This is a genomic window from Paraburkholderia ferrariae NBRC 106233 (assembly GCF_000685035.1).
Lineage (GTDB): Bacteria > Pseudomonadota > Gammaproteobacteria > Burkholderiales > Burkholderiaceae > Paraburkholderia > Paraburkholderia ferrariae.
This window is the reverse complement of sequence record NZ_BAYB01000043.1, coordinates 1-55,027: the sequence shown is the minus strand read 5'-3', so window position 1 is coordinate 55,027 and position 55,027 is coordinate 1. Positions and strand designations below refer to the sequence as shown.

The following is a 55,027-nucleotide window of genomic DNA, read 5'->3' as shown; positions in this document are numbered from 1 at the left end:
GCAGATAAAGCGGCTGCAGGATGGTGGCGATCAGGTTGCCGTAGATCTCCTGATGCAGCCAGCCCGAAGCGAGTTTTTCGACGACGACCGCGTACATGCTGTTCAACGCGGTAAGCGTGAGAAGCCGCTGCGTGACCTGGCCTTCGGCGCGCAGTTCGGTCTTGAGCTGGATCACCATGGCGGGCGACGTGGCCATGGCAATCGATGCCACGACGAGCGCCACCATCACCGGCACATTGAGGAACAGCAGCACGGCCAGCACCAGCACGAACGTAAGCGTGGCTTCCGCGAGGCTCGAAAGAATGAGCCACGGATTACGGCGGATCCAGCGCAGATCGAGCCGGCTGCCGAGTTCGAACAGCAGCAGGCCGAGCGCCACGTCGAGGAGCGGCCGCGCATCCTGGGCGACTTCGGTATCGATGACGCCAAAACCCGCCGAACCGGCAATCAGGCCGATCACGGCATAGCCCGAAATGCGCGGCAGCCGCCACGCCCGGTAGCAGAGCTCGCCGCACAGCCCGGCGGCGAGCAGCGCGAAGCCTGCCCAGAAGATGCCGTCGAGCTGCAGCGGCCACGCGGGAAAGAACGAAAACGCCGACTTCATCTTGTTGGCTTCTCCTTGAGGTCCGGCTGTCTGGCGGCAATCGATCACGACGGGGACGCAGCGAGGCACAGGCAAGCGGCGTGCCGCACGGGTTTCTGTCACCCGGCGCGCGGCCCTTTGGCCAGACGATTCGATGCCGGTGCGCGCTTCGCCGGCGTAGCGTTCGACCCTGCGGCTGCATGACTTGCGCAACGGCGGGAAAACACGGCGCCGGCGTGCCGGAAACGGCAGACAACCGGTGCGGGCGCGTACATGCGATGGCTGCGCCCGCGATGGATGAACGAACGCTGCCGTCTCTCCTGTGCGCTCAGAGTCAGGACAGGTGGCATCCGTTCCTTGGACGCGTCGGCCGTCGGTTGCGGCACGCGACGCGGGAAGAACGGCGATTGTGCCATAGCTTTTTTGCAATTGGCCTGGCACTCCCGCAAGCCCATACCGAAGCGGTAATTGCGCCCGTTTTCTGACGGATACGGAAAAAGTGACCGTACTCCATCGATCGCGTGGCGAACCGTAACAGCAAGGAACATGGCGCGACGCCGGTGGTTTCAGCTTGGGTTTACGGTTTACCGTATGTATACGTAGTAGAAGTTAACAAGGGGACGGCATTCCTGTGGACAACCCTGAATAACTTCGGCGGATCAGAGACTTGGCGTACGCACAACCGGTTGCAAAGGATGTGCGGCGCAGCCTGCGTTCCCGGGGTAACTTTTTGGTCATTCCGGGTGCCTTGCAAGTTACCCCGTTTACGTCCACATCGATTCCACACGCGTTGCACCTGCAATCTGCGCAGTTATCCACAGACCGGGGTGGATAACCCCGGTGCCGCGGACGCGCGTGCCTGTTTCAAAGACTGCGCTGGCGCAAGGCGCGCTGCAGAAAGCGTGCGGGATCGAGTTGATCGGCGAGTTCGCGTTCGAGCGGCCACGGCTCGCCTTCCAGTTGCGAGGCGATGAGTTCGGCGCCGAGCGCCGACCAGACGAGCCCGCGCGAGCCATAGGCGTAGGCGCCGTAAAGACCCGCCATGCGCGGCAGGTCGAGCGGCCATGCGCCGGCGAGACGTTGCGCGTTTTCTCGCGCCGCGGCTTCGTCGCCGAGCTGGCCGATCATTGGCAGGCGGTCGCTCGTTACGCAGCGAAACGCGACGCGGCCGCTGCATTCGTCTGCATGGCCAGCGTCGCGGAGCGCTGCGAGTTCCGGCAGCATGTCTGCGACGCGCTCCAGGTTTTCGAGGTGCCCGGCGGGACGCAGGGCGAGGTCGTCGTCGTCGACTTCGTAGGTGGCGCCGGCGAGTGTCACGCCGTTGGCGAGCGGCACGGCATAGCCGTCGCCGATCACGGGGACGCGCAGGCCCGCGAGCGGGCTATGCGGGACGAGCGTGAGCTGCCCGCGCACGATGCGCGTGGGGGCATGGTCCAGCGATGCGGCGCGCGAGGCGTCATGCGCATTCGCGAAGATCACGATGCTGGCTTGGGCCACGAGCGCGCCATGCTCGTCGAACACGCACCAGTCTTCTCCCGAGCGTTCGATGCGCGCCGCCTTCACACCGAAGCGGGCATCGAGCAGCGGCCCGGCGGCCGCGCATTGTGCGCGGCACAACGATGCCGGATCGATTGCGCCGCCGAGCGGATAGAACCAGCCGCCCTGCGCGAGCGCAACCCCCGCGATATGCTGGGCCGCTTCGCGCGAAACCGCGTGGACGAACTCGTTGGGATAACCGAATGAATCGAGTGCGGCGGCGACGGCGCGCGATTCGTCGTCGGTCGCGAGGTGCAGGAGGCCCGAGTGCGAGCGTGTGAGCGCCATGCCTGCCGCGTCGAGTGCGGCCCAGCGCTGCAACGCATAAAGAAAGCCCGCGCGCGTGATGCGCGAGGCGCTGCTGTCGTCGCGCGAGATCAATGGATGAAAGACGCCTGCCGGATTGCCCGAGGCTTCCTGCGCCGGGGCGGCGTTGCGCTCGAGGAGCGTCACGCGCCAGCCGCGCGCGGCGAGCCGCTCGACGAGCGCGCAGCCCGCGAGCCCCGCGCCGATCACGATGGCATGACGCTCGCGCACGGCTGCCGGTAGCGGCGGTTCGTAGCGGCGCACGCGCCAGCGCGGCGCGAAACGGCCGACGAGCATCGCGCGCTTCGAGCCGAAGCCTTCCACCTTGCGGTATTCGAAGCCGTTGGCGAGGAGCGCGCGCTTGACGTCGCCCGAACTGCTCCATGTCGCGAAGGTCGCGTTTTCGCCGGCGACCCGGGCGAGTGCCTTGAAGATGACCGGCGACCAGATATCGGGATTCTTCGCCGGCGCGAAGCCATCGAGATAGAAAGCGTCCGCGCGTACCCACATTTTGGGAAGCGCTTCGGACGCGTCGCCGAAAACGAGCGTCAGCGTGACGCGCCCGCCTTCGAATTCGAGCCGATGCATGCCCGGCACGAGCATCGGCCAGGCGGCGGCGAGTTCGGCCGCGAGCGTGGCCAGCGTGTCATGAGGTGCGTGCGCAACGATTGCATCGAGCGCCGTGCGCAGATCGTGCCGCGCAAAAGGATACTTTTCGACCGAAACGAAATGCAGCCGCTCGCAACACTTCGGATCGTTTCGCCATGCCAACCAGGTGGCGAGGAAATTCACGCCCATGCCGAAACCCGTCTCGAGCACCGTGAAAACCCTGCGACCGTGCCAGCGTTCGGGCAACCCGTTGCCGTGCAGAAAGACGGCTTCGGACTGGGCGAACGCGCCGGACGCGCTGTGGTAGATGTCGCCGTAAGCCGGCGAAAACGGCGTACCGTCTTCGCGGCAGGCGAGCGTGGCGGGAGTCAGGATGGCGGTCATAAGGATCGCGAACGGGCAGGACGGTGCAGTAAAACGCGGTGAGAACGGTGATCGCGCAGCGATCTAGCCACAGGCAAGTCGCAAGCGAGCACCCATGCATCCGCTCAAAACCCCCGTCCAGCCGGGCTTTCCGCGGGTGCGGGCGTTGGCTGGACGCAACGCATGACCGTTGGAAATGGTCAGCGCGGCGGTCTTTTCGAGGGCTGCGGCGAAAAAAAGCGGCTACCGGATCAAAATCAGGCCGAATTCGGGCGAATACCGGTTCAAATCTTCGAAACCCTTGTCGTTATTGGGTTTGCGCTGCGCTATCATAGCAAGCGCCGCCCAGGGAAGCGGCAGCACGGCCGTCGCAGCGAGGAGCAGGCATCCGCGCCACGACGCGAACAAGCCGGGGTGCTCCGGAACCGTCGCTGCTCGACGGCGCGGCACGCGTCCGTATAATCGGCGCGTTCGCGCTGTTCGTGTCAACCTAAACTGATAAGGAACTTCTCAATGAATAAACAGGAACTGATCGACGCCGTCGCAGGGCAGACGGGCGCCAGCAAGGCGCAAACCGGCGAGACGCTGGACACGCTCCTCGAAGTGGTCAAGAAGGCTGTGGCAAAGGGTGACGCCGTGCAGCTGATCGGCTTCGGCAGCTTTGGTTCGGGCAAGCGCGCGGCACGTACGGGCCGTAACCCGAAGACGGGCGAAACCATCAAGATTCCGGCTGCCAAGACGGTGAAGTTCACCGCTGGCAAGGCGTTCAAGGACGCCGTCAACAAGCGCTAACGGATTGCCGCTTTAAGTTGACACCCGCCCCTGGCGGGTTTTTTTTCGCCTGCGCTGCTGCGCGAAAGAGGCCGGAAAAAGCCAGGCGAAAAAGCAACGGCGCCGCGTCGATATCGCTTCGACGCGGCGCCGTTTTTTTCCTGTTTGCGCCGGTGCGCCAGTTGCGGACCCGGGAACTCAGTGCCGATGCACGATTTCGCCTTCACCGTCGTGATCGTGATCGTGTTCGTCGTCGTCGAAATCCCAGTCGGGAAACGGGTCGTCGTAATGCTGCCAGGCGTCGGGGCCGGCGGCGAATTCGGCTTCGGTCAGGAGGCACGCGTCGAACTTTGCCTGCCACGCGTCGCGATCCAGATCCACGCCGATCAGCACCAGTTCCTGGCGGCGGTCGCCGATGCGGGTGTCGTTCAGGTCGCCGAACCAGTCGGCGGCGATCTCGCGTTCCAGCCCGGCGTCCTGCGGCCATTCTTCGCGGGCAAGCGCGGCCCACCACGTGCCGGCCGGCCCGTGACGGCACACGCCGCCGGCCTGCGAGAGCGAACCGGTCACGTCGTTACGCGAAGCGAGCCAGAAGAAGCCTTTCGAGCGCAGCACGCCCGGCCACTCCTGATTCAGCAGCGCCCACAGGCGCGCGGGGTGAAACGGCCGGCGCGCGCGATACACGAAGCTGCCGATGCCGTAGGCGTTCGCATCGTGGCGCTGCGCGTGGTTGCAGTCGGGGTCGTCGCAACCGTCGTGGTCGTCGTGATCGTGGTCATGCTCGTGCTTCGCCTCGCGCAGCGAAGCCTGCCAGCCCGGTGCGCTTGCCGCCGCGTCGAAGTCGAAGCGCCCGGTGTCGAGCACCTGATCGAGCGGCACGTCTCCAAAGCGGCTCACCACCTGCACCGCGCGCGGATTGATCTGCTTGAGGATGTGCTGCAGGCGCGCGAGTTCGTCGGCGCTGACGAGATCGGCCTTGTTCAGGACCAGCACGTCGCAGAACTCCACCTGCTCGATCAGCAGTTCGACGATCGTGCGGTCGTCGCCTTCCTCAACCGTCACGCCACGTTCGGCAAGTGGATCGGCGCTCGCATAGTCGCGCAGGAAGTTGAACGCATCGACAACCGTGACCATGGTGTCGAGCCGCGCAAAACCGGCCAGTGCATGGCCTTCTTCGCCGGCGAAGGCGAAGCTCTCCGCGACCGGCATGGGTTCGGCTACGCCGGTGGATTCGATCAGGATGGCGTCGAAATGCTGGCCGGACTGCGCCGGGTCGGCAAGACGCCCGATCTCGGTGAGCAGATCCTCGCGCAGCGTGCAGCAGATGCAGCCGTTCGACAGTTCGACGAGCCCCGGCGCCTGCTGCGCAGGCGAGGCGGCGTCGCGCACCAGCGCCGCATCGATATTGACGGCGGCCAGATCGTTGACGATCACGGCCACGCGCAGGCCGGCGCGATTGGCGAGGACGTGGTTGAGCAGCGTGGTTTTGCCCGCGCCCAGGAACCCGGAGAGCACGGTGACGGGCAGTGGCGGCTGGTTCATTGCAGTGTGGGAGTCAGAAAGACGGGGACGGGCCGCGCGTACGCGGCGCTAGAACGCATTGTGCATCATGCAGGCGCGCGCCGCTAAGAGGCCGCGAGGCGCCGGGCGGCTTACTTGAGGAAATTCCACTGCCGAAGGATATCGGCGATCTGCTGCGCGTAGCGGTCGCGCAGCGCAGGGGTGGCGGAATGGTAGGCGCCCACCGCGGCCCAGGTGTTGCCGTACTTGTTCATCTGCTGGCGCAGATGCCATGCGGCAATATAAACGTTCTTGCACGGCTCCATCAGCGTGTTCTGCGAGATGCCGTACTGCGCGAGCGTGGCGAGGTGCACGGAATTGATCTGCATGACGCCGTAATCGGTCGAACCGTTAGCATTCCTGTGCACTGCGTCCGGGTGGTTGTGCGATTCCTGCCAGGCGATCGCGCGCAGGATCAGCGGATTGACCTGCTGATAGCGGGCGGCTTCGTCGAAGCAGTCGGCGCGCGCGAGCGTGCTGACGCTGGCCAGCGCGAGCGTGGCGGCAGCGGCAAGCAAACGGGACCAGACCTTCTTCATAGGCAACGGGCAAAAACGTACGGAAGCATAGCGGGCAAGAACGCCACAGAGCCAGGGAAACTCCTGATACGGCATGACTCGCGAGACGTCACCCATGGGGTATGACCCAGGGTGTGTGACCCACAGGCGCGGCCGGCCTGCACCGGTTTCGCGTACCCGAGGATCGCCCGTATCATACCGGCCGCTTATGACGCGTCAAGCCGTGATGCCCATCCGGACGAGGCTTGCCGGGTCTGCGGGAACGCCAGGGCGCGCGGGACCGTGTCGAACCCGTCCAGGCGCACCTTACAAACGGCTTTGGATTATGCAAGAGCTCTAGAAGAAAACCACAGACGTTCTTTTCTTGTGACATTTTCGACACGAAAAGCTGCTACTGTTGCGTTTTTTTGCAGATCATCGGGATGCCGAGGGGACAAAAGAGGCGGCAGCCAGCGGCAACCGGAGCGGCCGGCAGCGCCAGCCGTTCGTTCATCACGCACGAATACGCACAAACACGCACGAATGGCCGGGGGTGTCCGCCGCCGGCTTCGATATGACATCCATGAGAAGAAATCGTATGGCTTTGCGTCGCGTCGCCACGGCGCTGCTCGTGAGCGGACTCATCTCGGCGCAGCTCGCGCACGCCCAGGTGACGCTCAATTTCGTCAATGCCGACATCGACCAGGTGGCGCGGGCGATTGGCGCCGCGACCGGCAAAACCATCATCGTCGACCCGCGCGTGAAGGGGCAGCTCAACCTCGTTTCGGAGAACCCCGTTCCCGAGGACCAGGCGCTCAAGACGTTGCAATCGGCGCTGCGCATGCAGGGCTTTGCGCTCGTGCAGGATCACGGCGTGCTGAAGGTCGTGCCCGAGGCCGACGCCAAGCTCCAGGGCGTGCCCACTTATGTCGGCAATGCGCCCACCGCGCGCGGCGACCAGGTGGTCACGCAGGTGTTCGTGCTGAAGAACGAGTCGGCCAATAACCTGCTGCCCGTGCTGCGTCCGCTCATCTCGCCGAACAATACGATTGCGGCCTACCCGGCGAACAACACGCTCGTCGTGACCGACTACGCCGACAACGTGCGCCGGCTCGCCGCGATCATCGCGGGCGTGGACACGGCCGCGGGCCAGCAGGTGCAGGTCGTGCCGCTGCATAACGCCAATGCGCTCGACATCGCACCGCAGATCTCGAAGATGCTCGATCCGGGCGCAATCGGCGCCTCGGACCCCTCGCTGAAGGTTTCGGTGGTGGCCGACCCGCGCACCAACTCGCTGATGCTGCGCGCCTCGAACGCCCAGCGTCTCGCGGCCGCGGCCCAGCTGGCGAAGCAGCTCGACGCGCCCACCAGCATGCCGGGCAATATCCACGTCGTGCGGCTGCGCAACGCCGACGCCACGGAGCTCGCCAAGACGCTGCGCGGCATGATGGGCAAAGGCGGCAACGATTCGTCGTCGTCCGGCAGCAACGCGAATTCGTTCAACCAGAACGGCAGCGGCGGCGGCAGCAGCACCTCCACCGGCATGTCCGGCACGCCGCCCCTGCCCAACTCGCTCGGCAGCAATTCGTCTTCGTCGAGCAATCCGCTTTCGGGCGGCGGCACGTCCTCGGGCAGCAACGACGGCGATTTCAGCAGCGACAAGAACAAGAGCGACGACAATTCGGGCGGCGGCATGATCCAGGCCGACGCGCCCACCAATTCGCTCATCATCACGGCGCCGGACCCGGTGTACCGCAATCTGCGCGCCGTGATCGACCAGCTCGACGTGCGGCGCGCGCAGGTCTATATCGAAGCGCTGATCGTCGAACTGAATTCGAATACGAGCGCCAATCTGGGTATCCAGTGGCAGATCGGAACGGGCTCGGTGCTTGCCGGGACCAACCTCGCCACCGGCACCGGGAACAACATCGTCAACCTGACCGCGGCGGCGGCGACCGGCGGCCTCGCGGGCGCGCTCGCCACCGCGAACCCGAGCTTGCAGCAGGGCCTGAACGTCGGCTGGGTGCACAACATTTTCGGCGTGCAGGGACTCGGCGCCCTGTTGCAGGCGTTTGCCGGCTCGGCCGACGCCAACGTGCTCTCCACGCCTAACCTCATCACGCTCGACAACCAGGATGCGAAGATCGTCGTCGGCACCAACGTGCCGATCCAGACCGGCTCCTACTCGAATCTCACGAGCGGCACGACGGGCACGGCGTTCAACACGTACGACCGCGTCGACGTTGGCCTCACGCTGCACATCAAGCCGCAGATCACCGACGGCGGCATCCTGAAGCTTCAGCTCTACACGGAAGATTCGGCGATCGTGAACGGCACGACCAACGTCTCGACCAATCCGGCCGGCCCGGACTTCACGAAGCGTTCGATCCAGTCCACCGTGCTGGCCGACAACGGCGAAATCATCGTGCTCGGCGGGCTGATGCAGGACAACTACCAGGTCAGCAACAGCAAGGTGCCGCTGCTCGGCGACATTCCCTGGATCGGCCAGCTGTTCCGCTCCGAAAACAAGACGCGCTCGAAGACCAACCTGATGGTGTTCCTGCGTCCGGTGATCATCAGCGACCGCAACACGGCGCAGGCCGTGACGTCGAACCGCTACGACTACATCCAGGGCGTGACGGGGGCTTACCAGTCGGATAACAACCTGATCAGGGACAAGGACGATCCGGTGGTGCCGCCGATGCCGGTGGGCCCGGCCGAAGGCGGTTCCGCGCTGAACCTCTTCGATCTCGACAAGATGCGGCGCGAACAGGCGGTGCGCTCGCTCGCGCCCGCCGCGCCCAGCAGCACGGGCGCCGGTAGTGCGGGACCAGCAGGAACGGCGCCCGGCGTGAACACCTATGCCGTGCCGAACACACCCGCAGGCGCCGTGCAGACGCAGCCCGCGCAGCCGGCCGTGCCGGTGCAGACGTTGCCCGCGCAACCTTTGCTGACTTCGCCGGGAGCGCAACAGTGAATACGCCGCAAACGCCTGGCAGCGCGTTGCCGGCGACGGCGGGGGCGCCGCACGCCGTGCGCGAGGCGCCCTCGCCGCTCGCGGCGCGTCTCGTGCCCTATGGCTTTGCGAAGAGCGGGCAGATCCTCGTGGCGCACCAGCAGGCGGACGGGCTCGAAGTGTGGATCAGCGAGCGCACGAGCAGTGCGGCCATCGCCGAAGTCGCGCGCAATTTCGGCGCCGTGCGTTTCGTGCGCATTGCCGCCGACGAGCTCGCGCTCGCGATCAACCAGGCCTACGCGCGCCACGACGGCAGCGCGGCCCAGGTGGTGGGCGAAGTGGAAGGCGAAGTGGATCTGTCGCGGCTCATGCAGGACATTCCCGAAGTGGAAGACCTGCTGGAATCCGAAGACGACGCGCCGATCATCCGCATGATCAACGCGCTCCTCACGCAGGCCGCGCGCGAGCAGGCCTCCGATATCCACATCGAGCCGTTCGAGAACGCTTCGGTCGTGCGCTTTCGCGTGGACGGCACGCTGCGCGACGTGGTGCGCCCGAAAAAGGCGCTGCACGGCGCGCTGATCTCGCGGATCAAGATCATGGCGCAGCTCGACATCGCCGAAAAACGGCTGCCGCAGGATGGCCGCATCACGCTGCGCGTGGGCGGGCGGCCCGTGGACGTGCGCGTTTCGACGCTGCCTACGGGCCACGGCGAACGCGCCGTGCTGCGTCTGCTGGAAAAGGACGCGCAGCGCCTGAATCTGGAAGCGCTCGGCATGGCCGCCGACACGCTCGCCAGGTTCGACCAGTTGATCGCGAAGCCTCACGGCATCGTGCTCGTCACGGGGCCCACGGGCTCGGGCAAGACGACCACGCTCTATGCGTCGATGTCGCGGCTGGAAACGGCCACGACCAACATCATGACGGTCGAAGACCCGATCGAGTACGACCTCTCGGGCATCGGCCAGACCCAGGTGAACGAGCGCATCGGCATGACGTTCGCGCGCGCGCTGCGCTCGATCCTGCGTCAGGATCCGGACATCATCATGATCGGCGAAATCCGCGACCTCGAAACCGCGCAGATCGCCGTGCAGGCCTCGCTCACGGGCCACCTCGTGCTCGCCACGCTGCACACCAACGACGCGGCCTCGGCCGTGACGCGTCTCACCGACATGGGCGTCGAGCCGTACCTGCTCGCTTCGTCGCTGCTCGGCGTGCTCGCGCAGCGGCTCGTGCGGCAGCTCTGCCCCGTCTGCAAGGAAGCGCGCGCCGAGGACGACGGCCGCATGCGCTGGCATCCGGTGGGGTGCGAGCGTTGCGGCCATTCGGGCTACTCGGGGCGGCGCGGCGTGTACGAACTGCTGCTGATCGACGAACCGATTCGCGCGCTCATCCACCGCAATGCAGCCGATGCGGAGATCTTCGCGGCCGGCCGCGCGCAGGGCATGCGCACGCTGCGCGAGGACGGCGAACGCTGGCTCGACGCGGGCACGACGTCGCTCGAAGAAGTGCTGCGCGTGACCGGCGGCGCATAAGGCATCGAAGAGAGAGGCTCAAGCAAGATGCCGGCATTCCGTTTCGAAGCGATCGACGCCGCGGGCAAGGCCCAGAAAGGCGTTCTCGAAGCCGACAGCGCGCGCAGCGCCCGCACGCAGCTGCGCGGCCAGGGGCTCACGCCGCTCGTGGTCGAGCCGGCGGCGAGCCGCACGCGCGGCGCGCGCCAGCAGCGCCTCGCGCTCGGCCGGCGCCTGTCGCAACGCGAGCAGGCCATCCTCACGCGCCAGCTCGCAAGCCTGCTGGTGGCGGGGCTGCCGCTTGGCGAAGCGCTCGCGGTGCTCACCGAGCAGGCCGAGCGCGACTACATCCGCGAACTGATGGCGGCGATCCGCGCCGAGGTGCTGGGCGGCCACTCGCTTGCCAATGCGCTCGAACAGCACCCGCGCGACTTCCCCGACATCTACCGCGCGCTCGTGGCGGCGGGCGAACACACGGGCAAGCTCGGCATCGTGCTCTCGCGCCTCGCCGACTACATCGAACAGCGCAACGCGCTCAAGCAGAAGATCGTACTCGCGTTCACCTACCCGACCGTCGTCACGATCATCGCGTTCGGCATCGTCACGTTCCTGCTGAGCTACGTGGTGCCGCAGGTGGTCAACGTGTTCGCGAGCACGAAGCAGGAGCTGCCGTTTCTCACCATCATGATGATGGCGCTCTCCGGCTTCGTGCGGCATTGGTGGTGGGCCGTGCTGATCGCCGTGGCGATCGTGGCGTGGATCGTGCGCGCGATCCTGCGCCAGCCCGGGCCGCGGCTTTCGTTCGATCGCTGGATGCTCACGGCGCCGCTCGCGGGCAAGCTCGTGCGCGGCTACAACACGGTGCGCTTTGCGAGCACGCTCGGCATTCTTTCCGCGGCCGGCGTGCCGATCCTGCGCGCCTTGCAGGCCGCGGGCGAAACGCTCTCGAACCGTGCGATGCGCACGAACGTGGATGAGGCGATCGTGCGCGTGCGCGAAGGCACGTCGCTGTCCCGGGCGCTCGGCAATACGAAGACGTTTCCGCCGGTGCTCGTGCACCTGATCCGCTCGGGCGAGGCGACCGGCGACGTGACGACCATGCTCGACCGCGCCGCCGAAGGCGAGTCGCGCGAGCTGGAGCGCCGCACGATGTTCCTCACGAGCCTGCTGGAGCCGCTCCTGATTCTCGCGATGGGCGGCGTGGTGCTCGTGATCGTGCTGGCGGTGATGCTGCCGATCATCGAGTTGAACAACCTCGTCCAGTAGCGTCGCCGGCGGACGAGGCGCGGGCGGCCAGGTTAGCGCACGTAGATGGTGGGCCCGGGCGCGTTGGCGGGCAGGAAGATTTCGGAGTGCACGCCGTGGCGGTCGATGACGATCGAGCGGGGGCGCACTTCGGCGAGCCGGGCGTCCTGGCCGATGGGGCCGCCGAGCGAAATGGCTCTCGCCGGATCGCCGCCGACGCTCACGATGGCCGCCGCGCCTTGCTGGAGCGCGAGGATGCCGGAGAGGTGGATGTCCTGCACCGGGTTGCGATCGAGCCGGCCGCCGAAGAGCGCGGCGGCCTGGTCGAGCGAGACCGGCGCATGCGCCGCGGCGGCTTCGGTGGGCGTGGCGCGGCTGGTGGCGAGCGTGAGCCCCCACCCGGTTGCCGTGGCGCAGAACACCGCGAATGCGGCGAGGGAGAGGAGTCGGATTTGCAGGGCGTTCATGTGCTCCATTGTACGGAGTATTGTGAATTTTTCGACGGCGTGCGGGTATGCCCGAAAGCCGTCACCGCGTGACATTACAATGACCCGCCACGTGACTGACTGCACGTAGGGTGGAATGCGGCGCCGGGATGGGCGCCGCGACGTTCAATTGCCAGGAGGGAAGCAAGCCATGTCCATGTGGGCCAAACGTCGTGCTGAAATCGAGGGGCTGCGCGCCCGCCGCCGCGGCGGCTTTACCCTCATCGAAATCATGGTCGTGATCGCGATTCTCGGCATTCTCGCCGCGCTGATCGTGCCGAAGATCATGAGCCGTCCCGACGAGGCGCGGCGTGTCGCCGCGCGCCAGGACATCGGCACGATGATGCAGGCGCTCAAGCTCTACCGGCTCGACAACGGCCGCTATCCGACCCAGGACCAGGGTCTGCAGGCGCTTGTCCAGAAGCCGACCACCGACCCGGTGCCGAACAACTGGAAGGACGGCGGCTATCTCGAACGCCTGCCGAACGATCCCTGGGGCAATCCGTACCAGTACCTGAATCCGGGCGTGCACGGCGAGATCGACGTGTTCAGCTACGGTGCCGATGGCAAACCCGGAGGCGAAGGCAACGACGCCGATATCGGGTCCTGGCAGTAGCGCGGCCTGGCATGGCGGGCACGCCGGGGAACCCTGCGAGGTTCCGCTTGCCCGCCCTGCTTTCCAGGATCGCCGCCGCCCCGGTTGCCGCAAGCCACGCATCATGCGCCAGACTCTCCCGCAACGTTTCCCGCCCCGCGCGACGCCCACCGGCGCCGTGCGCGCGCGTGCGCGCGGCTTCACGCTGCTCGAAATGCTGGTGGTGCTGCTGATCGCAGGACTCCTGATTTCGCTGGCGTCGCTTTCGCTCTCGCGCAATCCGCGCACCGATCTCAACGAAGAGGCCCAGCGTCTCGCGCTGCTGTTCGAAACCGCGGACGACGAGGCGCAGGTGCGCGCCCGGCCCATTGCGTGGCAGCCTGTGTCGGGCGGCTTTCGCTTCGATGTGCGAACCGGGGACGGCTGGCGCCCGCTGCGCGACGACCTGCTCGGCCCGCGCGGCTGGGAAGGCGGCGTGACCGGCGTCTCGATCGACTACCCGGGCGGCGACGACGACACGCATGCCAATCGCCTCGTCTTCGGTACCGAGGCCGTGGACGTGCCGGTCCAGGTGACGCTGTATTCCGCAGTCGGGCGCGCGACGATCGTCGGCACCGGCAGCGGCCGCTTCGAGGTGCGCTGAGATGCGCGCCTTCCGACGCTCGCACGGTGCGGTCCGAATGGTGCACGCGGCCCGCCCGGTCCGTCCGGCCGCAGCGCGCGGCTTCACGATGATCGAAGTGCTGGTGGCGCTCGCGATCGTCGCCATTGCGCTTGCGGCGTCGCTGCGCGCCGTGGGCAGCCTCGCCGCGAGCGAGGCCGATCTGCATGACCGGCTGCTGGCGGGCTGGAGCGCCGACAACGCGCTCGCGCAACTGCATCTCGCGCACCGTTGGCCCGACCTCGGCGAGCAGCAGTTCGACTGCTCGCAGGCCAATCTGCGGCTCACCTGCCTCGAGACCGTGAGCGCCACGCCCAATCCTGTGTTTCGCCGCGTGGAGGTGTCGGTGACGACACCCGGCCGCGCCGGCAATCTCGCGCAACTCGTCACGGTGCTCGCCAATGAGACGAACCGCTCGCTGTGACCGTGCGCGCGGCGTGCGCGGCTTCACGCTGATCGAACTGCTCGTGGCCATCGCGATCCTGGCCGTGGTGGCGATCCTGTCGTGGCGCGGGCTCGACCAGATCATGCGCGGCCGCGACACGATCACGCGTTCGATGGCCGACGAGCGCGTGTTCGCGCAGATGTTCGACCAGATGCGCATCGACTGCCGCCAGGCCGCCTCCGACGACGAAGCGGGCGCCTCCGCGATTTCCCTCGAAGGCGGCGTGCTGCAGATCGTGCGGGCCTTCGCGGTGCCGCCGGGCGCGGCGCCGCGCCTCCAGGTGGTGCGCTACCGTGTGACCGAAGGGCGCGTGGTGCGCTATGCCTCGCCGCCCATCGCCAATCTGGGCGAGCTGCGGCGCGCGCTGCGCGGCGGCGAGAGCGGCAACTGGAACGCGCTGCCGATGATGGGCGGCGTGGGCTCGATCAGCGCGCGGCTCTACGTGCCGAAGGTCGGCTGGACCTCCAGCATGCAGGACGTGCGTGCGCAGCTCACGGCCAACGTGAATAATCTCAAGGTGCCGCAGCTCGGCAATGCACCGCTGCCGCGCTCGGTGACGGGGCTCGAAGTGCGCGTGGGCGCCACTTCGTTGCAGTGGCCCGTCACGCGCGTCTTCCTGGTGGGGGAGTGAACGTGCCGACTTCACGCATGGCGCCCCCTGCCCCTCGCCCGTCGCGACCGCGACTCCCGTTGCGACCGCGCCCCCGGCCGCGCGCGGGGCGGCGCGGCGCGGCCATCATCACGGCCCTGCTCGTGGTGGCGCTTTCCGCGATCCTCGTTTCGGGCATCCTGTGGCGCCAGCAGGTGCAGTTGCGCCGCATCGAAAACCAGCGGCTCATCGCGCAGGCGCAGTGGATCGCGCGCGGCACGCTCGACTGGACCCGCCTCGTGCTGCGCTCGCAAGCCGATACGTCGCCCACCGTCACCTATCTCGGCGGCGCCTGGGGCGTGCCGGTCGCGCGCACGCGCCTGTCCGACTTTCTCGGCCAGATCGGCGACGTGCGCGCCGAACAGGGCGCGGCCACCTACCTTTCGGGCTCCATCGAAGACGCCGAGGCGCGCTTCAATCTGCGCAATCTGGTGTCGAGCCCGGCGCCGGGTGCGCTCCAGCTGAACGTCACGCAAGTCGCGGCCTTTGCGCGCCTGCTGCAACTGCTCGGGCTCGACACCTCGCTCGCGAAGAACACGGCGGTTTATCTGCGTGCGGGCCTTTCGTATTCGGCCACGCGCTTCCGGACGGGGACTGCGCCCGGCACCGCCGCGACCGCGCAGCCGCCCGAGGGCGGTGCGGCGGGCGGCTCGACCTTCACGAACAATCCGGGCCTCGACGACGCCGACAACAACAGCGGCGTCGCCCCGCTCGTGATGACGAACGTCGATGCGCTGCTCGACGTGCCGGGCTTCACGCCCGAGGCGCTCGCGCGGCTGCGGCCCTTCGTGACGATCCTGCCCACCACCACGCCCGTGAACATGAACACGGCGAGCGCGGAGGTGGTCGCGGCGATCGTGCCGGGGATGAGCCTCTCGAGCGCGCAGACCTTCGTGGCGCGGCGCCAGAGCGTGTTCTTCCGCAACCTGGGCGACGTGCAGCTCGCCTTGCAGGGCTCGGGCGTGCCGCAGGCCGCCATCGACACGACGCTGTGCGACGTCAACACGAGTTATTTTCTGGTCCACGGGCGTGTCCAGCACGAGCGCGCCGAGGTGGACCGCACGACGCTCGTCTGGCGCGACACGCTCACCCATACGACGCGTGTGGTGCGCGTAAGCGACGACCCATGAAACCGATTCAGTCCAACATCGAAACGAGGTGCCTTTGAGCACGCTGATCGTCCTGATGCCGCCGCGAGATCCGGCGGTCCACTCGCAGGAATGGCAGTTGCCGGAACTGCCGTTCCTGCTGCTCGACAAGGCGGGCCACACGCAGCGCGCGGGCCGCGCGGCGCTGGGCCTCTTGCCGCGCGCGTCCGCCACGGTCCTGCTCGTCGCCGCGCGCGACCTGCTGAGCGTGCAGGCGAGCGTGCCGCCGCTCAAGGGGCCGCGGCTGCGCCAGGCCCTGCCGAACGTGGTCGAGGATCAACTGATCCAGGACCCGCAGACCTGCCACCTCGCGCTCGACCCGCAGACGCTCGCCGACGGCCGGCATGTCGTGGCGGCGATCGATCGCGGCTGGTTCCGCTTTCTGGTCGAAGGCTTTGCGGCCGCGGGGCATCGCAACCTGCGTGCGGTGCCGGTTGCGCGCTGTCTGCCGCAGCCGGAGGCGGCTGCGCCGGCTCAGGAGAAGGCGGAGCCGTCCGCTGCGTCGCCCGAATCCGCCGGGTCCGCGCCTGGCGTGGCCGCCGAACCCGTGATTGCCTGCGTGTTCGGCCCGGTCATCTCGACCGCGCCCACGCTGCTCGCGGGCGGCGCGCCCGACCTGGCGCTTTCGGCGCCGGGCGCGGCGCTCGAACTCGTCATCGTGCGCGGCGCGGCGGCGCAAGGTTTTGCGGTGCCTGCCGCAAGCGCGGCTGCCACCATCGCGGCGCTCGCCGGCGACGCGCCGGTGACGCTCTACGCGCTCACCGCCTTACCGGGCGAACCGGCCGGCGCGGCGCGGACACAGAACGCGTGGATGGCGCAACTGCCGGGCGCGCAACCGCTCACGTTCGAAACGCTCGCGCGGCGTGCGCTCGCCTGCCGCTTCGATCTCTGCCAGTTCGAGTTCGCCGCGCAGCCGTGGCGGCTCGACCGCGCCACGCTGCGCCGCCTGCGCCCGGCGATCGTGCTCGTCGCGGCGTCGATCGTGGTGGCGATCGTCGGCGCGAATCTGCAGTGGCTCATGCTTGCGCGTCAGCGCGATGCGATGGAAGCGCAGATGACCGAACTGCTGCTCAATGCGTTTCCGAAAACGACGGTGGTGCTCGATCCCGCGGGGCAGATGACGCGCCAGTTGCAGCAACTGCGCCTCGCGGCCGGCGAGCCTTCGCCCGGCGACTTCCTCGCGCTCGCGGACGGCCTCGCGCGCTCGCTCGGCCCCGTGCCGCCGAACGCCATCGCCGCCCTCCACTATCACGACCGGCGGCTCGACGTGACCTTCAAGCCGGGCGTCAACGTCGATGCGGGCCTCGCGGAGCGGCTTGCGCGTAACGGCCTCGCGGGCGCCGTGGACAACAGCAGCGGCAATGGCGGGAACTGGATCATCAGGAGCGCATCGTGAATACAACGGCTTTGAGCGGCGCCTGGGCCGAATTCTGGGACGCGCGTTCGGTGCGCGAGAAGACGCTGCTGACCTGGGGCGGCGCGCTGCTGGTGGTGGCGATCGGCTGGTCGGTGCTGTGGGCGCCGGCAGCGGACGGCCGCGCCCAGTTGCGCGAGCGCCTGCCGGGCCTCAGGCGCGAACTCGCGCAGATGACGGCGCAAGCCGACGAAGCGCGCGCGCTCGCGGGCGCGGCGGCGAGCGTCGCGCCGGAAGGCCAGGCATTGAAGGACGCCTTGACCTCCTCGCTTGCCGATCACGGCATGCAGGGCGCGCAGGTGCAACTGATCGGCACGACCGTGCAGGTGCAGATGAAGAATGCGTCGTTCCCGGCCTTCACGGGCTGGCTCGACGACGTGCGCAAGCAGTTCAAGGTGCAGGTGGTCGAAGCGCAGATGACGGCGCTCAAGACCGATGGCCAGGTCGATCTGACCGCCTCGCTGCAACCGGCGAACGCACGTTAGCAGCAGTTAGCGGCGGATAACAACGCGCCGGCGAAGCTGCACTGCGCGCGAGACAGCGCTGCACGGGATCGCAGCAAGCGCTAACGCTTTCACTCCGGTCGACAGGAGACCTTTGCATGACGTACTGGATGCGGCGCGCGCGCGCCGTGTTGCCGTGGCTTCTGGTGGGCGCGATATCGAGCGGCACGGTGCTGCTCACCCGCCTGCCCGCCGCGTGGATCGCACCGCAGTTCGCGCGCGCGACCCAGGGGCACGTGAATCTCGTCGATCCCGCCGGCTCGCTCTGGCACGGCTCCGCCACGCTGATGCTCGCTGCCGGCCAGGACGCCACCGGTGCGACCCTGCTGCCGGGGCGCATCGAATGGCAGACGGCGTTCTGGCCACTCTTTCTCGGCCGCGTCAGCATGCAGATGCGCCAGACCGAGGCGATGCCCGACCCGGTTCAGGTCGAAGCGACGCTCAAAAGCGCGACCGTGACGGCCGGCGCGATTGCGGTGCCGGCCTCGCTGCTGGCGGGGCTCGGCGCGCCGTTCAACACGCTCGACTTCGACGGCAACGTGCGGCTCGCGTGGAGCCCGTGGCGCACGTTCGGCACGGACGCGTTCGGCCGCCTCACCGTCTCGCTGACCGACATGAGCTCGCGCGTCTCGCTCGTGAAGCCGCTCGGATCGTATGAAGTGGTGGTGCAGGCGCAAGGCGCCTCGTCGACGCTCGATCTCACCACGCAGAAAGGACCGCTGCTCCTGAACGGACATGGCACGTTCTCGCGCGCCTCGATGTCGTTCGAAGGCACCGCGAGCGCCACGCCCGAGCAGAGCGACAACCTCGCGGGTCTCCTGAACCTGCTGGGCCGGCCCACCGGCCCGGGCACGGTTGCGCTGACGTTCGTTCACTAGTTCGTCCACTAGCGCTTTTACCAGGCGCCGCGCGGTCCTCCCGCTGCGGCCGAACCCGGCGCCCTAAGCCGGGGCGCCGCTGCGCGCCCCGCTCTGCCCTTGCGCGCCGGAGGCCGGAACCGGTGCGGGCGCGTTCACGTCGCCGGTTTCGCGGTCCATCTGCGCGACGCTCCATCCGCCGCCCAGCGCCTTCACGAGCCCCACTGACGACACCATGCGCTCGCCCGCCAGGTTCGCGAGCTTCTGCTGCGCCTGGAACGCCGTGGTCTGGGCGGAGAGCACGTTCTGGTAATCGGTCGTGCCGACCTTGTACTCGTTGACGACGATGTCGAGCGCGTGCTGCGCCGACTCCACCGCCTGCTGCTGCACGCCCACTTCCTCGGCGAGGATGCGCTGCGACGCGAGGTTGTCCTCCACGTCCTGGAACGCGGCCAGCACGGTGCCGCGGTAGGTGGCGACCTGCTGGTCGTAGGCGGCGCGGGCCGCTTCCGTCTGGGCGCTGCGCAGGCCGCCGTCGAAGAGCGTGCCCGCGAGCGACGGCCCGAGCGTCCAGAAGCGCGAGGGCATCTGCAGGAGCTGCGAGAGCACCGAGCTCTCGAAGCCGCCCGTGGCCGAAATGGTGAGCGACGGGAAGTACGCCGAAATCGCCACGCCGATCTGCTCGTTCGCGGCCGCGGCCTTGCGCTCCGCCGAGGCGATGTCGGGACGCCGCTCGAGCAGCGCCGAGGGCATCGAGAGCGGCACCGTGGGCGGCGTGGCGTCGAGCGGCGAAGGCGGGATCGAGAACGTGGAGGCCGGCTGCCCGACCAGCACGGCGATCGCATGCTCGTTCTGGGCGCGCGCTACCCCGTTGTCGATGGCCGAAGCTTGCGCCGACTGAAGCTGGACCTGCGCCTGAACCACATCGGCGCGGCCCGCCACGCCCTGCGCGTACTGGTTCTGCGTGAGCTCCAGGGTCTTCCGGTAGGCGCGCACGGTGTCGTCGAGCAGCTTTTGCTGGGCGTCGAGCGAGCGCAGCGTGAAGTACGTCTGCGCGAGCGTGGCCTGGGCCGAGAGACGCGCATTGGCGAGATCGGCGGCGGCGCCCTGCTGGCTCGCCTCCTGCGCGCCCACGGTGCGGCTCACCTTGCCCCACAGGTCGGGTTCCCAGGTCGCGTCGAGGCCGAGGTTGAAGTTGTTGTTGATCGTGCCGCTCGGGAAGCTGCCGCTCGCGTTGCTCACGCGCGTGGGCGTGCGCGAGCGCGTGGCGCCTGCCGACGCGCTGACGACCGGGAAATATGCCGCCCGCGCCTCGCCCACCAGGGCGCGCGCCTGACGGTACGCGGCGGCGTATTGGGCGATGGTCTGGTTCTGCGTGTCGAGCTGCTCTTCGAGCGCGTTGAGCTGCGTGTCGTGGTAGATCGTCCACCAGTCGCCGCGATCGGCTTCGTCGGACGGCTGCGCGACCTTCCAGCCTTCGGGCGCCTCCTTGAACGAAGCGGGCATCGCAGCCGTTGCGGGCCGCTGGTAATTCGGGCCGACGGCACAGCCGCCGAGGCCAGGCGCCAGCGCGGCCGCCGCGCAGGCGAGCGCCGTCACGCGAAGGGAATAGACCGGACGAAACGAACGGACGATGAAGCGAGGCATGCAAGCAATCCTGTCGATGCAGCCGTCACGAAGCGAGGCCGACTGCGATGGGCTTCGGAACCGGCTGCGCGGCGTGGCGCGCGGGAGCGCAAGGCGGGTTGCGTGTCGCGGCAATGGTAGCGCACGCGCCGCGCGCTGCGCGGGACGTGCAAGGGTAATGCAAGGATGGGTTGCGGTGTGTTACGTCAGGCGACGCGCAGGTTACGCATCGTTACGGCGCCAGCGGCGCAGTGCGTCCAGCGCGTAGGCGCCGGCGCGCGTGCGCGGCGTGTAGCCCGCGCAGGCCGCGTAAGCCGCACGGCAGGCGGCCCGGCGTCCGGAGCACACCGCGGCGGTAGGGATGGCAGAGGTGCCGCGAGTGCCCTTCGCCCGCCTCGCCCGCAGGCGCTGCACGCCCATGACCAGCAAAACGGCCAGGGAGCCGCCAGGCAGCACGAACATCGCCGCATAGACTGCGAGCTTGCGCCAGCCCGCCGCGCCGGCTTGCGCGAGGGCGAGCCGGGCCGTGTCGGTCATGGAGCGGCCAAGGCCGCCGAGGGCGTTTTTCAGGTACAGCATAGCGCGGTCGAAAGCGGGATCGGGGCTTGCAGGAAATAAACTGGTTGACTGACATAATATTGACTAAGCAACCAACTGACAAACTGATTTGCAACGCAGCAATCTTGCTGTTGTTTTTTGTCCAGGCGATGACGCCTATGCTCGCCATTGACTTGTCTGCTTAGGCAGCTAAAATTCAGCGAATCCGGTTTTCCGGTGCTTCAAGCCGGCCAGCCGCCCTGTTTTCCCCAACCTGTCTCGCGCCATGAGTGAAGCCTCCTTCGTTCCCGTCCGGATCGGTGTCGAGTCGAGCCTCGGCTACTTCCTTTCGACGGCCCGCAACGTGCTGACCACGCGGATGGACCGGGCCGTGGCGCCGCTCGGGCTTACGTCTTCGCAGATCGGCGTGATCCTGCTGCTGTGGTTCGAGCGGGCGCGCACGCCCAACGAAATGTCGCGGGTGCTCTCCTATGACACCGGCTCGATGACGCGCATGCTCGACCGGCTGGAGAAAAAGGGTTTTCTCGAACGCCAGCGCAGCCTCGCGGACCGGCGCGTCGTGGAACTGGCCCTGACGCCGCTGGGCCGCGACGCGGCGCAGCAACTGCCCGAACTGATCTCGCAGGTCCTGAGCGACCAGTTGCGCGGATTTTCCGCCGACGAAGTCGTCACGCTCGTCTCGCTGCTGCAGCGTTTCATTGCCAACGACCCGGACACGGACGCCCTGTGCCCCGGCGAAAGCGGCTGCGCGGCACAGCCACTGGTTGTTCAAGAGGAACACAAAGCGTAGCGGGAGGCGGGCACAACGCGCGCCCTTCTTGCATCGTAATAACTGTCTGGGCAGAAAATGCCGGGGCATTGATCGAAGAACAAGGATTGACGACCGATGAACGCCTCCACCACGGCGCCTCCCGGCGCCGCCGAGCCCCTGCCGCTCTCCGGCGGCACGCTCGCGCTACTCACCGTTGGCCTCGCGCTCGGCACGTTCATGGAGGTGCTCGACACCTCGATCGCGAACGTTGCTGTGCCAACCATCTCCGGCAACCTGGGCGTGGCCAACAGCGAAGGCACCTGGGTGATCTCGTCGTACTCGGTGGCTTCCGCGATCGCGGTGCCGCTCACCGGCTGGCTTGCACGGCGCGTGGGCGAAGTGCGGCTCTTCACGCTTTCGGTGGTGCTGTTCACGATCGCCTCGGCGGCGTGCGGCTTCGCGGCGAACTTCGAAACGCTGATCGCGTGCCGCCTTTTGCAGGGCCTCGTGTCCGGGCCGATGGTGCCGCTCTCGCAAACCATCCTGATTCGCTCGTATCCGCTGGAAAAGCGCGGGCTCGCGCTCGGCCTTTGGGCGATGACGGTGATCGTCGCGCCGATTTTCGGCCCCGTGATGGGCGGCTGGATCACCGACAACTACACCTGGCCGTGGATCTTCTATATCAACGTGCCGATTGGCCTCTTCTCCGGCGCCTGTGCGTTCGTGCTGCTGCGCGGCCGCGAAACGAAGATCACGAAGCAGCGCATCGACGCGGTGGGTCTCGCGCTGCTGGTGATCGGCGTATCGTGCCTGCAGATGATGCTCGACCTGGGCAAGGATCGCGATTGGTTCAATTCGAAGTTCATCGTCACGCTCGCGATCGTCGCGGCGGTGTCGATTGCGTTCATGCTCGTGTGGGAGGCGACGGAAAAAGAACCGGTCGTCGATCTCTCGCTGTTCCGCGACCGCAACTTCGCACTGGGCGCGCTGATCATCTCGTTCGGCTTCATGGCGTTCTTCGGCTCGGTGGTGATCTTTCCGCTGTGGCTGCAAACGGTGATGGGCTACACGGCCGGCATTGCGGGCCTTGCGACGGCGCCGGTGGGACTGCTCGCGCTCGTACTTTCGCCGCTGATCGGACGCAACATGCACCGGCTCGATCTGCGCATGGTCGCAAGTTTCGCATTCCTTATTTTTGCGTTCGTCTCGATCTGGAATTCGACCTTCACGCTCGACGTGCCCTTCAATCAAGTGATCCTGCCGCGTCTCGTGCAGGGCATCGGCGTTGCGTGCTTCTTCGTGCCGATGACGACCATCACGCTTTCGAGCGTCTCAGACGAACGGCTCGCCAGCGCCTCGGGGCTCTCGAATTTTCTGCGCACGCTTTCGGGCGCCATCGGGACGGCGGTGAGCACGACGTTCTGGGAGGACGATGCGATCTACCACCACGCGGTGCTTTCGGAGTCGGTGAGCCAGTATTCGCAGAACACCAATGCGTATAGCGACACGCTGTCGAGCATCGGTTTGGCCGGCCAGGCCGTGACTGCGCAACTGAACGAGGTCGTCACGCAGCAGGGCTACATGATGGCGACCAACGACTTTTTCCGCCTCTCGTGCGTGGTGTTTCTCGTGCTTTCGGTGCTCGTGTGGGTGACGAAACCCAGCAAGGTCGCGGGGCCGTCAATGGGGCATTGACGGGCCCGCGGGTGCTGCCTCAGGGCGAAGTGGCCGGCTGCGCACCGCTGGCGGCGGGCGCCGCCGCTTCGTCGGCAGCGGCGCCGGACAGCGGCGTATCGACACCGGTGCGCACGTATTGCTTGAAGGCCGCGCCGGCCTCCCACGGGTTCGGCTTGCAGCCGAGCGAACTGTCGCAGTGCGCCGCGAAACCGATCGTGGCCGTGCCGTCGCTGTTGGCGGTTTTGGTGATCTCGTAGGCCAGCAGCCGCTTGCCGCCGCCCGGGCCCGAGGTCTGGATCAGCGTATCGGTGGCCGTCTGCACTTCGTACTTCGAATGGCTGCGCACCCAGTCCTGCGAGCGCTGCCACCACACGTCGCACTGCGCCTTGTTCGAGCACGTGAGCGGCGCCGTGGCGATCTGCATGACGTCCGGATTCACCTGGCCGCGCGTGGAGCAGGCCGCTGCCGTCGCGCAAAGCAGGATCAGCAGGGTTCGTTTCATTATGGGTAGTCCTCCCTGTGGGCGCCGCGCACCGGACGCACCCAGCGCATTCCATGCGCCGGCGCGCAGCGATCATTGTCGATAAGTATTGGAGTATTGGACCGCGCGGGCGGGCTTTTCGTTTCGCGCAATTCCGGTGCCCGGCTGCGCTGGGTCAAACGCTGAAGCGGTTGAGCGTGTACGCGCGATAGGCGGCGACGAAGGCGTCGAACGAACCGACTTCCTGGTGTTCGAGCCGCGCCTGTTCGTCGAGCGATTCGCGCGCCAGCGTGTCGAAATGCGCGGTCAATTCCGCATCCAGCGGGCGCGAGAGGAAGTGCGCGGCATGACGCTCGCTCTGCGCGAGCGCGAATTGCAGGAAGGTCTGCTGGTCGTCGCGCAGGGTTTGCAGCACGCGCGCCGACGGCGTGAGCGACGCATCGGCGAGCTTCGCGCGCTGCGCCGCCACGGCGCGACGATGCTCGTCGCCGCCGTGCACCGCGTCGAGTGCGGCAGCGGTGTGGTCGATCTTCGCGAGGAGATCGGCGGCCCAGTCCTGCATCGGCACGTCCTTGCCGTCGCGCTTGAGCGTGAGCCCCGGGCGGCGGCCTTCCTTCGTGACGAGAGCGAAGTTGGCGTTGGCTTCGGCGCCGGCGGCCACCGGCAGAAGCGGGCTGTCTTCGAGCGCGCACGCCAGCAGATAGGCGTCGAGAAAACGCGCGGTCGGCAGCGCGATGCCGGTGGGCTCGAACGGATCGATGTCCATGCAGCGCACTTCGACGTACTGCACGCCGCGCGCGGCGAGCGCGGAAAGCGGACGCTCGCCTGGATACGTGACGCGCTTGGGGCGGATCGTCGAGTAGAACTCGTTCTCGATCTGCAGCACGTTCGTGTTGATCTGCACCCACTCGCCGTTGCGGTGCGTGCCGATCGCCTCGTATGGCGGATACGGCTCGCTCACCGCTTCGGTGAGCGCCGCGAGATAGCCGGAGAGGGTGTTGTAGTCGGCGTGCAGCGCGGACTGGCCCGTGGTGTTCGAGTAGCCGAGGTCGCTCATGCGCAGGCTCGTTGCGTAAGGCAAGTAGAGCGTTTCGCTGTCGAAGGTTTCGAGCGTGTGCGGGCGGCCGCGCAGAAAGCGCGCGTCGAGCGCGGGCGAGGCGCCGAACAGGTACATCAGCAGCCAGCTCGTGCGGCGGAAATTGCGGATCAGCGCGAGATAGCGCTCCGACTGATAGTCCACCGACGTGGCCGGCGATCGCTCGTGCGCGTGCAGGACCTGCCACACGGTTTCGTCGAGCGAATAGTTGTAGTGGATGCCGGCGATGCACTGCATCGTGCGCCCGTAGCGCAGCGCGAGGCCGAGACGGTAGACGTATTTGAGGCGCCCGATGTTCGAGGTGCCGTATTCGGCAATGGGAATGCCTTCGTCGGCGGCGGGCAGCAGGCCCGGCATCGACTCGTTCCAGAGGATTTCGCCGTCGCGCGCGAGCACCGCATAGACGTAGCGATGCAGTTCGTCGAGCCGCTCGAGCGTGATGGACGGATCGCGCTCGGCCGGCGTGATGATCTCGATCAACGCTTCCGAGTAGTCGGTCGTCAGCGACGGGTGCGTGAGCGCCGAGCCCAATGCGGCCGGATGCGGCGTCATCGCGAGCTGCCCGTCGCGCGTGACCCGCAGGCTTTCCTTTTCGATGCCGCGCAGACCGTGTGCGAGCGCGTCGCGGTACGGCCCGGCGCTCAGCACGGCAAGGCGTTGCGCGAGGACGTCGTTCGTGCGGATAGAGGTCGTGTCTGGCATTGAGGCTGGTCGGGCGGAGGAGGCCGGCGGCGCCATGTTTGCGTGCGCGCGCCAGGGTGAATATTTTCGTTAGCGGGCACTTTAACATCTCGCCGGAAGACCTGCTTGCGACCGATTTGGCCGTCTTCGGGCCGTCATCGGCGCGTTTCAGGACGGCTTTTCGCACGGACTGACAAGGCTTGCGCGGGGGGGCCTGCCGCCGGTTTCGTCAGACTGCGGTTCGACTAACCGCCGCGCGCGGCGCCCGCGCGATCCGCGATCTCGTTCCACAAATGCATGGCCGCATAGGCACGCCACGGCTGCCAGGCGTCGCTGCGCGCGCGTTGCTGGGTGGCGCGCGCGAGGGCGGGGTCGCGCTGCGCGATGGCCTGCATGAGCACGAGGTCGGTGGCGGGCCACGCGTTCGCGTCGCGCCATGCGCGCATGGCGACGTATTCGACGGTCCAGGGGCCGATGCCGGGCAGCGCGAGGAGGGCGGCGCGCATCTCGTCCAGAGCGGGACCGGCGTGCGTTGGCGAGCCGGTTGCCTCGTCGCGATGCCGCTCGATGGCGACCGCGCCGCTCGCCACGGCTTCGGCGAAACCTTGCAGCGCCGCGACGCGCTTGCCCGGCATGCCGATGCCGGCGAGATCGGCGCGGGCGAGGGCGGCGGGCGTGGGGAAGCGCCAGGCCGTGCTCGCGTGCGGGTGTCCGTCGATCGGTTCGCCGACGCGTTGCACGAGGCGCCCCACGATCGTCGTGGCGGCCTTCACGCTGACCTGCTGCCCGACGATCGCGCGCACCACGAGCTCGAAACCCGACCACGCGCCCGGCACGCGCAGGCCGGGTACGGCGGCAAGGAGCGGCGCGAGCCACGGATCGGCAGCGAAGTGCTCGCCGATGGCGGCAGGGTTGGCCGCCACGTCGAACATACGGGCGAGCGGAGCGGCCAGCGCGGCGGCATGCGTGCTCACCGGGCCTTCCACCTGCACGACGAGGCAGCGCCGCCGCGGGTGGCGCCGCACGGCGAGCGTGCCGACCTCGCCCCGGTATTCGATGGCGCGGCGCCAGGTCCCGTCCTCGACGGCCTCGACGCCCGGGGTCGCGCGGCCCGCGAAGAAGCGCAGCATGCGTGGCCAGTCGTAGGGCGCGCGGAACGGGAGTTCGATCGTGGCGCTGTGAGGCGAGGTTTCGGGCGCAGGCAGCGCTTTCGTTTGTACGCGCATCGGCGGGTTGGGCTGTGAATGATCTGGTTGCCGGCTGCGCTCAGGCCGCGGTTTCCGGGGTGTCGGCGTGCGTATCGCGCCGGTCGTGCCGGTCGCGGTGTGGCGCAGGCGTTGCGGGCGCCGTGGCCGACGTGCCGCCCTGTGCGGCATGCGCCTTCGATTCGGCGTCGAGCAGCGCGGCCTTGCGTTCGAGGCCCCAGCGGTAGCCGGCGAGGGAGCCTCCCTTCTGGATCACGCGATGGCAGGGAATCGCGAGCGCCACCGGGTTGGACGCACACGCGCTCGCCACCGCCCGCACCGCACGCGGCGCGCCGAGCGTTTCGGCGATCTGCGTGTAGCTGCGCGTCTCGCCATAGGGGATCCGCTGGAGGGCTTCCCAGACACGCTGCTGGAAGGCGGTGGGCGCGATGTCGAGCGGCAGGTCGAAGCGTTCGCGGCGGCCGTGCAGATAGGCGTCGATCTGCGCGATGAACGGGGCGAGCGCTTGCGTATCTTCGACGCGTTCCGCGTTCGCGAAGTCGTCGTGCAGGGCCGCCGCGAGCGTGGCCGCGTCGTCGCCGAAGGCGATCCGGCAGATGCCCCGGGCCGTGGCCGCGACGAGCACAAAGCCAAGCGGCGTCGGCGCGCTGGCATAGCGGATCGTGAGGCCCGCGCCCTTGCGGCGATACGCCGACGGCGCCATGCCCAGTTCGCCGGGCACGCTTTCGTAGAGCCGCGAGGACGAGCCGAAGCCCGCATCGGCGCTTGCGCGCGTGACGCCTGCGCCTTGCGTCAGCGCATCGCGCAGGGCCGCGCCACGGCGGGCCGCCTGATACTGGCGCGGCGAAACGCCAAGCACGCGCTTGAAGAGGCGCTGCAGATGGAATGGGCTCAGGTGCACCGCGTCGCTCAGTTCGGCGAGCGTGAGGCGCGCCTGCGGGTCGGCGTCGAGCGCCGCGCAGGCGCGCCGCACGATCTCCAGCTCGCGCGGCAGGCCGCCGGGGCGGCAGCGCTTGCATTCGCGAAAACCGGCGGCGCGGGCGGCGTCGGCATTGTCGAAGAACGCGACGTTCTCGCGGCGCGGCAAACGCGACGCGCAGGACGGCCGGCAGAACACGCCGGTCGTGCGCACGCCGTAGAAGAAAGCGCCGTCGGCGCCGGCATTGCGCGTGGCGATGGCGTCCCAGCGTTCGGCTTCGCTGGCGAAGGCGGTCGTGGAAGAGGGCGTGGCGGCGAGTGCGGACGCGGCGGCGGTCATGGCGTGGCTCCCGGAAGGAACGGTTTCGATGGTTCCCACTGTAGCCACGCGGCCGCGCTGCCGCGCGCCGGATCTTGCGCTGTCATTGCGCCGACCGCGTCCACTATTCATTGCGTACCTTTCGTCGTGATCCGGCCCCGATGCCCATCGCGGGTGCATGCCAACCCGGGTGCGACAAAATCGCACCATTGCGGGTTTTCCCTTAAAAAGTTGTTGCGTCGCGTCAGGCGGCTGTGTATAGTGATTCCTGTCTCCTCCATGTCTCCTCCTGATATGGATTAAGCCCGCTCACAGTAGCGGGCTTTTTTTCGTCCAGCGATTTTGCGTCGCTCGCCGCCGCCTCGCATGCCTCGCGCGGCGCTTATTGTCCCCCGAAATTCTCGTCGCGCTTGTGCGCCCGCTTCTCCGCCCAATTGTCCGCTTCTTTTCCCGCCCGTGCGGGTCGCGGCGCGGCAGGCGGCAGCTTGTGTACGATGGCATCGAGGCCGTGTTTTACCGCCATATGCACGTTATCGCAGCGAGAAAGGAGGGGGCGTCATGCAGTTCCGGATTCGCGAAATCGATCATGTCGTCATTCGCGCCGCCGACACCGCGGCGCTCACGCGCTTCTACTGCGACGCGCTGGGCTGCACGGTCGAGCGCGAGCAGCGCGAACTGGGGCTCGTGCAGCTGCGGGCAGGGCGTTCGCTGATCGATCTGGTGGCGATAGGCGGCCCGCTCGACCGCGAGTCGGGATCGAAAACGGGATCGGGCAAGGGCGAGCCGGCCGGCCGCAACATGGATCACCTATGTCTGCGCGTGGAACCGTTCGATGGTGCCGCGCTCAAGGCGCATCTGGCGCCGTTCGGCGCCCGGCCCGGCGAGGTGGTGGAGCGCTACGGTGCGCAAGGGTACGGGCCTTCGCTGTATCTGTTCGACCCGGAAGGGAACATGGTGGAACTGAAGGGGCCGCCGGTTTCGCGCTGAAGTCTCGTTTTTCGCCCGGCGGCGCGGCGCACCCGGACCCGCTCAGACTTTTTCAGGCGCCTTGAGAACGGTCCATTCGATGGCCACGGGCTCGTCGGCGCCGTTGCCGATCCACGCCGCGCCGTCCTGCACCGTGCACTGCAGGCGCATGGTGCGCTCGGTGAGCTTGCCGAGCGCTTCGGCCACGCCCTCCGCGAGCGACCACACGGTCACGTTGCGCAGCCGTTCGACCTTGCCGCGCACGCCTTGCCACCAGATGTCCGAGGTGCGGCCCGCATAGGCAATCACGATCACCTCTTCGGCCCGTCCGCTCGCCTTGGCGATGCGCCGCTCGTCGGGCTGGCCGACTTCGATCCACGTTTCGATCGCGCCCGTGTAGTCCTTGCGCCAGAGATCCGGTTCGTCGGCGTCGGACAGGCCCTTGCAGAACTCGAGCCGCTCATGGGCGAATAGTGCGAACGCCGCGAGGCGAACCATCATCCGCTCGTCGGTCTCGGACGGATGGCAGGCGACAGTCAGCGCATGGTCGGCGTAGTAGTGCCGGTCCATGTCCGCGATCTGCAGTTCCGCTTTGTAGATGGTCGATTTGAGTGCCATGCCAATTCCCGGGCTGCGCAAAAGCCGCACATGATAGCGAAGATTGGGCGAGCAAGTGACGTGCCGACACGGCGCGAGCCAGGCCGCGCCTTGGCAATAGTGGGTCGGGAACGTGACGGCGGTTTGACAGCCGCGTGGGCGTAGTTCGTTGGCAGCCCTGAAAAAACACTGGCCCGGCAGTGTTTGCGGCGGTGACGGCGGCTTTACTGCCTGATGAACCGGTCGCTGGTCCAGAGGCCCTGGTCGTCGGCATTCGCGGCATTCACGAATTCAACATCGTGACCGATCACGCGTATCACGCGGAACGACTGATCGTCCGGTGTCGAGAGGCACTGGAAGCCGGAGAAATACTCCTGCATTTGCTGATGCTCCCCGGCCTGTTCGTGCTGGGAAACGGCATCGAGATTGTCTTTCGACAGGCAGCCGTACGAGCCCGGCTTGAAGTGCACCGTTTGCTGGGGTTTGACGGCGACGTCCTGCGCGAGGGCGGATGCGGCGCAAATCAGGCCGGCGGCGGCGACAGCCATTGTGGATAGCATTTTCATGTTCTGCCTCCTGCGGGTCGTGTCTCAGGTTAGCTATGTATTTAACTCTCACGCAGAACCCGCAATTTTCACTGTAGAAGACCGGTAAAGGACTTCAAGAACATCTCGTGTGCGGGCGCAACAGCGGGCGATTGCCGCAGTGTTCGGCTGGCGCGCGCAGAGGAGAAAAGTGCTTGAAAAACAAGATGTTTTCACGCCGATGTCGAGCAATCCGAAGCGTTTTCCGCACTCTCGAGCCCCATCGCACAAGGCGCAGTCAAAACATGCCGGATTAAAGCCGGGAAAATGCACGACGATTTAAACGTTTTAATACAATCTGCCATTGAAAATGGCGCGGCGCACATAAACTCGTAATCGTGCGGATAGAAAACGACCGATTAATCCTGCGGCTGCTGAATAAAAACGATGCCAGCCCTTCGGCGCTCAGGAAGCCCCGTCCCGCCAATGGCTATCGCGGGGTCCTTGCGCGCCGCAAAACTTCGTGGATAAATCGGGCTTCCCTTCCGGAGACTCCCATGACTTTTGCCCACTGGCTGCCGTTTGCGATCGCTTCGGCCATCCTCGTCGCCATTCCCGGTCCCACCGTCCTGCTGGTCGTTTCGTACGCGCTCGGCCACGGCCGCCGCTATGCGCTCGCAACCACGGCGGGCGTCGCGCTGGGCGACTTCACGGCCATGACCGCCTCCATGCTCGGTCTCGGCGTGATCCTCGCGGCCTCCGCGACGCTCTTTTCGATGCTCAAATGGGTCGGCGCGGCCTACCTGATCTATCTCGGCATCAAGCTCTGGCGCGCGCCCGTGATGGATGCCGACGCCGCCGATACGTCCGAGACGCGCCCCGGCCGCATTGTTGCGCACGCCTACGCAGTCACGGCGCTGAACCCCAAGAGCATCATCTTTTTCGTGGCGTTCGTGCCGCAGTTCATCGACGCGCATGCCGCCACGCTGCCGCAGATCGTCATCTTCGAAGCGACCTTCCTCGTGCTGGCGTCGCTCAACGCCTGCGGCTACGCGCTGCTCGCCGCCGCTGCCCGCAAGGCGGTGCGCAACCCGCGCGTGCAGCGCACCGTCAACCGCACGGGCGGGTCGCTCCTGATCGGCGCGGGGCTGTTTGCGGCGGCCTGGAAGAAAGCCGCCGCCTGAGTGCGGCTTTGCGCGCCCGTGCCGGCCGCAGGTGGGCAGGTATCGGGCACGTATCCTGCTGATGCCATGGCGAGCGCAGGCCATCCGTTCGCGCGATGAGTAAGTATTCGCCCACAGTGCAAACTGTCGCGTGGCGACTACAATAGAAGCGCAACCGCTTGACATCCAGGAGGTAATCGTGATCGAACACGTAATACTGGGCGCGTTTCTGGTGATTCCCCTCGTCATAGTCGTTTTTCTGTTTTCCGACGAAATCCTCGAGGAGCACAGGCAGCGCGTGGAAGCGGGAGCTCCCCATATCGACTGGCGTCATCCGCTGCGCAGCATCCTGCACCACTGAGGCGGTGCCGCCCCGGCACGAGGCGCCCGGGGACGCGATGACGAAAGGAGGCACTCGTGGAAACCGGGTTCCCCTGGATGACGTATTGCATCGCGCTCTTCCTGCTGGTCGTGCTGTCTCTCGGCCTGAGCCTGCTTTCCCCGCATAGCGACGGGGGCAAGCCGATCGGGCCGCGCCAGTTCGGATTACCCCCGGATGGGCCGTCGCATCAGGGCATGCCCGCCGGCCGTGCCGACCCGCATCCCGATGGCGAACGCGCGCACTGAGCGCGTGCGTTTTCCGCTTCTTTCCGTTGCTTTCCGCGTTATCCCCGTAACTCCGTGTTACCCGATGTAGCACCTGTATCGGCGCGTCGCATCCACAATCGCCGGCATGTTCTCAAACGTGCTCGAGGAGAGCGACATGCGAAAGATGGCGGCCGTGGTGGTGTTGGCGGGTTCGCTCGCCGTGGCGGGCCCGGCAAGCGCGCACGACCACAGCGGCGACGTGGTGGGTGCGCTGATCGGCGGAGCGTTGATCGGGGCCGTGGTGGGCGCGGCGGTCAACAGCGCGCAGGCGCCGGTTTATCAGGCAGCCCCGGTTTATGCCCCTGAGGCGCCAGCGCCGGCCGCTTATGTGCAGGCCCCTGCGCCCGCCTATGCCGTTGCTCCGGAGGTAGCCCCCGCGCCTGCCTATGCCGCGGCGCCGGCCGGCGGCTATTGCTATGACCGTTACTCCGGCGGTTATGTGGAGTGCGCGGCCGCCGAACCGGCGCCCCCACCCCCGCCGCCCTACGACGGCTATTCGCAGCCCGCGGGCTGGTGATCGCCTTGCTTCGGTCTACGAAGCAAACGAGCAGGTCCGCGACACGCATGCGTGCCGCGGACCTGCTGTCACCGAACAACGCGCAGTGCCGGTAGCCACTTTTGCCTATACGCGCGCGGCCGTTACCCCGTCTGCTCGACGGGCCTGACGCGCAGGGTGAGCTTCTGCGTCAGCCGGATCACGTCGATCTCGACTTCCCGGTCGATGCGCGAAGCGTCGAGCAACCGCTGCAATGCGTCGATGCCGTCCACCGGCACACCGTCGATCGCGACGACCGTGTCGTCCACACGCAGGCCGCCCACCGCGGCGGGACTGCCCTTGACGATCTCCATCACCCGCACCCCGCTCGCCGAGGCGAGATCGAAGTAGCGCTGCACCTTGCGCGCGAGCGGCACGCTGGTGCCCGCGATGCCGACGTGCGCACGCCGCACGCGGCCATGCGCGAAGAGTTGCGTGATGACCCATTTGGCCGAGTCGATCGCCGTGGCGAAGCAGATGGCCTGCGCGCCCGGAATGATCGCCGTGTTCACGCCGATCACCTGACCCGCCGAATTGACGAGCGGGCCGCCCGAGTTGCCCGGATTGAGCGCGGCGTCGGTCTGGATCACGTCGTAGATCATGCGGCCCGAGGTCGAGCGCAGCGAACGCCCCAGCGCCGATACCACACCCGTCGTCACCGTTTGCGCGAGGCCAAGCGGACTGCCCACCGCAATCGCGATCTGGCCCACCCGCAAGCGCGCCGATTCACCGAGGTCGGCATGCGGCAGGGCTTCGGCAGCGCCGATGCGCAGTACGGCGAGATCCGTGCTCGGGTCGTCGCCGACGAGGTCGGCCGAGTAGGTCACACCGTCGGCGAGTGTCACGCGCAGGCTGCTTGCGCCATGAACGACGTGGCTATTGGTCAGCAGATAGCCGTCCGGCGTGAAGAGAAAACCCGAACCACTGCCGCTGCGCGCGCCCGCGTTGCCGCCTGCGCGGCGTTCGGCGGCGATGAAGGCGACGGCAGGCTGCACACGCTCGAGTGCGCCGATCACGGTGCGCGAATAGGCGTCGAGCAAGGCTTCGTCGCCGGTGTCTGCGCGCGGACTGGCGCCGTCGGCAGCGGCGCGAGCCAGATCGTCGATAAAGGAAGGACGGCTGCCCACGATCAGAATGCTCCGATGGAAACTGGGCCGTAGATGCAGGGAGCCGACGGCGTTTTCAAGAGGGCCGAGGATGGCGCCGTTGACGAGGCTGTCAACAGACCATTGACTCCTGTTTGCGCTGAGGAAAGCGCCGTTTTCGGGTGCTCTTGCCGTTTCGGCAGCTCAATGGACAAAGAGCCGCCGCCGCAAAGGTTAAGGATTGTCAAAAACAGGCGTGGCGCATTGAAGGCAGTCACTCGAACATCGAGAATGAAACTGCGGCGACGTCCCCTCGCGCCGCGTAGTAGTGGCAAGCTCTTTCGCCGCGGCATAGCCGCGGTTTTTTTTGCCCCTGCGATTTTTGCCCCTGCGATCCGCGCGCCGCCCGCCTGGGCGTCACTGGGCCGTGCCGACGAGCAGGAACGCGTCGGAGCGGTCCGCGAGCGTGCCGGTGGCGATCAGCTTGCCGTTGTTGACGAGCAGCACGCCTGTCACCGACTGTCCTGCATCGACGCAGGGCGTGCCGCCGAACGTGACGGTGAGGTCGTAAACGTTGCCGTTCGCATGGGGCTTTGCCGTGCCGCTGAAGCGGCAGCCGCTCGAACCGCTGCCCACCAGCGCGCCGCTTGCGCTCAGCGTGACGCTCGCCGAAGCATCGACCGCATTCAGCGAGCCCGCCGCGCCCTGATAGGTGCCCGCGATGTTGGCCAGATTCGGCGTCTGCTCGTAGACGGTGCTATAGGTGCCGGAGAAGCTGGTGTAGCCGACGGTGCCCGAAGCCGGCGTGATGGTGCCGGCGAGATTGCTCTTCGCGGTATAGACGGCCGAGATGGTGCTGTTGACCACGGTGCTCGTGCCGAGAAGGTAGTTCTTCGCGTTCGTCGAGTTGAACTGGCCGCCGGCGGCCGTTGCCGTGCCTTGCACGACGCCGAAGCTGCCCGTGATGCTGTTCGCCCAGATGAAGTAATACGTGCCCGAATCGAGGACGACGCTGGTCACGCTGTCGTTGCCGCTGTCCATGCCCGAATAGAAGCCCTGGGCATCCGTTACAGGCGTCGGTGCCGGCGCCGGAGGCGGCGGTACGTTCTGATTGCCCCAGCCGCCGTCGCCGCATGCGCCCAGCCATGCCGCTGAAATAACCCCGAGTCCAATCGCTACGGCTTTTTTCATTGTGTTTCTCAGTCCGCTGCCAGCTTTTATCCGGCGTGGGCTTTGCCGTCTCAGGCCAGGCGCGGTGGAGTGCGGTGCTTTGCCGCTCGCTGGGGTGCGCTTCGATACAAAACCAAGGATTTCGACCACTCTTGTTGCTGGTCATCGGATTTCGAGTGATCGAGAAATTTTGTGTACCAATGTGTGTACCAAAAACCGAGGGCTTGATTCTCGGTGTTTGCGGACGCCGCTATCTCAGCAGGAGGATGCGCCCGGCTCCTAGGCGCTCTCGGCCTTCCGGACGATTTTATACTCCGGCATAGTGCCCCAATGTGCCGATTTTCGTGCGCCTGACCAAAGTTATTTGGCCGTTGAAGGTGTGATTTGGCCCTGATAAAATGACGATTAGGGCCGAAAAACTGCTCAAATACCGGTTTTCGGCTCGCTCTCGCGCCGCAGCGCACGTCTGAGCGGATCCGCAGGATAGTTGCCGGATTTCGCCTCGAACTTTCCCTCTGAATCACCCGAAATCTCCGATGCCCTGTTGCCGTCATCAGGCAAGGCGTTGCTGCGCGCTCATTTTTTTGCATCTTTGGAGCGTATATGTCAGGCATTCCCACCACCGTGACCAGCACCCCTGAGAATTTCACACCAGCCTTCAAGCGGATCCAGCAGGAGGGGGAAGCGGACTGCCCCTTTGCCTGCATCGCCATGATTGCGGGCAAGACGCTCGACGAGGTGAGAGCGGTTGCCGTCGAGAGGTTCAAGTTCCCGGCACACCCGCCGCGTTGGATCACAGAGGATCTGATCTGTAGCTTGGCGGCAAACTACCAACTCGTCGCCACAGTCTATAAAGAATTTCGCTCTTTCAGCGAGTTGCCGCCGCTGGCAATCCTTCTTGTTGAATACATAGAAGAACTCGAGATGGGCCGTCACGTGCTCTACCACCGTGGTCGCGCGTCTCACGACCCGAAGGTGAACGTGCAGTACGTGATGGACCCGGCGTACTGGATCAAGCCACAGGACCACGTTCGGACCGCCCTACCGCCAACAGCTTACTTTATCGGCATCCACGCGATGCAGCAGAAAGCGGGAGCCGGCAAGTAGCCGCGCATGGGCGGCAAGCCAGCGAGCTAGAACGGCGGCGGGTTACCACCCCTTCGATGGGTCGGGGCCACCGATTGCCGGCCGCGGCTCGCTGAAGTCGAGCAGCGCGGAGGGGGCCACGCCAAGCGTATGCGCCAGCACGCAGATGTTGATGAGCGCGATATTGCGTTTGCCCCGCTCGACCTCGCCTAAATACGAGCGGGCCAGGCCGCTCTCAAGGGCGAGACGCTCCTGCGACCAGCCGCGCACCTTGCGTAGCTCGATCAGGCGCTTTCCGAACTGCGCAAGGGGATCGTAATCCATCGGGGTTTCAGGTTGAAAGAACCCAAAGCGTATGGATTTGACCGGTTTCGGGACACGCCCTACGATTACCCGCGCTATGAGTGACAATTCCGGGGACTCAGGCCAAGTGCGCTAGGCAACCCGCGAGAAGCCGGACTTACCAGGACAGAATCGAACTATGAAGCTAGTGATCCTCTTGCCGCTCGCCGCGCTACTGCTTCCGATGCTGGCGCAGGCAACGCCGCCATTCAGCGAGCGGACGGTCATGGTGGACGAGTCATCGGGGTTTTTCGGCACGAAGATCGAAACGCAGATCTATGCACCGCAAGCGGAGGGCAAGTTCCCAATGGTTGTGATTAACCACGGGCACTTTCCGCTGCCTCATGCCAGAGACTTGCGGGAAGTATTCCGGGGGCAGGCACTTGAGTTTGTCAGGCGCGGATATGTCGTTGTAGTGCCGTATCGCGCGGGTTACTCTAACTCCAGCGGCGACTCGACCATAAACGATACTTGCTCGACCGCGGGAGATGGCCGGCATTGGGCCAGCGAAGTGGCCGCTGTGATCGACTATGCCCGCACGTTGCCGAACGTGGACGACAGCAAGATCGTGGTCCTTGGTCAGTCACAGGGAGGCTTCACGACTGTCGCCCTGGGTTCAATGAACGTGCCGGGCGTTCTTGGCATCGTCGACCTGGTCGGTGCAGCAAAGCAGCCACACTGCAAGGACGGATATGGCACCGCCACTTCCGCCTTTGCCGACTACGGCAAGACTACTACGATCCCGGCGCTGTTCATGTACGGCGACAACGACGATTACGGCTCCGCAGCACCAGACAACTCGGTGCCGCACGGTTATCTTAAGGCGTACAACGATGCCGGTGGACACGCGACACTCTACGACTATGGCGAGTACGGTAAGGACTCGCACATGATGTTCCACCACAAGGACGGCGTGCCGATCTGGACACCACCAGTCGGCAGGTTCTTTGAGTCACTTGGCCTGAATTGGGACGTGAAGTATCCGATGCGCGTACCTCATGCATGGAGCCAGAAGAAATCGGAAGCCATCGCCGCTGGCGGAAATAACTTCGATAACGACAGCGACGACGAACAGTAACTACCGTAGCCTGCTTTCCTCGCAGTAATCCGGGCGTACCGAGCGCCTGTTTCTTCCCGCTGCTGCATCCTCCGTACCGAAGCCAGGGCATTGCGCCCTGGCTTTTTGCGTTTACGGAGCCGGTGTGGCGGTGAGTGTTTCCTTATCCATGGAGGATTTCATGCCCCGCAACTGCACCACATCACATTGCCCGGATCGACTGGCTGGCCTGTCTTCACGCCAGCATGTGCGGCCGCTGTTCCGACTTGGGAGGATTGTCGCGACGCGCGGCGTGCTGACCCACCTTGAACATCATGGTATAGCCGCCGACCATTATCTCAAGCGCCACGTGTGTGGCGACTGGGGCATGGTGCCGCCCGAGGACGCGCGGGCGAACTGCCGCGCGGTCCAGCACGGCGCGCGCATCCTGTCGAGCTACGATATCGCGGGGAAGCGCGTATGGACCATCACGGAGGCGGATCGCAGTGTGACAACGCTTCTATTTCCAGAGGAATACTGATGGAAACCTTTCCTGTCTCGCCCGCCGCGGCCTCCCTGAGCCTGATTCGTCGGCCACTGCGCGACCTGCTGCGGCAGTTGCCGTCCTTGCCTGTTACGGCGTCCGGTGAGCCCAACTACGCGGAGGCCGATCCCAATCTTCTGGTGAACCTCGCTGAGTCCGCCGAGCTGGTATCGCAGATCGTGCATGGCGGATTTTCGGCAATCGGTGTGCTTCAGGCCAGCACGGCGCAGCAGATCGAAGGCGGCGAGGTCAGCGCTACGCACGCGGCGGCGCTAGGCCGGCTGCTTGTCGAACTCGGCGAAATGCTGCTGCACGTCCACGGCCTGTCGATCGAATGCCGACGCTACACGGCGGATTATGTGCCCGACTGTTTGGGCCACACCGATCAACCACTACCAGGAGTACGCGCTATATGAGGCCCATAACGCATTCCCGGACAGTTCGGGTTCTTGACCGGTTGATGGCGCGTCGATACCGGGCAAAGCGAGTCAGCCATACGAAGTCATCGGCACGCAGCCTGCGCAAGCACGCCAAACGTACCCGCTTCGATGGCAACGCTTCCGAAGCACGTCGCGAGCAGGTGACGTTTGTTCAGTGCCGCCGCGCTTTCCTTGCGTGGGCGAACACGCGCGCTGGAATGCTCGGCGCGATCACGATAGTACGTAGCACCCGGGCCAGCATGGAAGCGCGTTTCGGTAACCTCAACCCGGTGCTGTCGTTCTCCGTTTCCGGCACGAGCATCGGTGTTTCTGTCTTGGTCGGCCAGTATCAGGACTGGCTCGTCGAATTCGACTCGGCACCACGCCGGCGATCGGGCGGCTACGTGTGCGATCTGGTTATGCCGGAGTACGCCGTCGTCTATCCCAACCGGCTCGCGCTATGGCGAACAGAGGTCTTCGAATGCTTCCAGCGATGGTTTGCAGGGGCTCTCTTGGCGGCGGCCGCGCTTATCGCCAATCAAAACGAACGTACCGGATTCATGGCGACCGCACTATATCCCGGAAGACATGCCCTGAGCCGGGAAGGGTATATCCGTTTCCCGCTTTTTGTGAACACTTCGGAAACTATCTCGCGGGGAGAGGGCGTATGAACGTCATTGCCTATTTGAGAGTGTCTACGGCCGCGCAGACGGTTGAAAATCAGCGGCAGGCCATTGCCGCCGCTGGCTACATGATTGAAAAGGAGTTTGCGGACGAGGCGACGAGCGGTACGACTACTGCCGATAGCCGTAGCGGCTGGGCAGCATGTGCGCAATATCTGCGGGACGGCGATACCCTCGTGGTCTACGCGCTCGACCGGCTCGGCCGCAGCACCGTTGACGTGCTTTCGACAATTAATGCGCTGCACGAGCGTGGCGTGCGGCTTGCGATCCTTCAGCAGCAGTTTGATACTGGCACGCCAGCGGGCAAGCTGGCGCTGACCATGTTCGCTGCGTTTGCCGAGTTCGAATACGGCATCCGCAAATCTCGTCAGCAGGAAGGGATCGCCCGCGCGCGCATGGAGGGCGGAAAGTATCAGGGACGTAAGCCCAAACTCACCGCAGAAGAACGAGCCGCCCTAAAGCTCCGTTTTGATGCTGGCGAAAACCGTAGCCAGTTAGCACGCGATTTCGGTATTAACCGGGTGACAGTTCACCGTTATTGCTCGGTCACAGGAAGATAACGACCCATTGCGGCCGGTCGTGCCGTCGCGGTTACTACGACAGGTAGCAGAGCGGAACGGACATAGTGCGTCTCTCTACGGACTGATCTTGGCCATTGCCGACATTGGACCAGCACAAGGACGACGGCCACTACTTGCGGCACCAGCGCAACAATGCACGTTCGGATTCATGTTGGTAGCGTAGTTCCCTGAACTCAAGCAACCCAACAACAGTACGATAATCCGAACGCGACCTAACTACTCCGCCGTGGGCATCGGCGTGTTCTTCATCTCGTTGATCGCCTTCATGAGCTTGATGGTTGTCCCGCCATCGAGCGCATCGCCTTGGTAGCGCACTTCATAAAGGCCCTGAAGGTTGCTTGGCAGTTTGACTCCGTCCTTTACCAGCAAGATGAAGCGACGACCATACAGCGCCATGGCAGCGCCGATCTCGATCAGCACATTTGAGTTGACCGTCGTGACTTCGCCACCGGCTGGGTCCATAAGCTTCTGTTCACCGTCTACATGAATGATTGCAGCAGCACAGCCGCGCATGTCGTTCATTACCTTGTCTGGAACGGGTTGAGCAACGGACTGCTTCTCGACAGACACAACAGGGATCAGTTCACCAAACGCCAGAAGCTCTTTGATCGGGTCAATGAAGGTGGTGTTCTTACCGTGCGTGATGAACACCTTACGCATCCGACCGTCCGTTGCGGCCGAAGATGCCTGCGGGCCGGGAACAGCGATGGCGGTTTCGCCAGAAATTGGTTCTGGGATAGTCGCAGCGCGAGCGGCGGGGGTGGTAGCAGGAGTTTCTTCATCTGCTGCTGGTGCTTCGTCTAAGCCAGGGGGACGAATGCCCACCAGGTCCGCGTACTTCCTGTCCTTAATCGTGCGAATGAAACCCACACTGTCAGCGGTCGCCATGATCATGTCGAGGACTTGCTTGGTGCGGTCTTCAGGCACTTTCATTTGTTCAAGGACATGCTCGGCGATCTTGTCGCGCGGCAACTGTGAGCCGGAATACTTCGACAGGAACTCGCGAATAATTCGTGGCTTCAAAACAGCTTCGCGCTTGGCGACCAGGTCATCGCCCTCTTCCGTGGGTTTGCAGATGCGGCGTGCCAGGTCTGTGACGGACACGGAGGCGGCGTTGTAGCCGCCTGTTGTTAGGCCATACGCAATTGAGGCACCGCAAAGCATGCGGAACTTGGTGTTCGTGGTCTGCATTTCGAGACCAGCAGCAACGTCAAGGGGAGTGGAGGGGCCACCGCCGTATTCGGCGAAGATGACCTCGGCAACGACAAGCGCCTCATCGATGCTGAACGCCGGAATGTCTTCCTGCGACATGTATGAACGCGTTTTTTCAGAAGCCTTTGCGGCTCCAGGGACCGATTTCTTTGCCGCCGACTTCTTTGCAGTCACTTTCTTGATCGCTGTTGGCACGATCTCCCTCCTCGTTTTATGGTGGACTAATATTAACAAGAGTTCTCTGAGAAGCCGGCAATAAGTAGGTAAACGATGAAGCTTTGGAATTATGGCGAATTCAGTGAGATCGCCGTGGTTTTGTTGGAGCGATCTCAGCGGGAAGCCGGATGCGAACACGCGACACGACGTGGGTGGATTGAACGGCCGTCTGCGCGGTGGAACACCGGTTCGAGTGATCGAGCAACGCATCGGCCGGAGGTTCGTTGCTGGCCGGCTAGCGACCGACGACCGAGCGCAACGATCGTCTCGGGTAAGTGTGCGATGCAAATGGCATAACACGACCCTGAAGGGACCTTCGATCTTGCCGAAAACGGCCGTTCAAGGTGGTCAGTGACAAATAACCGAGGGTGGCCGCGCCGCGTCTGAGCGAGTCTTGCGCGGCGAGTGGTAGTAGACTGGGGGATCAGGAAATCTTGATCACAGCAATTCTGCCCGATCATCGTTTGATGGCAGGCCGGCGTTGCGCGGCGCTAATCATTTTGGCCGCCGGCCAAGCTCCTTGACGCTATATACGGCGTCGAAATCCGTTGAAGCCTCACCACTTATCGCGGGAAAGCAGCGATTCGCTAGACTGTTAGCCTTGCACACACCGATTCCGGCCCCCGATATGCTCGAGTTTCAAGTTCGAATCGAAGAAATGCCCAGGATCTTCCGAGGGTTTTCGGACGCCGTGGGGGAGGCCAGTTGGAACAAGGTCGTCCGCAATAAAAAGCAACACTCGCAGGCTAATCCATTTCTTCGCGAGTATTACGAGGGCGAGTATAGGGTCGCCTTTCAACTCGCCAAGTGCAGTGAGCTTTTGACTAGGTACGGCAAGTTGCCCGCAGCCGAACTTGCGCGGCTTCATCACGCATGTGGTTTCGCCGGTCAAACGCTGTCCATCTTAGAAAGCTTGCCTGCAAAATACCGTACCGCGTTCGCTGGAAGAATTCGAGGTGCGCTTAAAAATCCCGACGACATGCGGGGTTTGCTCCTCGAAATTGCCACGGCAACACATTTCGTCCGCCGCGGAAATCACGTCTTGTGGCCCGAGTTCCAAGCGGCCGACTCTCCAATTGCGGGGTCAACCTACGACCTGTTCATCGAGGACCTTGGTCCGAATGGGCTCGAAGTCGAATGCAAATCGGTCTCTGATGATAAAGGCCGCAAATTTCATCAGGAGGAACTGTTGGCTTTGCAGCAGTTGGTCAAGCGCAGGCTTGAACCTCTCATCAAGAGCATTAAAGCTGGTGTTGCCGTAATTCTCACGGTACCTGATCGTCTGCCAAAATCGCATCAAGAACTGGAGCTGCTGGCTAACCGCGTGCGAGACCACGCGCTGTCGAACGAAAGCAAAGTGTTCGACGATGGTTCGAGCGTGCGCGTATCCGATTTCGACATCGCCTTGTTGAAAGACATGCCGATGATTTCAAACTCCCCTGAGGTAAGGGCGGTGATAGAGAAGGTGACGGGTACACGAAACCGAAACGCTATGATTATTGGCCGACCGAACGTCGGTGCAATTGCATTCGTACCCCAGAGCGCTCAAGACGACAGCGTACTCGGAGCGGCGTTCGAGACGGCTGCCGATGCCGCGAAGCGGCAATTGACCAAAACACGCCCCGGCCTTCTTATTCTTGGCTTTGATGGGATGGAGGCAGATCGGCTGCGGGGTGTAGCTGAGGATGATTTTAACAATCCACAGAAGCCGACAGCGTTGCGTATTGGTGTCAGTCAGTTTCTTTCTGGAGAATCACGTGATCACGTGGTGGGCATAGGGTTTGTCAGTCGGAGCACGCTCACACCGCAAAGCGACGGTGCACTTGAGACTGGGGGCTCGATCTATAGCTTTCGTAAAGAGGAAAGCTCTCTGTGGCATAACGACTTCATCGATATTTTTGGTCAGGGACACGAATCCTCAGCCCAGCTCTAACCACGACTTCTACAGGTGCAAGCAGTATTTTGCTGTTGACGTGGTCGAAACTAAACTGGAATGTCCACGAACTCGAAAGCGCGCCGTGAGATTTCCGACACAGCACTCCTTGCGCCTGCTTCGTGATTTTCCCTCGCGACAAAGACCGGCACATACGACCCAACTATCCAAGCGCCTTATCACGTTCAGACAACAGCACAATCGCAGCTCCAGTCATGTGCAGCATGTAGGCGACCAAATCAGTCGGAACTTCAGTGGGTTCCGCACCCTGGCCGTGTCCAGCCAATTTGTTTCGCGCAGTCGGCACGCCGGATTCCAGCGTCGCGCGCAATGACGTGAAATGGCTTTGCCAAAAGTCTGGTACTAGCTCGTTGCCAAAGATCGCGTTGATTAAATCACCCGCAGTACCACGCCCGCCAACGCTCCAGCCCCGCTTACCGCAGATTACCTTCATCATGCTTTCAAATGCCTTGAGGCAATCGATCAACGCCTCCTTTGATCGCCCATGTCGGAAATGCTCGTGCGCAGCAAGATATTCTTCCTGTACTCCGTCATAACCCGGTGCGTTCAACAACTGGATCACGGGCTTGACTACCTCGGCATGAAGAAATTGCGAGTCGACTCGTATGATCTCGTCGTTCTCTAAGGCGTAGCCAACGCCGCACTCCCGAAATCGCAGATTGACTTCCTCAAGCGCCTCGTCAGCCAGTTGATCGTAGTTGTGTTCGCCACGATATCCGGACTTGCGTGTGAGCCTATCAATCGCCCGGCACGATACTTCCACAGCATCCAATAGCTGATCGATGTTCTGATGTCGGAGCAAAAACGCCCTAAGTTGCGAATAGTGCGCTTCTGACTCACGAGTAGTGCCCGGTAGGGAAAACCATCCATGTTCTCGGCAAAGTATATCGACGATCAGCTTATAAGTACCTTGTACATTTTTATAGCTATCGTAATATTCCTCAAGGCTCCCAAGGGCACCATCAAAAATATGAACTAGCTGTACCCGCAGCGCGTCGGGCAAGTCGTCGTACTGGTAGACGTCTACCACCTCCCTTTGCGCTCGCTTTTTCCGTTTCGAGTAAAGATCATATACGGGCATGTTCATTTTCCTGATGTGGGAACCGTGACGCTCGAGGCAGGACCTCAGGCTTGCGAGTGTTTGATTGTCATCGATATGGGAGGATCGGTCCAACGTCCGTAGCTGGCCGGCTGCCGCCGGACATGTATGGCTCGCGGTAGCCGTTGCATTTGACTAAACTCGTAAGCCACGCAGAAGGTAGTAGGAAAATCAGTGACATTTACTGTTGCAAAGCGCCAAAAGCGGCGCCGCAATGATGCGAAAAACGAGCGATAGCCAAATGCAACAGCGGTGACAGCGAGGAACGAATTAGCCCGTATGCGCTGCAATGTTTTAATTTGGGCAATGTGATTTGATGCCTTGCTCGTCCGGCTCAACATCTCCGAAGTCGACGACGAGCTTCTCCTTATTCAGCAAGACCTCCACGGATACTGTGTCGCCTTCGGCGGTAATCAGCGCGATCGCGTCGACACGCTTGCCGAACCCGTATACGCCTTCGCCCAAGGAGCGGGACATATCGGAATTATAGAAACGGAAATCTGCCCAAAACGTGCAGTGTGCGTCCATGTCGACCATTACAACGAAACCTGCGTCGTCGTCGCGAATTCGACCAGCGTTCGCAAACGAGATCTCGCCGATCTCGACGCGTACGATATCGGCCTGACAGGTCAACGGTGAGGTTCCTAGCGCTTGTGCTTGTTCCAATAATAGACGCTGCAACTGATGTTCCGCTTCAATATGTAATTGCCCGTCATGTAGCTTGGTCAGGAGGCGCTCCTGTCGCTCCCGCACTCGAGCCTCGCGGTCGGCGGCCATTGCATTCACAATCTGCAACGCCGTTGCGAGGCTATCGATCACGAACAGGCGGCCGTCGCCGGCTTCCTCGCAGAAGCGCTTCCAATCCCCGTCATTCGAAACGACAATGATGCCGCTTTTGGCAGCATCGCACCACGCCTTAATCCCCAACAGCGCGATAGCGTCGGGAAATTCATAGCGCTTATCCGCAGCGCCAAAAGGTGCCTTACCCTCGAAGTAGAGATCAAGGATGGAACCTATCTCAGCGTGGTCCGCAGTGACCACGCTGGCGCCTGTCTCCAGCAAAAATCGTTCAACCTGAAGTTCCGCGATCTCGGTTAGAGACACATCGCTTAACGCATCATCTAATGCCGTGGCCTCGTCCGCCGCGCCGGGTAAGCTCCGGAGTCGGCGAGCGATCTTTGGCCATGCGACCAGATCCGCTTCTATGGACTGCGCGATTTGCTGGCGAACTTCTCGAATGACAATCTCGGACAGGATCAACGTAAATCGCGAGTTCTTAAACTGGGCCAACTGGCCCAGTAATCCGTGATCTAACGCTAGGCGATGTTGACGAATGATGCTCGTATCAATGGTCATCATCCGAACTTGACCTTCCCGGACAAGCTCTTCCAGTTTTTTGAGGTCTACGATCGCCATAGGTCGGAGAGCTGTGTCAGAGATAAATGACATGTTACTTACTTGGCCGGATGCTGCAATATCCGCCGTGCGTTGACCGGTCACGCTCCTTGTGGAACGAGAGCCTGAATGCCGAACTGCTGATCCCATAGTCGCTCGCTTTGCACGAACTTACTCCAGCGGGCGAGCCACGCATCCCGAGTCGGCGCATCGGAGATGTCGGGCACCACGCCCTCCCATACATATTCGAGTCCCTGCTTCAGATCCTCGATAATTGCTGGCGCGGTGACGTCACACAGCACGAGATCCCGAAACTCGCTTGGTACCCGCCAGCGCTTGTCGTATGAAAGCTGCCGCCCCACAGATTTCAGCTTGTCACCAAGGCCCGCGGCGCGAGGGTCAATATCTGGGCCACCGGCAGCAAGAATTTCTTGGCGGTGCCGCGTGAACGTCACGGCAGAAAGCGACTGCTCTACAGCTTCCCCAGCCTCGTAACGTGTCAACGTCTGCCTCGCGGCATCTCCGATTGCAGCGGGATCAAATGAACCCTCGACGTTGAGTCCCACCGTACACCAGAACCAGTCAATAGCACCGCGCAACGATTCCGGGGTCCACGTGGCCGGATGAGATAAGCCGAGTTTTGCCAGCGTATCGGCGCCGAGAATGATTTCATTACGGTCGTGAGTGTCAATTGCATCGAGAAGCTCTTTCGCACGCGGCCGGATCGACGGCGCAACCGCATACTTGCTCTTCCCCTTGTTCATTTTCGCCACGACCTGATCGTACTTCTGATACTGACGGAACTCATCACCGGTCTTCAACGTAACGAGCAGGCCGCACGCATTGTTTTTTTCGCGAAAATCCACGTCGCGCACGAAGGCGTCGTGACGGCTGCTAAGCGCGCGCAGACTGTCGAATGCCTCGCGGGTGCGCTTCATCAGGTTCCGCTGAGCGTTGCGGCTCTTCGTCTCCGTGTGCCACGTCAACTCGAGTAGGTCGGTACTCGTGTGTTTGATGAAGTTGTCGATCTCGTCCTGAGAAAAGCCACATGCGGTCAGGGCAATCTTTGCCAACTGACCTGCGCACCGCTTTTCAAGCTCGATGTCGGCGGGACCCGCATGCGCATAGTTCTGCCCGATGGTCGCCGATGCCAGCGGAATCCTCACCGACGCCGTCGCGATCCATAATCCACCGGCCTGCTCAACCCAGTACCGTACCTCCATTTGCGCACCGGTGAGAGGGCTATTGACGTAGGTAACGGTCGGCTTACTTTTTTCACTGGAAAAGCGGCCGAGTGACATTTGTGCCAGACGCTTCCCGTGGTGGGTTTGATGCGGTCCAAGCGGTCCTTTGACGAGGAGAGTGTCGATCATGGCTGCAAAAAACTAATGTATTTGGTGGCTTCAACGCTTGCTGTCGCGCTGATAACGATAGACGTTGACGCGCGGAGCGCAGCTGCGCTGCCATCTATCAATCCGCGTCAGGGCAGGCGAGTCGACGGAATGGCGCCGGATCGCAATCGAAGCGTCCGCAGCGGCAACGCTCCGCAGCGAGCCAGTCTAGATGGATGTCGGCCCATCGATCCGGAAGCGGGAAGCAAAACCGCAGCTTGCCCCCATGATTTTCGACACCGACGAAATGCGGCTGATCGCCAGCCCAGATGCAGACAACACATTCAGTACCGTCTTTGAGGGAAAGCCGGATCTCTTCCCCCGGTGCTCTCAGCAGTGGAAGCCACGAGTCTCGTTCATGCTGAAGCTGGACCATTACCTTCATGGCCAGCGTCATGGCACCTAGTGGAACCTGAGGGACCGGTTTGAGTCGATACTCGGTTCCGCATACGTTGAACATCGCGGCGTGCGTCCAGACAGGTTTCGCATCTTCATAAACGGAAAAAGGCATACGCTCATCGCTAGAGAAAAGGCATAGCTGCCCTCCTGCCTGCGGACGGGCAGGTAGTTTCGGGCTTGAAGCCGATTTCGGAAGCGGTTCGCTCTTCGAGATAGACATGGTCGCGTCTAGTAGAAAAAGTAAGAAGCTTTCCGGGACCGTTGAGACTCCCGGATCGTCGAACAGGTCAAGCTGGGACGGCGCACCCAAGACGCACTCGCCCTCCTGCTACGTGCTTGCGCGAAGCGAATTGCTTACTGAGCCTCACTCTCCGTCAGCCTGCCGATTCCTTTCGTCAGAAATATCTCGCTTGGCGATCTGCTCGGCGATAAATTTTTCGACGGCCTCGCGCTCCCAATAGGAACTGCGGCCGATCTTGATTGGCTTACTCATCAGTCCGCGCTTGATCTGGAGGTAAAAGAACGATTTCTTCATGGACATAGCCCCCAGGATCTCGGGGAGGCGAAGCAGTTTCTTTTGCATAACAGTCATTTAGTAATCCTATTGATAAATAAACAGAAAGCTAAATTTCAACGTTTGTGGGAGCGATAGAGCGTCTGCCCCTCTCCAAGCCTCATTCAAGGCAATGGAAACCGCTTAAGAAATGTGAACTGAGCGGTTCAGGCGTGTGCAACGGAGGCTACTTTAGGGCGGGGGAGATCGGCGCGTTTAGGGCCGGTGCTGGAGTCGCAGCTAACCCAATGATTTAATTATTATTTTTCTTTTTTCGAGACAGGAGGCTCGATTTTGCGTGGAGCGTTTAAGCTATTGATTTTTAGAGAATTATTGCGCTCCGGCGAAAGTATCTCCATGTTGCGCTTGACGTTAGTGGGCGATCTGCGAGGCTACGTTCGCAATCTGCCCATCAACAAAATCGGCCCACACCTGCAAAATCCGTCGACGTTCATCAGCGTATTGCGCCCGGTTGTAAACACCTTTGATACCCTTGATTTCGTGCGCCAGGGCTTTTTCGATCGCGTCCGACGACAGCCCCATTTCGTGCAGATGCGTCGATGCCGTCCGCCGGAAGTCATGAAGGACGAAGTGCTGCACATCGAGACTGAGCGCACGCACAGCCTGATTCAGGGTGCTCTTGGCGATCGGCTTGTCGCCGCGCCCATATGAGGAAGGGAAAACGTATCTCTCACTTGCTGCTAGGCTCTGAAGTTCGCGCAGCATCGAGACTGCTTGCGTCGGCAGATAGACCCAATGCTCCCTCGACTTCTTCATCCTGGCCGCCGGGATTCTCCACACGGCCTCATCGAGAAAGAACTCGCTCCATTCAGCCTCCGTCAGTTCGGACTTGCGCGTCATCGTCAGAACCAACAGATGCAGCGCGAGCTTGTGCGTGCGCCGAATGTCGGAAGTGTGTATCGACCGTAGGACCGTCCCGATTTCCTCCGGAGACAAAACGCGGGTTCGGCTGCTCTGGGTGGCCACGAATCGTGCAACAACGGCCTGAGCCGGATTGATTGTTGCCAACTGACGGGCAACGGCGTATTCGAACAACCGCTTGATGACATTTCGAGTCGTCAGCGCCATCTTGGGCGCACCGCGTTTCTTGATTTCGTCGCAAATCGCCAGCACGTCGCCGGGCGTCACGTCTTCGAGCGGCTTGTTCCCGATCGCCGGATACACGTCCTTCTCGAGTACGCGTCTGACGGTGCGTTGATACTCCGGCGATTTGGTTGCCAGCTCGATCAAGTACCACTCTTCCGCGAACATCTTGACCGTATCGAGCCGCTTCAATGCGCCACGGTCTTTCTTGGCATCAGCGACCGGCGAAACTCCTTTGGCGACGATTTCGGCGTACTTGCGCGTTCTCTCCCGTGCGTCTTGAAGCGAGACGGCTGAATAGTCGCCTATGGTCAGAAGAGGCTGCCGACGGCCATGCAGGGAATGCCGGAATCGCCAGATTTTTGACCCTGACGTCATGACTTCCAACACGAGGCCATTGCCGTCCGCAACGAAGTAGCGCGCCTCTTTCGGCTTGAGCGATTTGATTCGGATATCGGTGAGCGGAACAACGATTTTGGGCATAGTTATGGTACACATTCCATAATGTTCGATCGAATGTGTACCATAATGTGAACCAATAAGTGCTGGATGTCAACGGATGACCAAGATCGAATGCGGACAATAAATTCATTAAATTCAACGAATTATCGCTCGTGTATGTCCCCTCGTGGACTCGCTTACACCAGTGAATCCGCCGCATCACTTGCCGATACAAAACCGGCTAAAAATCACCCCCAGCAAATCATCCGAAGTGAACTCGCCGGTAATCGAATTGAGCGATTCCTGCGCAAGCCGCAGTTCCTCGGCAAAGAGATCGAGCGATTGCGCATTCTGCTCCGCATGCGCCGCGGCCTGCGCGAGATGCTCGCGCGCGGCCCGCAGTGCGATCAGGTGACGCTCGCGCGCAAGGTACACGCTCTGGGCGTCGGCCTGCCAGCCCGCAATGCGCAGCAGTTCCGCGCGCAGCAGCGCAATGCCGTCGCCCTGTTTCGCCGAAAGCCGCACCTCGCGCAAGCCGTCGCCCTCTACGGGCGCGAGCGCGGATACAGCCGGCGCAACACCCGTCAGGTCGGTCTTGTTGAGCACGCGCACCACCGGCACCCCAGCCGGAAAGCGCGCTGCAATGGTCTCGTCGTCCGCGGTCATGCCCGTGCGTGCGTCGAGCAGATGCAGCACCACGTCGGCGCGCCCGATCTCGCTCCACGTCCGTTCGATGCCGATTTTCTCGACTTCGTCTTCGGTGTCGCGCAGGCCGGCCGTATCGATCACGTGCAGCGGAATGCCTTCGATCTGGATGGTCTGCGAAATCTTGTCGCGCGTGGTGCCGGCCACCGGCGTGACGATGGCGAGCTCCGCGCCGGCCAGCGCATTGAGCAGCGACGACTTGCCGACGTTCGGCTGCCCCGCGAGCACGACCGATAGTCCTTCGCGCAGCAGCGCGCCCTGCCGCGCCTCGGCGAGCACGTGATCGAGCTGCGCACGGATATGCGCGAGCTTGCCGCGCGCGTCTGCGGCTTCGAGAAAATCGATCTCTTCCTCGGGGAAGTCGAGCGTGGCTTCCACGAGCATGCGCAGCGTCACCACGTCGTCCACGAGCGCGTGGATGTCGCGCGAGAACGCGCCTTCGAGCGAGCGGCCCGCGGAGCGCACGGCCGCTTCGGTGCTGGCTTCGATCAGGTCGGCGACGGCTTCCGCCTGCGCGAGGTCGAGTTTGTCGTTGAGGAACGCGCGCCGCGTGAATTCGCCGGGTTCGGCAAGGCGCAGGCCGAAGGCGTGTCCCGCCTCGATGCAGCGCTGCAGGACGAGTTGCAGCACGATCGGGCCGCCGTGGCCCTGCAGTTCGACCACGTGCTCGCCCGTGTAGGAGTGCGGCGCCGGGAAGTAGAGCGCGATGCCGCGGTCGAGCGCCTCGCCGTTGCCGTCGAGGAACGGCACGTAGCTCGCGTGGCGGGCGGCGAGGGTCTGGCCGGTCAGGGCCTGCATCAGCGCCTCGGCTCCCGCTGCGCCGGCGCGGCCCGCCGAAACGCGCACGACGCCGATTCCCCCGCGTCCGGGCGCAGTGGCAATGGCGACGATGGGATCGGAGTCGGTGGCGAGCATGGCGGACGGGAAAGTAGAGGAGGGTGGCCGGCGCAAAGTGCGTGGAATTGTATCGCGGGGCGGCGCGGCGTCTTTCACGACCGCGCGCTGAGACGAATCCGAATCTATCTTGAATTAGCTAAGACTGGTCTTGTCGCACACCGTCAGAATTCGGCGAAAATGCGGGCCAAAATCTGTCGGATTGCCCGGATGGCAGGGGATTATGGCCATGAGGAAATACGCTGTCTAAATCGGCACACCGAGTCATTTACATCTTATTTAAGCTAAATATGGCGTGAACGGTTGTCATCTTCGTCGAAAGCCGATTGCACAATCCCGGTCATGCCAACCCCCGAAGAAAAAGCCGCCTTTTCCGAACGTCTCAAGTTCGCGATGAAACGCGCACCGGAAAAGCCACAGGGCGCCACCGATCTGGCCTTGCACTTCAACCTGCGCCACCACGGCGAGCATCCGGTTTCGCCGCAGACCGCGCACAAGTGGCTGAGCGGCCGCACCATTCCCACCGACGACAAGCTTCGCACCCTGGCCGACTGGTTCAAGGTCGATGTCCACTGGCTGCACTACGGTCCGCCGCCGGGCGGCACGCCGGCCGTGCCGAAGCCGTTGCGCCGCGACGAGAAGTATCCGCTGTCGCAGGAGAGCATCGAGCTCGCCTCGAAGATCGAAGCGCTGAGTCCCCATCACCGCTACCTGGTTCAGGAGCTGATTTCCGAGTTCTACGGCGACAGCGAGCACCGCTAGGCGCCATCAGTATGGCATCGTCGCCATAATAAAAAAGCCGCCCGGCTCGACGCCGGACGGCTTTTTTTCCTGAGGCATGCGCTACGCGTTTTAGCTGGCGGCCTTTTCCTGCTTCTTGCCCTTGCCCATCATGCGCGTGATGTAGTACTGCTGCGCGATCGAGAGCACGTTGTTCACGACGTAGTAGAGCACGAGGCCGGCCGGGAAGAAGAAGAACATGACCGAGAACGCGATCGGCATGAACATCATCATCTTGGCCTGCACGGGGTCCGGCGGCGTGGGGTTCAGGCGCGTCTGCACGAACATCGAGACAGCCATCAGCACCGGCAGGATGAAGTACGGGTCTTGCTGCGAGAGGTCGTGAATCCAGAGGATCCAAGGCGCGCCGCGCATTTCCACCGAAGAGAGCAGCACCCAGTAGAGCGAGATGAACACCGGAATCTGGATCACCACCGGCAGACAGCCGCCGAACGGGTTCACCTTCTCCGTCTTGTAGAGCTCCATGAGCGCGGCGTTCATCTTCTGCGGGTCGCTCTTGAAGCGCTCGCGCAGCGCCTGCATACGCGGCGTGATTTCCTTCATGCGCGCCATCGACTTGTAGCTGGCGGCGGAAAGCGGGAAGAACACGGCCTTGATGAGCAGCGTGAGCAGCACGATCGCCCAGCCCCAGTTGCCCACGTAGCTGTGGATCTTTTCGAGCAGCCAGAAGAGCGGCTTGGCGATGATCGTCACCCAGCCGTAGTCCTTCACGAGCTCCAGCCCCGGCGCGACGCCTTCGAGCATCCGCTCTTCTTCCGGACCGGCGAAGAGGCGGGCTTCGATGTTGTCGGTCGCACCCGGCGCGATCGCGCCGAGCGGCTGCTTCACGCCCACGCGGTAGAGGTCGTTGTCGAACTTCTCGACGTAGATGTCACGCTTCACGCCCTGCTGCGGGATCCACGCCGTCGCGAAGTAGTGCTGCACCATCGCAACCCAGCCGTTGTTGGCCTGGCTCACGTAGTCAGCCTTGTTCTTGTCGATGTCGCTGAAGGTGATCTTCTGGAAGTGGTGCTCGTTCGAGTACACCGCCGGTCCGATGAAGGTGTGCGAGAAGCGCGGCGTTTCCACCGGCTGGCTGTCGCGCACGAGCTCCATGTAGAGCGTGGGCGAAACCGGGGCCGTGCCCACGTTCTGCACCTTCGTATCCACGCCGATCACGTAGCTGCCCTTCGTGAACGTGTAGGTCTTCGTGACCTTCACGCCGCCCTTTTCGGGCGAATCGAGGCTGATCTGAAGCGTGCTGGCGTCGCCCGTCAGGTCGCGCGGGCCGGCCACCGGCGTGAACACGTCGGTGTGGTTCGGGAAGTCGCCGCCGAGCAGGCCCGTGCGCGCGAGGTACGTGTGGTCCTTCGTGTGGTCGAAGAGCGTCAGGTACTCGCCGGGCTGCTTGCCGTCGGTTTCCTTCACGAGCGAAAGCTTCACGAGCGAACCGCCGCGCGTGTCGATGTCGCCTTCGTACACGTCGGTGCGGAAGTGCACGAGCTGGGCGGCGGCTTCGGCCGGCTGGGCCGTGCCCGCCGGCGCCTGGCCTGCGGCGGCTGCCGGCAGGTCGGAAGCGGCGCCCGCTGCGCCGGCTTCAGGCGGCGCGCTGGCGGCGCCCTGCGTTTGCGTCGCGCTCGGGAAGAACATCGACGGGCGTCCGTGGTCGCGTTGCCAGTTGTCGTACAGCATGACCGCTGACACGAAGAAGATGACCCATAGGACGGTGCGTTTGATATCCATGCGTTGTCTCAGTGTCGATGGAGTGGCGCATCAGCGCTTGTTCGGGGTGACAGGCGGTACCGGATCGAAGCCGCCCGCACTCAACGGGTGGCAGCGGCACAGCCGCCGCGCGGCGAGGTAAGTCCCACGCGCGGCGCCATGATACTGGATTGCCTCGCGTGCGTAATCCGAACAGGAGGGATAAAAACGGCAGCGGCTGCCGAGCAGGGGGCTCACAGCCAGCTTGTAGAAACGCAGTAACGCGATCAGTACCGTTTGCATGGCGTGGCGGCCGGACTGCACCGCTTTGTAAGACTAACGTCGGAGCGCGCCCGCAAGCGCGCCTTATGCCTCTGGCTGCGGCGTAGCGCCGCGGCGGGCAACCTCGCGCGCCGCCTTGCCGAGCAGCATCTCGATCTCGTCGCGGCACAGCGCCTTGAGCGGCGGCGACGACGCGCCCGGCAGCGCCTTGCGGTCGAACTTCGTATGCAGGCGCAGCAACAGGTCGAAGCCTTCGAACTGCTCGCGGCGCACCCGAAACGCCTCGCGCGCGATGCGGCGCACGAGATTGCGCGTGACCGCGCGCGGCGCGTACTTCTTGCCGATCACGAGCCCGAGCCGCGCAGCGCCGCCGGTCGGCCGCCCGTACATCACGAAGTGCGGCGAGCGGCGCCACGGGCGCAAACGAAAAACGGATGAGAACTCATCCGTTTTCAGCAGCCTTGCGGCTTTCGGGAAAGCGGCTTGCGTTTGCGACGACATGCTGTGCCGATCGTCCCGAATCCGGTCCGAAACAGTCGCGGTGTCCGCCGTACCTGCGCTGGCTACGAGCGCGCGCGGCACTGCGGGCAACACAGCGGGTGACGATGTCACGCTCGCGCCTGCCTGACCGGAACGACCCGAACGACCCAACCGCGGGTGCCCGACTTAGACGGCGAGGCGCTTGCGACCCTTCGCACGGCGTGCGTTGATCACTTTGCGGCCACCGGCGGTCTTCATGCGGACACGGAAACCGTGGGTGCGCTTGCGACGGGTAACGGAAGGTTGGAAAGTACGTTTCATGTTGCTCTCACTTGTTGAGTTTGACCGCGGCGAGCATCGCGGAAAAAAGCAATGGCCGGTGGTACTAGGGATTGGTTTTCGCGGAACCCGCTATTTAAGCCGGTTTTTTGTTAGCCGTCAACAGGTTAGGACGCTCGAACGTGGGGACAGGTCCTGGCCGCGCGCCGCGCGCCGCGCTGATCCGTCCCTGTGGATAACTTCCTGGACGGGCAATTTCGGCGTTAGAATCTCGCCTATCCCAAGAATCCTGCATGCCTCTCCGGCCAGCCTGCCAGCCGCAAAACCCTTGCCGCGCGGGCTTCCGGAGCATTTGTCGTCGGCCGTCAGGGCCTCGCTGCAACGCCTTACGGTGCAGCAAGAGCGGCGCGGCGGCAACGCATGCAGACAAAACGAACATAGCAACTCGATGAACGATTTCTGGCAACACTGTTCCGCACTGCTGGAGCGCGAGCTAACGCCCCAGCAGTACGTGACGTGGATTAAACCGTTGGCCCCGGTTGCCTTCGACGCAGCGGCGAACACGCTGCAGATCGCCGCTCCCAACCGTTTCAAGCTCGACTGGGTCAAGAGCCAGTTTTCGGGCCGGATCTCCGATCTGGCGCGCGACTTCTGGCAGGCCCCGATCGACGTCCAGTTCGTCCTCGACCCGAAGGCCGGCATGCGCGCACCTGTGGCGGCCGCGCCGCGCGCGCCCCTCGCGGGCGGCGCCGAG

Annotated in this window: 56 protein-coding genes (1 of these 56 cut by a window edge); 28 read left to right on the top strand and 28 right to left on the bottom strand. The window is 64.1% G+C overall.

Features of this window, described 5'->3' with window-relative positions:
* Both BFE01S_RS32580 and mnmC read right to left on the bottom strand, forming a co-directional pair.
* On the bottom strand, window positions 1–604 hold the 5' portion of the coding sequence (locus BFE01S_RS32580; RefSeq protein ID WP_028229103.1) for a cation:proton antiporter. Its footprint begins 602 nt before the window's first position; 604 of the gene's 1,206 nt are visible here — the first part of the coding sequence; the start codon lies at window positions 602–604; its stop codon lies off the left edge, out of view.
* Window positions 605–1,447: 843 nt separating this feature from the next.
* On the bottom strand, window positions 1,448–3,418 hold the full coding sequence (gene mnmC, locus BFE01S_RS32575) for a bifunctional tRNA (5-methylaminomethyl-2-thiouridine)(34)-methyltransferase MnmD/FAD-dependent 5-carboxymethylaminomethyl-2-thiouridine(34) oxidoreductase MnmC (protein ID WP_028229102.1): 1,971 nt from the start codon (window positions 3,416–3,418) through the stop codon (window positions 1,448–1,450).
* A 477-nt stretch (window positions 3,419–3,895) separates the two neighbouring features.
* Here mnmC and BFE01S_RS32565 point away from each other — a divergent pair, with 477 nt between their 5' ends.
* Entirely contained in the window at window positions 3,896–4,189 is a 294-nt protein-coding gene (locus BFE01S_RS32565; protein ID WP_456088839.1) for an HU family DNA-binding protein, read from the top strand.
* 177 nt (window positions 4,190–4,366) lie between these two features.
* On the opposite strand, the gene BFE01S_RS32560 is transcribed toward BFE01S_RS32565, so the two are convergent.
* On the bottom strand, window positions 4,367–5,710 hold the full coding sequence (locus tag BFE01S_RS32560) for a GTP-binding protein (RefSeq protein ID WP_028229100.1): 1,344 nt from the start codon (window positions 5,708–5,710) through the stop codon (window positions 4,367–4,369).
* A 110-nt stretch (window positions 5,711–5,820) separates the two neighbouring features.
* Window positions 5,821–6,267, bottom strand: coding sequence for a lytic transglycosylase domain-containing protein (locus BFE01S_RS32555; RefSeq protein ID WP_028229099.1), 447 nt, complete (start codon window positions 6,265–6,267; stop codon window positions 5,821–5,823).
* A gap of 556 nt (window positions 6,268–6,823) precedes the next feature.
* Between BFE01S_RS32555 and gspD the strand changes: the two genes are divergently transcribed.
* From gspD to gspF, 3 genes are read left to right on the top strand one after another with little or no spacing between them, the layout of a single operon-like run.
* Entirely contained in the window at window positions 6,824–9,202 is a 2,379-nt protein-coding gene (gene gspD / locus BFE01S_RS32550; protein WP_042339376.1) for a type II secretion system secretin GspD, read from the top strand.
* Window positions 9,199–10,716 carry a type II secretion system ATPase GspE gene (gene gspE, locus BFE01S_RS32545; protein WP_028229097.1) on the top strand — a complete coding sequence of 506 codons (1,518 nt, stop codon included), beginning with the start codon at window positions 9,199–9,201 and terminating at the stop codon, window positions 10,714–10,716. The genes gspD and gspE overlap by 4 nt, the downstream gene beginning before the upstream one ends.
* Window positions 10,717–10,743: 27 nt before the next feature.
* On the top strand, window positions 10,744–11,961 hold the full coding sequence (gene gspF / locus BFE01S_RS32540; protein ID WP_028229096.1) for a type II secretion system inner membrane protein GspF: 1,218 nt from the start codon (window positions 10,744–10,746) through the stop codon (window positions 11,959–11,961).
* 32 nt (window positions 11,962–11,993) lie between these two features.
* Here the strand turns inward: gspF and BFE01S_RS32535 are convergent, their stop codons facing one another.
* Entirely contained in the window at window positions 11,994–12,407 is a 414-nt protein-coding gene (locus BFE01S_RS32535; RefSeq protein ID WP_028229095.1) for a hypothetical protein, read from the bottom strand.
* 169 nt (window positions 12,408–12,576) lie between these two features.
* Between BFE01S_RS32535 and gspG the strand changes: the two genes are divergently transcribed.
* From gspG to BFE01S_RS32495, 8 genes are all read left to right on the top strand, one after another.
* Window positions 12,577–13,041, top strand: a complete 465-nt coding sequence (gene gspG / locus BFE01S_RS32530) for a type II secretion system major pseudopilin GspG (protein WP_042339375.1) — start codon at window positions 12,577–12,579, stop codon at window positions 13,039–13,041.
* Window positions 13,042–13,144: 103 nt separating this feature from the next.
* Window positions 13,145–13,663, top strand: coding sequence for a GspH/FimT family pseudopilin (locus BFE01S_RS32525; protein ID WP_042339372.1), 519 nt, complete (start codon window positions 13,145–13,147; stop codon window positions 13,661–13,663).
* Window positions 13,664–13,700: 37 nt separating this feature from the next.
* The gene (gene gspI, locus BFE01S_RS32520; RefSeq protein WP_042339369.1) at window positions 13,701–14,105 is read left to right on the top strand and encodes a type II secretion system minor pseudopilin GspI; all 405 of its coding nucleotides are present in this window, start codon (window positions 13,701–13,703) and stop codon (window positions 14,103–14,105) included.
* Entirely contained in the window at window positions 14,083–14,757 is a 675-nt protein-coding gene (locus BFE01S_RS32515; protein WP_028229091.1) for a PulJ/GspJ family protein, read from the top strand. The genes gspI and BFE01S_RS32515 overlap by 23 nt, the downstream gene beginning before the upstream one ends.
* Before the next feature lie 17 nt (window positions 14,758–14,774).
* Window positions 14,775–15,905, top strand: coding sequence for a type II secretion system minor pseudopilin GspK (gene gspK, locus BFE01S_RS32510; RefSeq protein ID WP_042339365.1), 1,131 nt, complete (start codon window positions 14,775–14,777; stop codon window positions 15,903–15,905).
* 34 nt (window positions 15,906–15,939) lie between these two features.
* On the top strand, window positions 15,940–17,319 hold the full coding sequence (gene gspL, locus BFE01S_RS32505) for a type II secretion system protein GspL (protein ID WP_028229089.1): 1,380 nt from the start codon (window positions 15,940–15,942) through the stop codon (window positions 17,317–17,319).
* Window positions 17,295–17,822, top strand: a complete 528-nt coding sequence (gene gspM / locus BFE01S_RS32500) for a type II secretion system protein GspM (protein WP_169742695.1) — start codon at window positions 17,295–17,297, stop codon at window positions 17,820–17,822. Before gspL ends, gspM begins: the two co-directional genes overlap by 25 nt.
* A 116-nt stretch (window positions 17,823–17,938) precedes the next feature.
* Window positions 17,939–18,718 carry a type II secretion system protein N gene (locus BFE01S_RS32495; RefSeq protein ID WP_028229087.1) on the top strand — a complete coding sequence of 260 codons (780 nt, stop codon included), beginning with the start codon at window positions 17,939–17,941 and terminating at the stop codon, window positions 18,716–18,718.
* 63 nt (window positions 18,719–18,781) lie between these two features.
* Here the strand turns inward: BFE01S_RS32495 and BFE01S_RS32490 are convergent, their stop codons facing one another.
* Together BFE01S_RS32490 and BFE01S_RS41100 are read right to left on the bottom strand one after the other, a co-directional pair.
* Window positions 18,782–20,344, bottom strand: coding sequence for an efflux transporter outer membrane subunit (locus tag BFE01S_RS32490; protein ID WP_042339362.1), 1,563 nt, complete (start codon window positions 20,342–20,344; stop codon window positions 18,782–18,784).
* Window positions 20,345–20,545: 201 nt separating this feature from the next.
* Window positions 20,546–20,902 (bottom strand): hypothetical protein, encoded by a 357-nt coding sequence (locus tag BFE01S_RS41100; RefSeq protein WP_042339359.1) that lies wholly within the window; start codon window positions 20,900–20,902, stop codon window positions 20,546–20,548.
* 244 nt (window positions 20,903–21,146) lie between these two features.
* Here BFE01S_RS41100 and BFE01S_RS41095 point away from each other — a divergent pair, with 244 nt between their 5' ends.
* Window positions 21,147–21,671 carry a MarR family winged helix-turn-helix transcriptional regulator gene (locus BFE01S_RS41095; protein WP_042339356.1) on the top strand — a complete coding sequence of 175 codons (525 nt, stop codon included), beginning with the start codon at window positions 21,147–21,149 and terminating at the stop codon, window positions 21,669–21,671.
* A 96-nt stretch (window positions 21,672–21,767) separates the two neighbouring features.
* Window positions 21,768–23,327: a DHA2 family efflux MFS transporter permease subunit gene (locus BFE01S_RS32470; RefSeq protein ID WP_028229085.1), complete on the top strand. Its 1,560-nt coding sequence runs from the start codon at window positions 21,768–21,770 to the stop codon at window positions 23,325–23,327.
* Between the two features lie 19 nt (window positions 23,328–23,346).
* On the opposite strand, the gene BFE01S_RS41090 is transcribed toward BFE01S_RS32470, so the two are convergent.
* The 4 genes from BFE01S_RS41090 to ada all read right to left on the bottom strand — a co-directional run bounded on the left by BFE01S_RS41090 (window position 23,347) and on the right by ada (window position 28,030).
* The gene (locus BFE01S_RS41090) at window positions 23,347–23,811 is read right to left on the bottom strand and encodes a hypothetical protein (RefSeq protein WP_042339354.1); all 465 of its coding nucleotides are present in this window, start codon (window positions 23,809–23,811) and stop codon (window positions 23,347–23,349) included.
* A 154-nt stretch (window positions 23,812–23,965) separates the two neighbouring features.
* A complete protein-coding gene (gene gshA / locus BFE01S_RS32460; protein WP_028229084.1) occupies window positions 23,966–25,588 on the bottom strand; it encodes a glutamate--cysteine ligase in 1,623 nt (540 codons plus the stop codon).
* 224 nt (window positions 25,589–25,812) lie between these two features.
* Entirely contained in the window at window positions 25,813–26,793 is a 981-nt protein-coding gene (locus BFE01S_RS32455; protein WP_042339351.1) for a DNA-3-methyladenine glycosylase family protein, read from the bottom strand.
* Between the two features lie 40 nt (window positions 26,794–26,833).
* Entirely contained in the window at window positions 26,834–28,030 is a 1,197-nt protein-coding gene (gene ada / locus BFE01S_RS41085) for a bifunctional DNA-binding transcriptional regulator/O6-methylguanine-DNA methyltransferase Ada (RefSeq protein WP_084170318.1), read from the bottom strand.
* A gap of 537 nt (window positions 28,031–28,567) precedes the next feature.
* On the opposite strand from ada, the gene BFE01S_RS32445 reads away from it, so the two are divergent.
* Window positions 28,568–28,996 carry a VOC family protein gene (locus tag BFE01S_RS32445; RefSeq protein WP_028229082.1) on the top strand — a complete coding sequence of 143 codons (429 nt, stop codon included), beginning with the start codon at window positions 28,568–28,570 and terminating at the stop codon, window positions 28,994–28,996.
* A 42-nt stretch (window positions 28,997–29,038) separates the two neighbouring features.
* Here BFE01S_RS32445 and BFE01S_RS32440 read toward each other — a convergent pair whose 3' ends face one another.
* Together BFE01S_RS32440 and sap1 are read right to left on the bottom strand one after the other, a co-directional pair.
* Window positions 29,039–29,593 (bottom strand): YaeQ family protein, encoded by a 555-nt coding sequence (locus BFE01S_RS32440; protein ID WP_028229081.1) that lies wholly within the window; start codon window positions 29,591–29,593, stop codon window positions 29,039–29,041.
* A 203-nt stretch (window positions 29,594–29,796) separates the two neighbouring features.
* Entirely contained in the window at window positions 29,797–30,138 is a 342-nt protein-coding gene (gene sap1 / locus BFE01S_RS32435) for a surface attachment protein Sap1 (RefSeq protein ID WP_028229080.1), read from the bottom strand.
* A gap of 515 nt (window positions 30,139–30,653) precedes the next feature.
* On the opposite strand from sap1, the gene BFE01S_RS32430 reads away from it, so the two are divergent.
* From BFE01S_RS32430 to BFE01S_RS46105, 4 genes are all read left to right on the top strand, one after another.
* Window positions 30,654–31,280, top strand: a complete 627-nt coding sequence (locus tag BFE01S_RS32430; protein WP_028229079.1) for a LysE family translocator — start codon at window positions 30,654–30,656, stop codon at window positions 31,278–31,280.
* Between the two features lie 178 nt (window positions 31,281–31,458).
* Complete coding sequence (locus BFE01S_RS45235) at window positions 31,459–31,620, top strand: hypothetical protein (protein ID WP_027815941.1); 162 nt, start codon at window positions 31,459–31,461, stop codon at window positions 31,618–31,620.
* Window positions 31,621–31,676: 56 nt separating this feature from the next.
* Window positions 31,677–31,886 carry a hypothetical protein gene (locus tag BFE01S_RS32420; RefSeq protein WP_156967238.1) on the top strand — a complete coding sequence of 70 codons (210 nt, stop codon included), beginning with the start codon at window positions 31,677–31,679 and terminating at the stop codon, window positions 31,884–31,886.
* A gap of 136 nt (window positions 31,887–32,022) precedes the next feature.
* Entirely contained in the window at window positions 32,023–32,424 is a 402-nt protein-coding gene (locus BFE01S_RS46105; protein WP_028229077.1) for a hypothetical protein, read from the top strand.
* Between the two features lie 122 nt (window positions 32,425–32,546).
* Here BFE01S_RS46105 and BFE01S_RS32410 read toward each other — a convergent pair whose 3' ends face one another.
* Together BFE01S_RS32410 and BFE01S_RS32405 are read right to left on the bottom strand one after the other, a co-directional pair.
* Window positions 32,547–33,569, bottom strand: a complete 1,023-nt coding sequence (locus BFE01S_RS32410) for a S1C family serine protease (protein WP_028229076.1) — start codon at window positions 33,567–33,569, stop codon at window positions 32,547–32,549.
* 375 nt (window positions 33,570–33,944) lie between these two features.
* On the bottom strand, window positions 33,945–34,718 hold the full coding sequence (locus tag BFE01S_RS32405; RefSeq protein ID WP_028229075.1) for a hypothetical protein: 774 nt from the start codon (window positions 34,716–34,718) through the stop codon (window positions 33,945–33,947).
* Window positions 34,719–35,300: 582 nt separating this feature from the next.
* Between BFE01S_RS32405 and BFE01S_RS32400 the strand changes: the two genes are divergently transcribed.
* Complete coding sequence (locus BFE01S_RS32400; RefSeq protein WP_028229074.1) at window positions 35,301–35,804, top strand: hypothetical protein; 504 nt, start codon at window positions 35,301–35,303, stop codon at window positions 35,802–35,804.
* A gap of 42 nt (window positions 35,805–35,846) precedes the next feature.
* On the opposite strand, the gene BFE01S_RS41080 is transcribed toward BFE01S_RS32400, so the two are convergent.
* Window positions 35,847–36,107 carry a helix-turn-helix domain-containing protein gene (locus BFE01S_RS41080; RefSeq protein WP_042339349.1) on the bottom strand — a complete coding sequence of 87 codons (261 nt, stop codon included), beginning with the start codon at window positions 36,105–36,107 and terminating at the stop codon, window positions 35,847–35,849.
* A gap of 157 nt (window positions 36,108–36,264) precedes the next feature.
* Here BFE01S_RS41080 and BFE01S_RS41075 point away from each other — a divergent pair, with 157 nt between their 5' ends.
* The 5 genes from BFE01S_RS41075 to BFE01S_RS32370 all read left to right on the top strand — a co-directional run bounded on the left by BFE01S_RS41075 (window position 36,265) and on the right by BFE01S_RS32370 (window position 39,367).
* Window positions 36,265–37,203: an alpha/beta hydrolase family protein gene (locus BFE01S_RS41075; RefSeq protein WP_052421051.1), complete on the top strand. Its 939-nt coding sequence runs from the start codon at window positions 36,265–36,267 to the stop codon at window positions 37,201–37,203.
* A 160-nt stretch (window positions 37,204–37,363) separates the two neighbouring features.
* Complete coding sequence (locus BFE01S_RS32385; protein ID WP_245621253.1) at window positions 37,364–37,702, top strand: hypothetical protein; 339 nt, start codon at window positions 37,364–37,366, stop codon at window positions 37,700–37,702.
* Entirely contained in the window at window positions 37,702–38,121 is a 420-nt protein-coding gene (locus BFE01S_RS32380) for a hypothetical protein (protein ID WP_028229072.1), read from the top strand. The genes BFE01S_RS32385 and BFE01S_RS32380 overlap by 1 nt, the downstream gene beginning before the upstream one ends.
* Before the next feature lie 44 nt (window positions 38,122–38,165).
* Window positions 38,166–38,795: a hypothetical protein gene (locus tag BFE01S_RS45230; RefSeq protein ID WP_169742694.1), complete on the top strand. Its 630-nt coding sequence runs from the start codon at window positions 38,166–38,168 to the stop codon at window positions 38,793–38,795.
* A complete protein-coding gene (locus BFE01S_RS32370) occupies window positions 38,792–39,367 on the top strand; it encodes a recombinase family protein (RefSeq protein ID WP_028229070.1) in 576 nt (191 codons plus the stop codon). Before BFE01S_RS45230 ends, BFE01S_RS32370 begins: the two co-directional genes overlap by 4 nt.
* A gap of 237 nt (window positions 39,368–39,604) precedes the next feature.
* On the opposite strand, the gene BFE01S_RS32365 is transcribed toward BFE01S_RS32370, so the two are convergent.
* Entirely contained in the window at window positions 39,605–40,795 is a 1,191-nt protein-coding gene (locus BFE01S_RS32365; protein WP_169742693.1) for a TIR domain-containing protein, read from the bottom strand.
* Window positions 40,796–41,474: 679 nt separating this feature from the next.
* Between BFE01S_RS32365 and BFE01S_RS32360 the strand changes: the two genes are divergently transcribed.
* Window positions 41,475–42,749 carry a hypothetical protein gene (locus BFE01S_RS32360; protein WP_169742692.1) on the top strand — a complete coding sequence of 425 codons (1,275 nt, stop codon included), beginning with the start codon at window positions 41,475–41,477 and terminating at the stop codon, window positions 42,747–42,749.
* 163 nt (window positions 42,750–42,912) lie between these two features.
* Here the strand turns inward: BFE01S_RS32360 and BFE01S_RS32355 are convergent, their stop codons facing one another.
* The 7 genes from BFE01S_RS32355 to mnmE all read right to left on the bottom strand — a co-directional run bounded on the left by BFE01S_RS32355 (window position 42,913) and on the right by mnmE (window position 50,772).
* Window positions 42,913–43,851 carry an STM4504/CBY_0614 family protein gene (locus BFE01S_RS32355; protein ID WP_028229067.1) on the bottom strand — a complete coding sequence of 313 codons (939 nt, stop codon included), beginning with the start codon at window positions 43,849–43,851 and terminating at the stop codon, window positions 42,913–42,915.
* A gap of 312 nt (window positions 43,852–44,163) precedes the next feature.
* A complete protein-coding gene (locus BFE01S_RS32350) occupies window positions 44,164–45,285 on the bottom strand; it encodes a PIN domain-containing protein (protein WP_156967237.1) in 1,122 nt (373 codons plus the stop codon).
* An 80-nt stretch (window positions 45,286–45,365) separates the two neighbouring features.
* Window positions 45,366–46,637, bottom strand: coding sequence for a hypothetical protein (locus BFE01S_RS32345; protein WP_156967236.1), 1,272 nt, complete (start codon window positions 46,635–46,637; stop codon window positions 45,366–45,368).
* A 97-nt stretch (window positions 46,638–46,734) separates the two neighbouring features.
* A complete protein-coding gene (locus BFE01S_RS44785) occupies window positions 46,735–47,364 on the bottom strand; it encodes a hypothetical protein (protein ID WP_156967235.1) in 630 nt (209 codons plus the stop codon).
* Between the two features lie 54 nt (window positions 47,365–47,418).
* Window positions 47,419–47,646: a helix-turn-helix transcriptional regulator gene (locus tag BFE01S_RS32335; RefSeq protein ID WP_028229063.1), complete on the bottom strand. Its 228-nt coding sequence runs from the start codon at window positions 47,644–47,646 to the stop codon at window positions 47,419–47,421.
* A gap of 333 nt (window positions 47,647–47,979) precedes the next feature.
* Window positions 47,980–49,194: a tyrosine-type recombinase/integrase gene (locus BFE01S_RS32330; RefSeq protein WP_028229062.1), complete on the bottom strand. Its 1,215-nt coding sequence runs from the start codon at window positions 49,192–49,194 to the stop codon at window positions 47,980–47,982.
* Window positions 49,195–49,371: 177 nt separating this feature from the next.
* Window positions 49,372–50,772 carry a tRNA uridine-5-carboxymethylaminomethyl(34) synthesis GTPase MnmE gene (mnmE, locus tag BFE01S_RS32325; RefSeq protein WP_028229061.1) on the bottom strand — a complete coding sequence of 467 codons (1,401 nt, stop codon included), beginning with the start codon at window positions 50,770–50,772 and terminating at the stop codon, window positions 49,372–49,374.
* Window positions 50,773–51,093: 321 nt separating this feature from the next.
* On the opposite strand from mnmE, the gene BFE01S_RS32320 reads away from it, so the two are divergent.
* Window positions 51,094–51,513, top strand: a complete 420-nt coding sequence (locus tag BFE01S_RS32320) for a transcriptional regulator (protein ID WP_028229060.1) — start codon at window positions 51,094–51,096, stop codon at window positions 51,511–51,513.
* 90 nt (window positions 51,514–51,603) lie between these two features.
* Here the strand turns inward: BFE01S_RS32320 and yidC are convergent, their stop codons facing one another.
* From yidC to rpmH, 4 genes are all read right to left on the bottom strand, one after another.
* Window positions 51,604–53,274 carry a membrane protein insertase YidC gene (yidC, locus tag BFE01S_RS32315; protein WP_028229059.1) on the bottom strand — a complete coding sequence of 557 codons (1,671 nt, stop codon included), beginning with the start codon at window positions 53,272–53,274 and terminating at the stop codon, window positions 51,604–51,606.
* 30 nt (window positions 53,275–53,304) lie between these two features.
* Window positions 53,305–53,535 carry a membrane protein insertion efficiency factor YidD gene (gene yidD, locus BFE01S_RS43630; protein WP_084170306.1) on the bottom strand — a complete coding sequence of 77 codons (231 nt, stop codon included), beginning with the start codon at window positions 53,533–53,535 and terminating at the stop codon, window positions 53,305–53,307.
* A 63-nt stretch (window positions 53,536–53,598) separates the two neighbouring features.
* The gene (gene rnpA / locus BFE01S_RS32310; RefSeq protein WP_042339345.1) at window positions 53,599–54,015 is read right to left on the bottom strand and encodes a ribonuclease P protein component; all 417 of its coding nucleotides are present in this window, start codon (window positions 54,013–54,015) and stop codon (window positions 53,599–53,601) included.
* A gap of 165 nt (window positions 54,016–54,180) precedes the next feature.
* Complete coding sequence (rpmH, locus tag BFE01S_RS43625; RefSeq protein WP_026120950.1) at window positions 54,181–54,315, bottom strand: 50S ribosomal protein L34; 135 nt, start codon at window positions 54,313–54,315, stop codon at window positions 54,181–54,183.
* Between rpmH and BFE01S_RS46100 the strand changes: the two genes are divergently transcribed.
* Window positions 54,314–55,027 (top strand): DnaA N-terminal domain-containing protein (locus BFE01S_RS46100; RefSeq protein ID WP_281177419.1); only part of this gene is annotated, 714 nt, incomplete at its 3' end. The two genes, rpmH and BFE01S_RS46100, sit on opposite strands and share 2 nt — an antisense overlap.

Excerpts from the sequence above, each read along its gene's own strand:
- mnmC (WP_028229102.1), bottom strand. The coding sequence starts at position 3,418 with ATGACCGCCATCCTGACTCCCGCCACGCTCGCCTGCCGCGAAGACGGT.
- BFE01S_RS32560 (WP_028229100.1), bottom strand. The coding sequence starts at position 5,710 with ATGAACCAGCCGCCACTGCCCGTCACCGTGCTCTCCGGGTTCCTGGGC.
- BFE01S_RS32555 (WP_028229099.1), bottom strand. The coding sequence starts at position 6,267 with ATGAAGAAGGTCTGGTCCCGTTTGCTTGCCGCTGCCGCCACGCTCGCG.
- gspD (WP_042339376.1), top strand. The coding sequence starts at position 6,824 with ATGGCTTTGCGTCGCGTCGCCACGGCGCTGCTCGTGAGCGGACTCATC.
- gspF (WP_028229096.1), top strand. The coding sequence starts at position 10,744 with ATGCCGGCATTCCGTTTCGAAGCGATCGACGCCGCGGGCAAGGCCCAG.
- BFE01S_RS32535 (WP_028229095.1), bottom strand. The coding sequence starts at position 12,407 with ATGAACGCCCTGCAAATCCGACTCCTCTCCCTCGCCGCATTCGCGGTG.
- gspG (WP_042339375.1), top strand. The coding sequence starts at position 12,577 with ATGTCCATGTGGGCCAAACGTCGTGCTGAAATCGAGGGGCTGCGCGCC.
- BFE01S_RS32525 (WP_042339372.1), top strand. The coding sequence starts at position 13,145 with ATGCGCCAGACTCTCCCGCAACGTTTCCCGCCCCGCGCGACGCCCACC.
- gspI (WP_042339369.1), top strand. The coding sequence starts at position 13,701 with ATGGTGCACGCGGCCCGCCCGGTCCGTCCGGCCGCAGCGCGCGGCTTC.
- BFE01S_RS32515 (WP_028229091.1), top strand. The coding sequence starts at position 14,083 with ATGAGACGAACCGCTCGCTGTGACCGTGCGCGCGGCGTGCGCGGCTTC.
- gspK (WP_042339365.1), top strand. The coding sequence starts at position 14,775 with ATGGCGCCCCCTGCCCCTCGCCCGTCGCGACCGCGACTCCCGTTGCGA.
- BFE01S_RS32495 (WP_028229087.1), top strand. The coding sequence starts at position 17,939 with ATGACGTACTGGATGCGGCGCGCGCGCGCCGTGTTGCCGTGGCTTCTG.
- BFE01S_RS32490 (WP_042339362.1), bottom strand. The coding sequence starts at position 20,344 with ATGCCTCGCTTCATCGTCCGTTCGTTTCGTCCGGTCTATTCCCTTCGC.
- BFE01S_RS41100 (WP_042339359.1), bottom strand. The coding sequence starts at position 20,902 with ATGCTGTACCTGAAAAACGCCCTCGGCGGCCTTGGCCGCTCCATGACC.
- BFE01S_RS41095 (WP_042339356.1), top strand. The coding sequence starts at position 21,147 with ATGAGTGAAGCCTCCTTCGTTCCCGTCCGGATCGGTGTCGAGTCGAGC.
- BFE01S_RS32470 (WP_028229085.1), top strand. The coding sequence starts at position 21,768 with ATGAACGCCTCCACCACGGCGCCTCCCGGCGCCGCCGAGCCCCTGCCG.
- BFE01S_RS41090 (WP_042339354.1), bottom strand. The coding sequence starts at position 23,811 with ATGAAACGAACCCTGCTGATCCTGCTTTGCGCGACGGCAGCGGCCTGC.
- gshA (WP_028229084.1), bottom strand. The coding sequence starts at position 25,588 with ATGCCAGACACGACCTCTATCCGCACGAACGACGTCCTCGCGCAACGC.
- BFE01S_RS32455 (WP_042339351.1), bottom strand. The coding sequence starts at position 26,793 with ATGCGCGTACAAACGAAAGCGCTGCCTGCGCCCGAAACCTCGCCTCAC.
- ada (WP_084170318.1), bottom strand. The coding sequence starts at position 28,030 with ATGACCGCCGCCGCGTCCGCACTCGCCGCCACGCCCTCTTCCACGACC.
- BFE01S_RS32445 (WP_028229082.1), top strand. The coding sequence starts at position 28,568 with ATGCAGTTCCGGATTCGCGAAATCGATCATGTCGTCATTCGCGCCGCC.
- BFE01S_RS32440 (WP_028229081.1), bottom strand. The coding sequence starts at position 29,593 with ATGGCACTCAAATCGACCATCTACAAAGCGGAACTGCAGATCGCGGAC.
- sap1 (WP_028229080.1), bottom strand. The coding sequence starts at position 30,138 with ATGAAAATGCTATCCACAATGGCTGTCGCCGCCGCCGGCCTGATTTGC.
- BFE01S_RS32430 (WP_028229079.1), top strand. The coding sequence starts at position 30,654 with ATGACTTTTGCCCACTGGCTGCCGTTTGCGATCGCTTCGGCCATCCTC.
- BFE01S_RS46105 (WP_028229077.1), top strand. The coding sequence starts at position 32,023 with ATGCGAAAGATGGCGGCCGTGGTGGTGTTGGCGGGTTCGCTCGCCGTG.
- BFE01S_RS32405 (WP_028229075.1), bottom strand. The coding sequence starts at position 34,718 with ATGAAAAAAGCCGTAGCGATTGGACTCGGGGTTATTTCAGCGGCATGG.
- BFE01S_RS32400 (WP_028229074.1), top strand. The coding sequence starts at position 35,301 with ATGTCAGGCATTCCCACCACCGTGACCAGCACCCCTGAGAATTTCACA.
- BFE01S_RS41080 (WP_042339349.1), bottom strand. The coding sequence starts at position 36,107 with ATGGATTACGATCCCCTTGCGCAGTTCGGAAAGCGCCTGATCGAGCTA.
- BFE01S_RS41075 (WP_052421051.1), top strand. The coding sequence starts at position 36,265 with ATGAAGCTAGTGATCCTCTTGCCGCTCGCCGCGCTACTGCTTCCGATG.
- BFE01S_RS32385 (WP_245621253.1), top strand. The coding sequence starts at position 37,364 with ATGCCCCGCAACTGCACCACATCACATTGCCCGGATCGACTGGCTGGC.
- BFE01S_RS32380 (WP_028229072.1), top strand. The coding sequence starts at position 37,702 with ATGGAAACCTTTCCTGTCTCGCCCGCCGCGGCCTCCCTGAGCCTGATT.
- BFE01S_RS45230 (WP_169742694.1), top strand. The coding sequence starts at position 38,166 with ATGGCGCGTCGATACCGGGCAAAGCGAGTCAGCCATACGAAGTCATCG.
- BFE01S_RS32370 (WP_028229070.1), top strand. The coding sequence starts at position 38,792 with ATGAACGTCATTGCCTATTTGAGAGTGTCTACGGCCGCGCAGACGGTT.
- BFE01S_RS32360 (WP_169742692.1), top strand. The coding sequence starts at position 41,475 with ATGCCCAGGATCTTCCGAGGGTTTTCGGACGCCGTGGGGGAGGCCAGT.
- BFE01S_RS32355 (WP_028229067.1), bottom strand. The coding sequence starts at position 43,851 with ATGCCCGTATATGATCTTTACTCGAAACGGAAAAAGCGAGCGCAAAGG.
- BFE01S_RS32350 (WP_156967237.1), bottom strand. The coding sequence starts at position 45,285 with ATGGCGATCGTAGACCTCAAAAAACTGGAAGAGCTTGTCCGGGAAGGT.
- BFE01S_RS32345 (WP_156967236.1), bottom strand. The coding sequence starts at position 46,637 with ATGATCGACACTCTCCTCGTCAAAGGACCGCTTGGACCGCATCAAACC.
- BFE01S_RS32335 (WP_028229063.1), bottom strand. The coding sequence starts at position 47,646 with ATGACTGTTATGCAAAAGAAACTGCTTCGCCTCCCCGAGATCCTGGGG.
- BFE01S_RS32330 (WP_028229062.1), bottom strand. The coding sequence starts at position 49,194 with ATGCCCAAAATCGTTGTTCCGCTCACCGATATCCGAATCAAATCGCTC.
- mnmE (WP_028229061.1), bottom strand. The coding sequence starts at position 50,772 with ATGCTCGCCACCGACTCCGATCCCATCGTCGCCATTGCCACTGCGCCC.
- BFE01S_RS32320 (WP_028229060.1), top strand. The coding sequence starts at position 51,094 with ATGCCAACCCCCGAAGAAAAAGCCGCCTTTTCCGAACGTCTCAAGTTC.
- yidC (WP_028229059.1), bottom strand. The coding sequence starts at position 53,274 with ATGGATATCAAACGCACCGTCCTATGGGTCATCTTCTTCGTGTCAGCG.
- yidD (WP_084170306.1), bottom strand. The coding sequence starts at position 53,535 with ATGCAAACGGTACTGATCGCGTTACTGCGTTTCTACAAGCTGGCTGTG.
- rnpA (WP_042339345.1), bottom strand. The coding sequence starts at position 54,015 with ATGTCGTCGCAAACGCAAGCCGCTTTCCCGAAAGCCGCAAGGCTGCTG.
- rpmH (WP_026120950.1), bottom strand. The coding sequence starts at position 54,315 with ATGAAACGTACTTTCCAACCTTCCGTTACCCGTCGCAAGCGCACCCAC.